The organism is Streptococcus parasanguinis (assembly GCF_019929185.1).
In the GTDB taxonomy this organism is placed as follows: domain Bacteria; phylum Bacillota; class Bacilli; order Lactobacillales; family Streptococcaceae; genus Streptococcus; species Streptococcus parasanguinis_O.
Genome location: NZ_JAHZPC010000010.1, coordinates 1 through 57,671 on the forward strand (window position 1 = coordinate 1; position 57,671 = coordinate 57,671).

The 57,671-nt window shown below is 42.4% G+C and carries 54 protein-coding genes, 2 pseudogenes and 2 riboswitches (1 of these 58 running past the window's edge); of the genes and pseudogenes, 7 read left to right on the forward strand and 49 right to left on the reverse strand.

Annotated elements, in window-relative coordinates; all coding sequences use genetic code 11:
* Window positions 1–155 precede the first annotated feature (155 nt).
* The 6 genes from clpP to K1I56_RS06910 form a co-directional block, all read right to left on the reverse strand.
* Window positions 156–746 (reverse strand): ATP-dependent Clp protease proteolytic subunit ClpP, encoded by a 591-nt coding sequence (gene clpP / locus K1I56_RS06885; protein ID WP_021153673.1) that lies wholly within the window; start codon window positions 744–746, stop codon window positions 156–158.
* A 128-nt stretch (window positions 747–874) separates the two neighbouring features.
* On the reverse strand, window positions 875–1,504 hold the full coding sequence (gene upp, locus K1I56_RS06890; RefSeq protein WP_003005574.1) for a uracil phosphoribosyltransferase: 630 nt from the start codon (window positions 1,502–1,504) through the stop codon (window positions 875–877).
* A 219-nt stretch (window positions 1,505–1,723) separates the two neighbouring features.
* A complete protein-coding gene (gene mgtA, locus K1I56_RS06895) occupies window positions 1,724–4,384 on the reverse strand; it encodes a magnesium-translocating P-type ATPase (RefSeq protein WP_223325600.1) in 2,661 nt (886 codons plus the stop codon).
* A 207-nt stretch (window positions 4,385–4,591) separates the two neighbouring features.
* A riboswitch (M-box (ykoK) riboswitch) is annotated at window positions 4,592–4,749 on the reverse strand.
* Between the two features lie 35 nt (window positions 4,750–4,784).
* Window positions 4,785–5,948, reverse strand: coding sequence for a MalY/PatB family protein (locus K1I56_RS06900; protein WP_023918813.1), 1,164 nt, complete (start codon window positions 5,946–5,948; stop codon window positions 4,785–4,787).
* A gap of 1 nt (window position 5,949) precedes the next feature.
* The gene (locus K1I56_RS06905) at window positions 5,950–7,047 is read right to left on the reverse strand and encodes a cystathionine gamma-synthase (protein WP_070506858.1); all 1,098 of its coding nucleotides are present in this window, start codon (window positions 7,045–7,047) and stop codon (window positions 5,950–5,952) included.
* Between the two features lie 407 nt (window positions 7,048–7,454).
* Window positions 7,455–9,083, reverse strand: a complete 1,629-nt coding sequence (locus K1I56_RS06910) for a putative polysaccharide biosynthesis protein (protein WP_223325601.1) — start codon at window positions 9,081–9,083, stop codon at window positions 7,455–7,457.
* An 87-nt stretch (window positions 9,084–9,170) separates the two neighbouring features.
* On the opposite strand from K1I56_RS06910, the gene K1I56_RS06915 reads away from it, so the two are divergent.
* Window positions 9,171–10,616 (forward strand): UDP-N-acetylmuramoyl-L-alanyl-D-glutamate--L-lysine ligase, encoded by a 1,446-nt coding sequence (locus K1I56_RS06915; protein WP_223325602.1) that lies wholly within the window; start codon window positions 9,171–9,173, stop codon window positions 10,614–10,616.
* 36 nt (window positions 10,617–10,652) lie between these two features.
* Here K1I56_RS06915 and K1I56_RS06920 read toward each other — a convergent pair whose 3' ends face one another.
* The 6 genes and pseudogenes from K1I56_RS06920 to K1I56_RS06945 all read right to left on the reverse strand — a co-directional run.
* Window positions 10,653–11,303: a DUF1803 domain-containing protein gene (locus K1I56_RS06920; RefSeq protein WP_223325603.1), complete on the reverse strand. Its 651-nt coding sequence runs from the start codon at window positions 11,301–11,303 to the stop codon at window positions 10,653–10,655.
* The gene (locus tag K1I56_RS06925) at window positions 11,287–11,799 is read right to left on the reverse strand and encodes a YiiX/YebB-like N1pC/P60 family cysteine hydrolase (RefSeq protein WP_223325604.1); all 513 of its coding nucleotides are present in this window, start codon (window positions 11,797–11,799) and stop codon (window positions 11,287–11,289) included. The genes K1I56_RS06920 and K1I56_RS06925 overlap by 17 nt, the downstream gene beginning before the upstream one ends.
* A gap of 63 nt (window positions 11,800–11,862) precedes the next feature.
* Window positions 11,863–12,798 carry a manganese-dependent inorganic pyrophosphatase gene (locus K1I56_RS06930; RefSeq protein ID WP_223325605.1) on the reverse strand — a complete coding sequence of 312 codons (936 nt, stop codon included), beginning with the start codon at window positions 12,796–12,798 and terminating at the stop codon, window positions 11,863–11,865.
* A 127-nt stretch (window positions 12,799–12,925) separates the two neighbouring features.
* The gene (pflA, locus tag K1I56_RS06935) at window positions 12,926–13,720 is read right to left on the reverse strand and encodes a pyruvate formate-lyase-activating protein (protein WP_003005017.1); all 795 of its coding nucleotides are present in this window, start codon (window positions 13,718–13,720) and stop codon (window positions 12,926–12,928) included.
* A gap of 213 nt (window positions 13,721–13,933) precedes the next feature.
* On the reverse strand, window positions 13,934–16,243 hold the full coding sequence (locus K1I56_RS06940) for an endonuclease/exonuclease/phosphatase family protein (protein ID WP_223325606.1): 2,310 nt from the start codon (window positions 16,241–16,243) through the stop codon (window positions 13,934–13,936).
* A gap of 129 nt (window positions 16,244–16,372) precedes the next feature.
* Window positions 16,373–17,137, reverse strand: a pseudogene (locus tag K1I56_RS06945) (alpha-amylase family glycosyl hydrolase); the annotation flags it as partial.
* On the opposite strand from K1I56_RS06945, the pseudogene treR reads away from it, so the two are divergent.
* A pseudogene (gene treR, locus K1I56_RS06950) lies at window positions 17,111–17,689 on the forward strand (trehalose operon repressor); the annotation flags it as partial. The pseudogenes K1I56_RS06945 and treR sit on opposite strands and share 27 nt — an antisense overlap.
* Before the next feature lie 186 nt (window positions 17,690–17,875).
* Here treR and K1I56_RS06955 read toward each other — a convergent pair.
* The 6 genes from K1I56_RS06955 to K1I56_RS06980 form a co-directional block, all read right to left on the reverse strand.
* Window positions 17,876–18,679 (reverse strand): ABC transporter ATP-binding protein, encoded by an 804-nt coding sequence (locus K1I56_RS06955; protein ID WP_049474005.1) that lies wholly within the window; start codon window positions 18,677–18,679, stop codon window positions 17,876–17,878.
* Window positions 18,680–18,688: 9 nt separating this feature from the next.
* The gene (locus tag K1I56_RS06960; protein WP_223325608.1) at window positions 18,689–19,582 is read right to left on the reverse strand and encodes an ABC transporter permease; all 894 of its coding nucleotides are present in this window, start codon (window positions 19,580–19,582) and stop codon (window positions 18,689–18,691) included.
* A gap of 10 nt (window positions 19,583–19,592) precedes the next feature.
* Window positions 19,593–20,570: an ABC transporter substrate-binding protein gene (locus tag K1I56_RS06965; protein ID WP_070449289.1), complete on the reverse strand. Its 978-nt coding sequence runs from the start codon at window positions 20,568–20,570 to the stop codon at window positions 19,593–19,595.
* Window positions 20,571–20,978: 408 nt separating this feature from the next.
* Window positions 20,979–22,328, reverse strand: a complete 1,350-nt coding sequence (locus tag K1I56_RS06970) for a hemolysin family protein (RefSeq protein WP_070449287.1) — start codon at window positions 22,326–22,328, stop codon at window positions 20,979–20,981.
* Between the two features lie 115 nt (window positions 22,329–22,443).
* Window positions 22,444–23,925 (reverse strand): AcpB/EbpR/MafR family transcriptional regulator, encoded by a 1,482-nt coding sequence (locus K1I56_RS06975; protein ID WP_049516125.1) that lies wholly within the window; start codon window positions 23,923–23,925, stop codon window positions 22,444–22,446.
* Between the two features lie 136 nt (window positions 23,926–24,061).
* Window positions 24,062–25,189: an AI-2E family transporter gene (locus tag K1I56_RS06980; protein WP_070449283.1), complete on the reverse strand. Its 1,128-nt coding sequence runs from the start codon at window positions 25,187–25,189 to the stop codon at window positions 24,062–24,064.
* A 74-nt stretch (window positions 25,190–25,263) separates the two neighbouring features.
* Here K1I56_RS06980 and K1I56_RS06985 point away from each other — a divergent pair, with 74 nt between their 5' ends.
* The gene (locus K1I56_RS06985; RefSeq protein ID WP_223325609.1) at window positions 25,264–26,070 is read left to right on the forward strand and encodes an ABC transporter ATP-binding protein; all 807 of its coding nucleotides are present in this window, start codon (window positions 25,264–25,266) and stop codon (window positions 26,068–26,070) included.
* A 354-nt stretch (window positions 26,071–26,424) separates the two neighbouring features.
* On the opposite strand, the gene K1I56_RS06990 is transcribed toward K1I56_RS06985, so the two are convergent.
* The 7 genes from K1I56_RS06990 to trmL all read right to left on the reverse strand — a co-directional run bounded on the left by K1I56_RS06990 (window position 26,425) and on the right by trmL (window position 32,565).
* Window positions 26,425–28,479, reverse strand: coding sequence for a cation:proton antiporter (locus K1I56_RS06990; RefSeq protein ID WP_223325610.1), 2,055 nt, complete (start codon window positions 28,477–28,479; stop codon window positions 26,425–26,427).
* 12 nt (window positions 28,480–28,491) lie between these two features.
* Window positions 28,492–28,746: a hypothetical protein gene (locus tag K1I56_RS06995; protein ID WP_003005673.1), complete on the reverse strand. Its 255-nt coding sequence runs from the start codon at window positions 28,744–28,746 to the stop codon at window positions 28,492–28,494.
* Window positions 28,739–29,296 (reverse strand): tRNA 5-(aminomethyl)-2-thiouridylate-methyltransferase MnmM, encoded by a 558-nt coding sequence (mnmM, locus tag K1I56_RS07000; RefSeq protein ID WP_013904006.1) that lies wholly within the window; start codon window positions 29,294–29,296, stop codon window positions 28,739–28,741. Before mnmM ends, K1I56_RS06995 begins: the two co-directional genes overlap by 8 nt.
* Entirely contained in the window at window positions 29,280–30,239 is a 960-nt protein-coding gene (mnmL, locus tag K1I56_RS07005) for a tRNA modification radical SAM protein MnmL/YtqA (protein ID WP_223325611.1), read from the reverse strand. The genes mnmM and mnmL overlap by 17 nt, the downstream gene beginning before the upstream one ends.
* A gap of 53 nt (window positions 30,240–30,292) precedes the next feature.
* Complete coding sequence (locus K1I56_RS07010; RefSeq protein ID WP_223325612.1) at window positions 30,293–30,943, reverse strand: phosphatase PAP2 family protein; 651 nt, start codon at window positions 30,941–30,943, stop codon at window positions 30,293–30,295.
* Window positions 30,933–31,505, reverse strand: a complete 573-nt coding sequence (locus tag K1I56_RS07015) for an ECF transporter S component (protein ID WP_480992729.1) — start codon at window positions 31,503–31,505, stop codon at window positions 30,933–30,935. The genes K1I56_RS07010 and K1I56_RS07015 overlap by 11 nt, the downstream gene beginning before the upstream one ends.
* A 201-nt stretch (window positions 31,506–31,706) precedes the next feature.
* A riboswitch (FMN riboswitch) is annotated at window positions 31,707–31,941 on the reverse strand.
* Between the two features lie 81 nt (window positions 31,942–32,022).
* On the reverse strand, window positions 32,023–32,565 hold the full coding sequence (trmL, locus tag K1I56_RS07020) for a tRNA (uridine(34)/cytosine(34)/5-carboxymethylaminomethyluridine(34)-2'-O)-methyltransferase TrmL (RefSeq protein WP_003008338.1): 543 nt from the start codon (window positions 32,563–32,565) through the stop codon (window positions 32,023–32,025).
* Between the two features lie 333 nt (window positions 32,566–32,898).
* On the opposite strand from trmL, the gene trkA reads away from it, so the two are divergent.
* Window positions 32,899–34,254: a Trk system potassium transporter TrkA gene (gene trkA / locus K1I56_RS07025; RefSeq protein ID WP_013904011.1), complete on the forward strand. Its 1,356-nt coding sequence runs from the start codon at window positions 32,899–32,901 to the stop codon at window positions 34,252–34,254.
* 5 nt (window positions 34,255–34,259) lie between these two features.
* Window positions 34,260–35,699 (forward strand): TrkH family potassium uptake protein, encoded by a 1,440-nt coding sequence (locus tag K1I56_RS07030; RefSeq protein WP_021153700.1) that lies wholly within the window; start codon window positions 34,260–34,262, stop codon window positions 35,697–35,699.
* A gap of 223 nt (window positions 35,700–35,922) precedes the next feature.
* On the opposite strand, the gene yidD is transcribed toward K1I56_RS07030, so the two are convergent.
* From yidD to K1I56_RS07100, 14 genes are all read right to left on the reverse strand, one after another.
* Window positions 35,923–36,165 (reverse strand): membrane protein insertion efficiency factor YidD, encoded by a 243-nt coding sequence (yidD, locus tag K1I56_RS07035; protein ID WP_013904013.1) that lies wholly within the window; start codon window positions 36,163–36,165, stop codon window positions 35,923–35,925.
* Window positions 36,162–36,893 carry a pseudouridine synthase gene (locus tag K1I56_RS07040; protein WP_013904014.1) on the reverse strand — a complete coding sequence of 244 codons (732 nt, stop codon included), beginning with the start codon at window positions 36,891–36,893 and terminating at the stop codon, window positions 36,162–36,164. Before K1I56_RS07040 ends, yidD begins: the two co-directional genes overlap by 4 nt.
* On the reverse strand, window positions 36,883–37,452 hold the full coding sequence (gene scpB / locus K1I56_RS07045; protein WP_013904015.1) for an SMC-Scp complex subunit ScpB: 570 nt from the start codon (window positions 37,450–37,452) through the stop codon (window positions 36,883–36,885). Before scpB ends, K1I56_RS07040 begins: the two co-directional genes overlap by 11 nt.
* The gene (locus K1I56_RS07050; protein ID WP_013904016.1) at window positions 37,436–38,155 is read right to left on the reverse strand and encodes a segregation/condensation protein A; all 720 of its coding nucleotides are present in this window, start codon (window positions 38,153–38,155) and stop codon (window positions 37,436–37,438) included. The genes scpB and K1I56_RS07050 overlap by 17 nt, the downstream gene beginning before the upstream one ends.
* Entirely contained in the window at window positions 38,155–38,886 is a 732-nt protein-coding gene (xerD, locus tag K1I56_RS07055) for a site-specific tyrosine recombinase XerD (protein WP_013904017.1), read from the reverse strand. Before xerD ends, K1I56_RS07050 begins: the two co-directional genes overlap by 1 nt.
* The gene (gene cbpB, locus K1I56_RS07060) at window positions 38,883–39,344 is read right to left on the reverse strand and encodes a cyclic-di-AMP-binding protein CbpB (protein ID WP_013904018.1); all 462 of its coding nucleotides are present in this window, start codon (window positions 39,342–39,344) and stop codon (window positions 38,883–38,885) included. Before cbpB ends, xerD begins: the two co-directional genes overlap by 4 nt.
* The gene (locus tag K1I56_RS07065) at window positions 39,341–39,862 is read right to left on the reverse strand and encodes a metallophosphoesterase (protein WP_223325613.1); all 522 of its coding nucleotides are present in this window, start codon (window positions 39,860–39,862) and stop codon (window positions 39,341–39,343) included. The genes cbpB and K1I56_RS07065 overlap by 4 nt, the downstream gene beginning before the upstream one ends.
* Window positions 39,838–40,815, reverse strand: coding sequence for a nucleoside-triphosphate diphosphatase (locus K1I56_RS07070; RefSeq protein WP_223325614.1), 978 nt, complete (start codon window positions 40,813–40,815; stop codon window positions 39,838–39,840). The genes K1I56_RS07065 and K1I56_RS07070 overlap by 25 nt, the downstream gene beginning before the upstream one ends.
* Entirely contained in the window at window positions 40,812–41,606 is a 795-nt protein-coding gene (gene racE / locus K1I56_RS07075) for a glutamate racemase (RefSeq protein WP_049472068.1), read from the reverse strand. The genes K1I56_RS07070 and racE overlap by 4 nt, the downstream gene beginning before the upstream one ends.
* A 77-nt stretch (window positions 41,607–41,683) precedes the next feature.
* Window positions 41,684–41,929, reverse strand: a complete 246-nt coding sequence (locus K1I56_RS07080; RefSeq protein WP_003008364.1) for a YneF family protein — start codon at window positions 41,927–41,929, stop codon at window positions 41,684–41,686.
* A 55-nt stretch (window positions 41,930–41,984) separates the two neighbouring features.
* Window positions 41,985–43,235 (reverse strand): diaminopimelate decarboxylase, encoded by a 1,251-nt coding sequence (locus tag K1I56_RS07085; RefSeq protein WP_070466409.1) that lies wholly within the window; start codon window positions 43,233–43,235, stop codon window positions 41,985–41,987.
* 95 nt (window positions 43,236–43,330) lie between these two features.
* Window positions 43,331–44,017, reverse strand: coding sequence for a Bax inhibitor-1/YccA family protein (locus tag K1I56_RS07090; RefSeq protein WP_003008369.1), 687 nt, complete (start codon window positions 44,015–44,017; stop codon window positions 43,331–43,333).
* A 28-nt stretch (window positions 44,018–44,045) separates the two neighbouring features.
* Window positions 44,046–44,537 carry an HDIG domain-containing metalloprotein gene (locus tag K1I56_RS07095; RefSeq protein WP_049482905.1) on the reverse strand — a complete coding sequence of 164 codons (492 nt, stop codon included), beginning with the start codon at window positions 44,535–44,537 and terminating at the stop codon, window positions 44,046–44,048.
* Between the two features lie 79 nt (window positions 44,538–44,616).
* Entirely contained in the window at window positions 44,617–45,363 is a 747-nt protein-coding gene (locus K1I56_RS07100; RefSeq protein ID WP_223325615.1) for a TrmH family RNA methyltransferase, read from the reverse strand.
* Between the two features lie 73 nt (window positions 45,364–45,436).
* On the opposite strand from K1I56_RS07100, the gene K1I56_RS07105 reads away from it, so the two are divergent.
* Window positions 45,437–45,715, forward strand: coding sequence for an acylphosphatase (locus K1I56_RS07105; protein WP_023918900.1), 279 nt, complete (start codon window positions 45,437–45,439; stop codon window positions 45,713–45,715).
* Window positions 45,716–45,792: 77 nt separating this feature from the next.
* Window positions 45,793–46,710, forward strand: coding sequence for a membrane protein insertase YidC (yidC, locus tag K1I56_RS07110; RefSeq protein ID WP_003008377.1), 918 nt, complete (start codon window positions 45,793–45,795; stop codon window positions 46,708–46,710).
* 154 nt (window positions 46,711–46,864) lie between these two features.
* On the opposite strand, the gene greA is transcribed toward yidC, so the two are convergent.
* The 10 genes from greA to K1I56_RS07160 form a co-directional block, all read right to left on the reverse strand.
* Entirely contained in the window at window positions 46,865–47,347 is a 483-nt protein-coding gene (greA, locus tag K1I56_RS07115; RefSeq protein WP_003005389.1) for a transcription elongation factor GreA, read from the reverse strand.
* Window positions 47,348–47,404: 57 nt separating this feature from the next.
* Window positions 47,405–48,931 (reverse strand): endolytic transglycosylase MltG, encoded by a 1,527-nt coding sequence (gene mltG / locus K1I56_RS07120; protein WP_486387770.1) that lies wholly within the window; start codon window positions 48,929–48,931, stop codon window positions 47,405–47,407.
* A gap of 59 nt (window positions 48,932–48,990) precedes the next feature.
* Window positions 48,991–49,500, reverse strand: coding sequence for a GNAT family N-acetyltransferase (locus K1I56_RS07125; RefSeq protein ID WP_223325617.1), 510 nt, complete (start codon window positions 49,498–49,500; stop codon window positions 48,991–48,993).
* A gap of 3 nt (window positions 49,501–49,503) precedes the next feature.
* The gene (locus K1I56_RS07130) at window positions 49,504–49,929 is read right to left on the reverse strand and encodes a GNAT family N-acetyltransferase (RefSeq protein WP_223325618.1); all 426 of its coding nucleotides are present in this window, start codon (window positions 49,927–49,929) and stop codon (window positions 49,504–49,506) included.
* Window positions 49,930–50,010: 81 nt separating this feature from the next.
* Window positions 50,011–51,345: a UDP-N-acetylmuramate--L-alanine ligase gene (gene murC / locus K1I56_RS07135; RefSeq protein WP_003005130.1), complete on the reverse strand. Its 1,335-nt coding sequence runs from the start codon at window positions 51,343–51,345 to the stop codon at window positions 50,011–50,013.
* Window positions 51,346–51,354: 9 nt separating this feature from the next.
* Window positions 51,355–52,005: a divisome accessory protein ZapJ gene (zapJ, locus tag K1I56_RS07140; RefSeq protein ID WP_003017389.1), complete on the reverse strand. Its 651-nt coding sequence runs from the start codon at window positions 52,003–52,005 to the stop codon at window positions 51,355–51,357.
* A gap of 55 nt (window positions 52,006–52,060) precedes the next feature.
* Window positions 52,061–55,159: a pilus expression-regulating Snf2 family helicase gene (locus K1I56_RS07145; protein ID WP_223325619.1), complete on the reverse strand. Its 3,099-nt coding sequence runs from the start codon at window positions 55,157–55,159 to the stop codon at window positions 52,061–52,063.
* Between the two features lie 374 nt (window positions 55,160–55,533).
* Window positions 55,534–55,980, reverse strand: coding sequence for a YehR family protein (locus K1I56_RS07150; RefSeq protein ID WP_223325620.1), 447 nt, complete (start codon window positions 55,978–55,980; stop codon window positions 55,534–55,536).
* Window positions 55,981–55,985: 5 nt separating this feature from the next.
* Window positions 55,986–57,296 carry a ribosome biogenesis GTPase Der gene (der, locus tag K1I56_RS07155; protein WP_223325621.1) on the reverse strand — a complete coding sequence of 437 codons (1,311 nt, stop codon included), beginning with the start codon at window positions 57,294–57,296 and terminating at the stop codon, window positions 55,986–55,988.
* Window positions 57,297–57,353: 57 nt separating this feature from the next.
* Window positions 57,354–57,671, reverse strand: partial view of a nitroreductase family protein gene (locus tag K1I56_RS07160; protein ID WP_223325622.1) — the final stretch only. The gene runs 396 nt beyond the window's last position; only the last 318 of its 714 coding nucleotides appear in the window; the start codon falls outside the window, past its right edge; the stop codon is at window positions 57,354–57,356.

Genomic DNA, 57,671 nt, shown 5'->3' on the forward strand with positions numbered 1-57,671 from the left:
GTCCCACCTCCGCACAGTTGAGTAGGGCTGTAAAAGCTGATGAAATCAGCGTAGTAGAGCCCACTCAACCACTGCGTTTTGCTCGACAATCCAAAAATAATTGAGAGGCTAGGACTTTTGTCCCAGCCTCTTGACGGACCTTCCCATAGGATGGTTTAACCCAATTTATTATTGGCCATGATTTCATCAATAAAGCCATATTCAAGTGTTTCTTGCGCGCTCATCCAATTGTCACGTTCAGCATCAGCATGCACTTTTTCAATGGATTGACCTGAATTTTCCGCAAGGATTTTTTCCAAGTTATTCCGTGTTTTGAGCAAGTGTTCTGCTGCAATCGCCATATCGGTTTGTTGGGTACCACCACCAGTACCACCCATTGGTTGGTGAATCATGTACTCAGCGTTTGGCAACATGAAGCGTTTGCCCTTCGCACCGCTTGAAGCGATAATAGTTCCCATAGAAGCGGCCATCCCCATAACAATGGTTTGGACATCTGACTTGATAAAGTTCATAGTATCTACAATGGCGAGACCTGCAGAGACAGAGCCACCTGGTGTATTGATATACATATAGATATCTTTTGTATTATCTTGGGCATCCAAGAAGAGCAATTGAGCGATAATGGAGTTAGCCATTTGGTCCTCAACTGGTCCTGTTACCATGATAATTCGATCTTTCAACAGACGGGAATAAATATCGTAAGAACGTTCTCCACGACTGGTTTGTTCAATAACTACTGGAATCATCTATTCTTCTCCTTTAGTATCCATTCATTCTCACGATTCGTGAGGTTCAAAGTATATGTGCTATTATAAACCAATGGTCAAAAAAGGTCAAATCTTAAGCACCTTTCGTACGAATCATGAATGGCTTCTTATTTGGTACCGAATAAACGGTCACCTGCATCTCCAAGACCAGGAACAATGTAGCCATGTTCATTCAAATGATCATCGAGGGCTGCTGTAAAGATATCAACATCTGGGTGAGCTTCTTGAAGAGCTTTCACCCCTTCTGGCGCTGATACTAGGCAGACAAATTTGATATGGCTAGCGCCACGTTTTTTCAAGGAATCAATCGCTAGAATAGCGGATCCACCCGTAGCAAGCATCGGGTCTACTACAAAGATACGACGTTGATCAATATCTTCTGGCAATTTCACCAAGTATTCAACTGGTTTCAAGGTTTCTTCATCACGGTACATCCCGATATGGCCAACCTTAGCAGCTGGTACCAAACTCAAGAGACCATCAACCATCCCAATCCCTGCACGAAGAATTGGGACAATAGCCAATTTCTTCCCTGCGATTTGTTTTTGAACGGTTTTGGTAATAGGAGTTTCAATCTCAACATCTTCAAGAGGCAATTCACGCAACACTTCGTAGCCCATCAACATAGCAATTTCATCGACCAATTCACGAAAGGCCTTCGTAGAGGTATCAGTGCGACGAAGAATAGACAATTTGTGTTGAATCAGTGGATGTGTAATAACTTCTAATTTTCCCATTTTGAGATCCTTCTTTCTAAGCTGTTATTATTCAAAAAAGAGCTATGATAAAAGTGGAGTCAATCTCTACTCTTTCTTTCAGTCCCTCTTTGATACTCACAGCACATGGAAATCTTCATTTCCAACTTTACATTCTTCTTATTATACCAAATTTTACAAAAAAAAGAGAGCCCTTACACTTAATTTTTTAAGTTCGGACTCACTCTTTCTATCAATCAATTACAACCATTCTTTGTATTTCTTAATATAGATACGTTTGACAACCGTCACACTCAGCATATAGAGGACGATAATCGCAAACAATAGAACAAAGTACAATCCATTTAGTTGGCTCAACTTCAAGATAGAAGCCAAAGGACTATATGGAAGGGAGGTTACAAAGAAGGCTGCTGCTAGAGTCGTCACCACGACTGAGAAGGCTGGACGACTTTGGATAAATGGCAGTTTTGGTGAACGCAACATATGAATAACCATGGTTTGAGACCACATAGATTCAATAAACCATCCAGTTTGGAACACCATGATAAAGGCTGCTGCATCTGCTGCTCCATGGTTGTATCCATGACCTAAAATCATTGGGACAACAAGGAAGTAAAGAAGCATGTAGGTAATAATATCAAATACAGATGAAATTGGACCAATCCAGGCCATGAAGCGCATGATAGAGTTTGCTTCCCAGATACGAGGTTTCTTGAGAAATTCCTTGTCGACATTGTCAAAAGGAAGGGCGATACAAGAAAGATCATAGATAAGATTAAGCACAATCAAATGAACAGGAGCCATTGGAAGGAAGGGCAAAAAGATGCTGGCGAAGAGCAGAGAGAAGATGTTCCCGAAGTTAGAAGAGACCGTCATCTTGATGTACTTGGTCATATTGGCATAGACCTTGCGGCCTTCAACCAAACCTTTTTCAAGGACCATCAAGTCCTTATCTAGAAGGATGACATCTGCTGTTTCCTTGGCAATATCCACAGCGGTATCCACAGAGATCCCAACGTCTGAGACCTTCATGGATGGAGCATCGTTGATACCATCTCCCATGTAACCAACCTTGTGGCCATTGTTCTTGAGGCAGAGGATGATCCGCGCTTTTTGATCGGGTGATAGTTTGGCAAAGACCGTTGTTGTTTCCACAACTTTTGCTAACTCTTGGTCAGTCATCGTATCGATTTCGCTTCCCAAAAGAATCCGCTCGACATCTAGTCCTACTTTTTCACAGACAGCTTGGGTGACCTTTTCATTGTCCCCAGTTAAGATCTTGGTGGTTACCCCATATTCTGCAAGAGCTTTGATCGCTGGAGCTGCAGAAGGTTTTGGTGGATCAAGAAAGGCCAGGTAACCGGTTAGGATCATGTCTCGTTCATCTTCAACACTAAAGATGTCATTTTCGTCCAAGTCGGTTTTGTAGCTGACGCCCAAAACACGAAGACCTTGTTCATTTAATTGAGCAACTTCAGCGAGGACCTCTTGACGGACTTCATCTGTCAGGCGTTTAATCTCACCCTTGTATTCAACATAAGTCGATACAGAAAGCATTTCTTCCAAGGCACCCTTGGTCACCATGCTGACCACACCGTCTTCGTCTTTGACAATGACACTCATGCGACGACGTTCAAAATCAAAGGGCAATTCATCAATCTTATGGAAGGTTTGATCCAGGTCGCGAACAATTTCATGTTTCTTGGCTTCTTTCTGGGTCCGATTGATAATCGCTCGGTCCATCAAATTTTTTAGCCCAGTTTGGAAATAGGAATTCAAGTAAGCCCGGCGAAGGACTGATAGATCCAACTCGCCATGGATATCAAGCGGATACTCCAAAACGATTTCATCTTGGGTCAAGGTTCCTGTCTTATCAGTACACAAAATATCGATAGCGCCGAGGTCTTGGATGGCATTGAGCTTTTTGATAACGACTTTTTCTTTTGCCATAATGATGGAGCCCTTAGCAAGACTCGCTGTAATAATCATCGGCAGCATTTCCGGAGTCAAACCAACCCCAACGCTGAGGGCAAAGACACCCGCTTCTAACCAGTCACCATCTGTGAGGCCATTGATCACAAAGACAATGGGCACCATCACTAACATGAGCCGAATCAAGAGCCAAGAGATGGTATTCATTTCTCTCTCAAATGAGGTTGGTTCGTCATAAGTGTTGATGGTTTGCTCAATAGCTCCCATCATGGTTTCATCTCCCACGACCAAGACCAAGGCTGTCGCCCGTCCGGAGATGACATTGGTCCCCATAAAGGCCAAACTTTCACTTTCCAAGAGACTATCTAGATTTTGACTGTCGGCTTTTCTGAGACAAACCTTTTCAACAGCATCACTTTCCCCCGTGAGACCAGATTGTTGGACAAAGAAGTCACGGGAATCAATCAAGACCACATCTGCTGGGATCATATCGCCGGCACTCAGTTTGATCACATCACCTACGACGATTTCATCGATCGGAATTTCTTGTTCCGATCCATCACGCAGAACGGTCGCTGTATTGACAATCATACGTGATAGGTTGCTAGCTGCTTTGTCGCTCCGCAATTCTTGAATGAAGCGGATACCACCTGAGATCAAGACCAAGGTCACAATGATGATGGAGGTCGTTGGATCCTGTTCACCTGGTTTTGCTAGCCAGACATTAGTAATGAAGGAAACCAGCGCAATGACTAACAAAATCACTGTAAAAGGATTGATGATGGATTCGTAGATCTTTTTGATCATGGAATCTTCTTGACCTTTTGTGATGACATTTTCGCCATAGGCATCGCGGTTTTCTTCTACTTGATCGTCAACTAAACCAAGGGCACTGGTTTTGTAGTTGGCAAAGGTGCTTTCAAGTGGTTCTTGAAGAGCAGCAATGAGTCTTTCTTTATTTGTTTGCATTGGTATCTCCTTTTTCAATCAGGAGCCAATCACTTTTGGAGTCCCTACGACACAAATCAGCGATTGGCTGGTTCGGTGCGGTTCGGGATGATCGTCGATTTGTATCATAGCTCTCTCCTTTCTCTTTTCTTGGTAAGGCATAAAAAAGAGTCCTACCCTCGATCGGTAGGACTCATGAAACTCGTCATTTATTTTTCAATCAAAACTCTCAAAAAACTGACCGTCCAAGCTTTAGCTCCACAAGGCAATGAAATGAGCTTAGTCTTGACCTTTGCGATCAGGACTGTTAACCAACGAGTAGTGTCTCCACTGCTTTGCGGTAGTCATCCGTATCCTTGTGGTAGCCTCACCTACCGTATTTCGAGTTTATTTTACTCCTTCACTCACAGAAAGTCAACACTTATTTGTGAAAAGTTTCCACCAAGCGTTTGGTGATTTCTTCAATGAGGGTGAAAGGGGCTGCTACATTGAGGCGAGCATGCAAGTTTCCTTCTTTTCCAAAATCTGTTCCACGGTTCAAAATCAATTTGGCTTGGTCATGAATTTTAGCATGCAGCTCATCATCGGTATAAGGATAGGCTGAAAAGTCCAACCAAAGAAGATAGGTGCCTTGGGGTTTCATGACACGGATTTTGGTCTTTTCATGCAATTCATCTACCACATAGTCGATGTGTTTTTCAAAAACTTGCTTGAGCTCTGTCAACCAAGGCTTGCCATGACGATAAGCCGCTTCTGTAGCAATATACCCTAAGCCTGAGATTTCATGTTGATTATTAGTCAATTGCCGTTGTTTAAAAGCCGTACGAAGCTTTGGATTTTCAATGACCACATAGGAATTTTTTGTTCCTGCAATATTGAAAGTCTTGGTTGCACTGGTTAAGATCAAACTGAAGTCTTTAAAGATTGGATCAACCGTGTTAAAGCTGGTATGACGGTGGCCAAACAAGGCCAAATCTTGGTGGATCTCATCTGAAACGAGAAGGACACCATGTTTTTGACAGAGGTGGCCGATTTTTTCCAAGACTTCACGATCCCATACACGGCCTCCAGGATTGTGCGGATTACACAAAACATAGAGTTTAACTTCTTGCTCCACAATGTCTTTTTCGAGCTGATCAAAATCAATTTGGAAAAGACCATCCTTTTCAACTAATGAATTTTCGATCAATTTTCGACGATTGAGTTTGACACTTCTGGCAAATGGAGGATAGACCGGCGTATTGATTAAGACAGCATCCCCTTCCTTAGTAAAGGCTTGAATAGCTGTTGAAATGGCTGGAACAACACCTTCGATAAAGACGACAGCTTCCTTGTCAAAGGAATAGCCGTGCTCTTCTTTTTCCCAATCAAGGATAGACTGGTAGAGGGTATCCGATGCGTAGGTGTAGCCATAGACCATTTGGTCCGCATAACCGATCACCGCTTCTCGTACTTCTGGAATGACATTAAAATCCATGTCCGCGATCCAAGCCGGAATGATTTCTGGATCTGTCTCTGTTTCTTTCCACTTGTAGGTATGGTGGGTCAAGCGATTCGGTAAAGTCGTGAAATCATATTTGGTCATCTTAAGCCTCCAATGCTTGTTTCAAATCGTCAATCAAGTCATCTGCATCTTCGATTCCGATAGACAAACGAAGGAGATCATCTGTCAAACCGTATGAATGACGAACTTCTGCAGGAATGTCCGCGTGAGTTTGGGTGGTAGGATAAGTGATCAAGCTTTCAACTCCGCCAAGACTTTCTGCAAAGGTAAAGACTTGAAGGGAATTCAACAAGTTAGGAATTTTTTTCTCATCTTGAATTTTAAAGGAGACCATTCCACCTTTTCCAGTGTAGAGGACTTCTTTGACCTGAGGGGAGGTTTTCAAAAACTCGACCACCTTGCGGGCATTCTCAGTGGAGCGCTCCATCCGGATAGAGAGCGTCTTGAGACCACGGATCAGCAGATAGCTGTCAAATGGGGAAAGAACAGCACCTGTCGTGTTCAAATTGTAAAAGAGTTTGTCATACAAGTCCGCATCATTTGTCACGACAACACCAGCCAAGACATCGTTGTGACCAGCTAGGTACTTGGTTGCTGAATGAAGGACAATATCCGCTCCCTCTTCAATTGGGCGTTGATAGATCGGGCTATAGAAAGTATTGTCCACCACGACTTTAGCACCTTTTGCATGGGCCAATTTGGCTAAATGAGCAATATCGAATTCAAACATCAATGGATTGGTTGGTGTTTCAATATAAAGGACATCCACCGGATCATTATCTAGATGGTGGATCAGTTCTTCTTCTGTATTGGCATAGGTGAACGAGAAGCGGCCTTCTTGCTCTTGTTGGTTAAACCAGCGGAAAGAACCTCCATAAAGGTCACGAACGGCTAAGACTTTTGAACCAACTGGGAAAATGCTAAAAGCAAGCACAATGGCTGACATTCCAGAGCTTGTCGCCAAAGCATAGTCTGCACTTTCGATAGCTGCCAAAGTCTTCTCAGCTGTTGCGCGTGTTGGATTTTTTGTACGGGTATAGTCAAAACCTGTAGACTGACCAAATTCTGGGTGCTGGTAAGTCGTAGAGAAATGCAAAGGAGTCGTTAAAGCTCCCGTTGCTTTATCCGACTTGATTCCTGCCTGTGCCAAAATAGTATTGATATTACGTTTTTTACTCATATTGTCCTCCGATAAACATTCAATCTAACTGCTTACTATTTTATCACTATTATGAAGAGAGCGGTTTTCCCATTTTCAAGACCTAGCTATAGTTTCAAACTATAAGAAAAGGCTTGGCATAAATGTCCAGCCTGAGAGTATAGACAAACAGTTCTTCTTTACAAATCGAATAAATTCTATAAAAATTTATTCGTTATAATTATTCAATCATCTATTGAAACTTTCCGCTGTGAGAAAAGTGCCTGAAACAATTCAGTTTCAGGCACTCGGAATTATTGAGACCTTAGGCTCAATAATTAGTCTTGGAACTTCAAGGAAGTTCGCTGACGTCCGTACTCACTTAAGGAAAGTTTTTAAGATAACTTTGTCCTCAATCAGAGACTGGACATAAATGTTCAGCCTTTGATTTATTTAATCCGGAATTTTTGTCTGAGACGTGCAGCTTGACCTCCGATAAAGCGGTCAAAATACCGTAGCCATAATCCTAAGGCTCCATAGATAACAACTCCTAATCCGCCAATGACGATGATATAAATCATGCTCGATACACGGCCATTTGGTGGGAAAATCCAGCCCAAAATCAAGCCTGCGATCAAGACTCCAAGTAGCATCACCACAGTCAGGATAGAACCAAGCAAGGTCCGCTTGAAGACGATGGTTCGATTAAACTGAGTGATGGTTTGGATCTCTCGATACATGAGAACGATTGGCACCATTAAGGCAATGGTCGTTGACAAAAGTGGTCCATAAGAACGAAAAACCAAAATAAATGGAATTTGTAGGACCAATTTCACCACTACACCATAAAGGAAGTAGCGAATGGCCTTACGATTTTGAAAGAGGGCTTGAATCATTGGAGACAAGACTGTGTAAAGGCCGAGAATTACGGTCTGCAACATTGCTACGATGAAGAGTCCTAAGGCCAAGCCATCTGGTTGCCCATAGAAAACCGTATAAAGTGGTTTTGCGACTGCTACTGCACCAAAGGTGGCTGGAAGTAAGAAAGCTAGCAACATGGTCAAGTTATCCTGTACGAGCTTCCCAGCCGCTTTTAGATCCCCCTTCACATAATTCTCTGTCAAAAGAGGAATCCCAACTCCCCCAATCGAAGTCGCTACCGCAATCAAGATCATGGTAATTTTGTTTGGATTAGCAGAGAAATAACTAAACATGACCAAGAGCTGCTTTTGACTATAATCTGTGAACCAAGACATGACATTGATAAAGGTCATCTGGTCAACAATTTGGAAGAGCTGAATCGCGGAACCTGTGATGATAAAAGGAATAGCCTCACGAATCGTATCGATCAAGAGAGCCCGAGTATCAATCCCTTCACTTCCCTCTTGCTTTCTAAAAATAGAAGAGAGCAAGCCTGTCTTTGCAAGGTAATAAAAGAGCACCAGAAGGCTCGCTCCCATCCCGATAAAGGCCGCAAAGGTCGACTGCGTCACAGCCTGCACGTAATCACCTGAGCCAATCTTCATAATGAAGAAGGTCGTGAGCAACATCCAGATGACCCGGATGACTTGTTCTGCAATCTGGCTTATAGCGTAAGGCTTCATGTTGTTAAAACCTTGGAAAAATCCCCGAATGACACTCATCGAAGGAAAGATCAAGACAGCCCAAGAAAGGCTCTGCATGATCGGAATCAACTCATTTCCCCCACCTGAAAGGCTAGCAAAGACAGGAGACAACAGATACATGAGAATGGCAAATCCTAGGCCTAGAATTCCCATGAATTTTAAGAAGCCTCGAATCAAAGCAAAGCTATGATCAGCTTGGTCTCGAGTATTGTACTTGGCTACTTGCTTGGCAACAGCTACGGGTACTCCGGCTGTCGAAATCAAGAGAAACCAAGCATAGATATTGTAGCCCATTGTAAAAAGACCATTGGCTTGTGGCCCATATTTCCCCATCCAAATATACCAAGGAATAATATAAGCGGCTCCTAGCAAACGGCTGATAAAGTTGCTGGCTGTCATCCAGGCAGTCCCGCGTAGCATCTGGGCTTGCTGGTCATTTTGTTCGTGACTCATTGGTGTCCTCTTTCGTTTCTTCTTCTCTTCATTATAAACTTTTCCATGACACTTGTAAAATAGGGACTTTAGGTTTACAATAGTTTTATGATTACAATTGAACAAACCCTCAACATTTTAAAACAAGACCAAAATTTCCGAGAAGTTCTAGTAAATGGTGAATACTACTACCATCTAGAAGGAACAAGTTTTGATGCCATTAGCTATGATAGCCGCAAGGTTTCTGCTAGCACCCTCTTTTTTGTCAAAGGGGCCAACTTCAAAAAAGAATACCTGGAACAGGCTATTTCTAATGGACTCGGCTTTTATGTCTCTGAAAAAGATTATGAAGTTGGTATTCCTGCCATTCTCGTCAATGATATCAAACAGGCCATGAGCTTAATTGCCATGGAGTTTTATGGACACCCTGAGAAACAATTAAAACTATTGGCCTTCACAGGGACTAAGGGAAAGACAACCGCGGCCTATTTTGCTTACCATATTTTGGAACAAAGTCACCGACCAGCTATGCTGTCGACCATGAATACAACACTGGATGGTAAAAACTTCTTTAAATCGACCCTGACAACGCCAGAGAGTTTGGATCTTTTTGCCATGATGGCTCAGGCAGTAGCGAATGATCGGACCCACCTTATTATGGAAGTCTCCAGTCAAGCTTATCTGGTGAAGCGGGTTTACGGTCTGACTTTTGACGTCGGTGTTTTTCTCAACATCAGTCCAGACCATATTGGACCGATTGAACACCCAACTTTTGAGGATTATTTCTACCACAAACGTCTCCTCATGAAGAATAGCCAAGCCGTAGTCATCAATAGCGATATGGATCATTTCCAAGTTTTAGCGGACCAAGTCGCGAACCAAGACCACGATTTTTATGGAAGCCGGTCTGAGAATCAAATTGAAAACTCCAAAGCTTTCAGCTTCGCAGCCACTGGTAAGCTAGCAGGCGACTACGATATCCAACTGATTGGACATTTCAACCAAGAAAATGCTGTTGCTGCAGGTCTTGCCTGTCTTCGTCTAGGTGCGAGCCTTGAAGACATCAAAGAGGGAATTGCCAAGACGCGCGTTCCTGGCCGAATGGAAGTCTTGACTCAGAAAAATGGCGCTAAGGTTTTCATCGACTATGCCCATAATGGAGATAGCTTGAAAAAACTGCTCTCAGTTGTCGAAACCCATCAAACGGGGACCATTTCACTGGTCCTTGGATCAACTGGGAATAAGGGAGAGAGTCGCCGCAAGGACTTTGGCTTACTCTTAGAAGACCATCCTGAGATCCAAGTCTTCCTCACAGCGGATGACCCCAACTATGAAGATCCTTTGGCTATCGCTGAAGAGATTAGTAGCTTCATCACGCGCCCTGTAGAGAAAATCACAGATCGCGAAGAAGCCATTCAACGGGCTATGGCAACTACCAGCAAGGCTGAAGATGCTGTCATTATCGCAGGAAAAGGAGCTGACTGCTACCAAATCGTCAATGGCGTAAAAGAAGAGTATCCAGGTGATGCCGCCATTGCTGAACGTTACCTATAATCAAACGAAAGAAGGCTAGGAAATTTTCCTAGCCTTTTATTGTTTGATAAACATCAGTCTTTCCTTGTCCAAGTCCACTACTAATTCATATTTGCCTTCATTATTTTTTTGAATATAGCCTAAGACTTCTAAACTATCGACAAAGATGTCTCTGCGCTTTTGCTGGACTTCTTCTTTCTTGAGGAACTTGAGCAAAAAGCTAGTCATATACTTGAGAGCATACTCGGGATTAACATCGCCCAAAATAGCATAGAGCTTTTCTTGCTCCTCTGTCAATGGATATTGCTGAGCCACCTTGTAGAAGTAATTGGAAAGAGTCTGTGCATTTCGCGCAAAGTCCGTCTCCTCTATCAAAATCGCTTCATTGGCCGTATTGCGGAGTTCTGTTTGGAAGACTTTGGCTTTCAATTCCTGAAAAAGTTCACTATCCTCTCGGACAAAGACTTCTTGATCCAGGTCAACAAGATCAGCTGACTCTAAGAAAGGCAGGTTGAGGGTGTAGCGTTTATTTTCTCGAAGGATCAAGCCCGCTTTGATATACTCCTCCATCAGTTTATCCACTGGTTGATCTGGAAATTGGGCCTTGATTTGCCGCAAAATCACATCATCCTGCTGATCCAAATAGTTGATCAAGTCCTTGAAAAATGGCTGACGCGTCAAACGTGTGGGATTAATGATGGTAATCATCCATATACCTTTCTTTAAACTGTAGTTGCGAAGACTGGGCTAACTGACTCGGATTGGTCCCAGGCTGATCTAAAGGAACGGCTAGGCCGAGTTCTCTGTAGTAGGCTTTCCAAAAGGAACTATTCTCTTCTTCTCCCTCTCCAAACTTCATGGGAATGGTATCAAAAATAGGAAGAATTTCTGCTACAAACTGGGAACAATAGAAACCATCTCCATCTGGATAAAAGGAAGCATTGTAGGGAGAACCTAAAAGGTTTTCCGACAACTTTTTGACCTCTTTGAGATCGATTTTCGGATAGCGATAAAGGTCATAGACTTTTCCAACTTCAAAGAATTCCTCAGGGGTCTGGACCAGGACGCCACCTTCCACCGTAGCATGATAGACCTGTCCGTCCAAAAAGATAGCCACGTGACTGTAGTTACCTGTAGAAGCCTGGATAGCCTGCCCCATTTCTGTATCTTCTTTCACAAAAATCAAATCGCCATTTTCTAACATACTTCTCTCCTAGCAAAAAAGGAGCCGAAACTCCTTTTTAACAATGGGCTTCCCCATCTATGATTATGCATTAAAGCTTTCAGTCAATTGTGGTACCACTTGTTTCTTACGTGAAACAGCACCTGGAAGGAAAGCGTGGTTGTTTTCAAGTTTGAAGTTGAAAGCTGCTTCTACCTTGTCCATATTAGCACCAAGAGCCAAAATTTCTGAGTTTGAGTTGACGATGTCTGTAATCATCAAGACAAAGTCAGAGTAGCCGTTTGCAGCATTTGTGGCTTGGATGGCTGCTTCGATTTCAGCTTGGCGTTCCAAGACTTCAGCGATATCAACTGTATTGACCTGAGCCACACGGACATTATTTCCGTTGAGTTCAAAGGTCTTGGCATCGATGTCGATCAATTCTTCTGCTGATTTGCTTGCCAAGTTGGTACCAGCCTTGAGCATGGCAAGACCGTATTCTTCCAAGTTCACACCAGCCAATTCAGCCAATTCAGGCGCAATCACTTTATCAGATGGGTGGGTTGTTGGTGATTTCAAAAGAAGGGTATCTGAAATCAAACCTGATAGCATCAAACCTGCGATTTCTTTTGGAACAGCTACACCATGTTCTTTGAACATGCGGTACACGATAGATGATGCGGATCCAACTGGTTCCAAACGCATGTAAAGTGGGCTTGCCGTTTCAAAGTTAGCCACACGGTGGTGGTCCACCACACCGTAAACTTCTACTTCAGCGATATCTGAAACAGATTGTTGGAATTCATTGTGGTCTGTTAAGATGACTTGCTCTGCACCTTCTGCTTTAGCTGATGTGATCACGCGTGGTGCTTCCACACCAAAATAATCCAATACGAAAGCTGTTTCTTCATTTGGAGTTCCTAGAGCAACCGCTTCTGTATCCAAACCGTAAGCTTCTTTTGCAAGATAAGCAAAGGCTACAGATGAACCAATGGCATCTGAGTCAGGGTTTTGGTGACCAAAAACAAGAATTTTTGACATGTTTCTACCTCTTCATTTTCATTTCTATAGTCACTCTATTTTAGCACGTTTTTCCGTTTAAAGAAAGGGAATAGTTGTGTATTTTGTTAGAAAAAGACAGCTGGAAGCACCAACTGTCTTAACTTCATTATCCTTTAACTCGTTTCAGGTAATCTTGGTAACTTTCAGTTTCCATTAAATCCTTCGCATTTTGGACCCGTTCTTTTGTCGGTGGTTTTACACCCTCCAATTTGTAGGGAATTCCCAACTCCCGCCATTTGAATTCCCCCATGGTATGATAAGGAAGAATTTCAAACTTATCAACATTTTTAAGGGTTTTAACAAATTTTCCAAGTTCGATCAAGTCATCATCTCGGTCTGTCAAACCTGGCACCAAAACGTGACGAATCCAGACTGGTTTTCCAATATCAGATAGGTACTTGGCACAAGCTAGAATCGTTTTATTGGTATGGCTGGTCACAATTTTGTGACGTTCATCATTGATTTCCTTGATATCAAGAAGCACCAAGTCTGTCACTGCCATCAAGCGGTCAAATTTTTCCAAATAACGAGGCGTATTCCGGAAAGGAAGAGCACAGGTATCCAAAGTACAATGAATGCCCAACTCTTGAGCCTTGGTAAAAAGTGCAATCAAAAAGTCAATCTGCAAGAGGGCTTCTCCACCACTGACAGTGATTCCCCCTTTTTCGCCCCAAAATCCACGATAACGGAGGGCTTCTTCTAAGACATCATCCACCGTCCGCTCACGGGACTTGTTGGTTTCCATTGCCCAAGTATCTGGATTGTGGCAGTATTGACACCGCATTTGACAGCCTTGAAGGAAGACAATAAAGCGGATCCCAGGCCCGTCTACTGCCCCAAAACTTTCTGTTGAGTGTACCATTCCTGTTACTTTTCCATAGTCAACTGTTTCATTTTCCATTGAGGAACCTCTTCTCTTGAAAACGTTTTATGGTTTTATTATAACACGATTCCATCTATTTTAAAGAGTTTAAGCTTCTTTTTGAAAAGAAACTGTTCTTTTCAGTAGTTTTCATTGTCCTAGTACAGTTTCCAATATGGGACTATCTGTCCTGTATTTTAGGAGAAAAAAAGGAGCCAGCGACTCCTTTTTTAGATCTTTCTTTTGAAAACGTTAGTAAGTCTTTTTCTTCTTATACCAGACAAGACTCATCGTAGCTATTGCCACTCCAAAAAGAGCTAGATAGCTTGTTTCTTGTCCAGTTGATGGAAGGATTTTCCGCTTGCCTGGTGTCTTCGTTTCTGTTGTTGCCTCTTCCTTGTCGTCTTGCTTCTCATCTTCGTTCTTGCCCTTCTCTTTGCTTTCAGATGTTGAACTCTTTTGTTCATTAGCTTGGGCCTGATGAGGGACTAGTTGAGATCCTGTATTCGATGAGGAAGGGCTGTTTTGATCCGTTGCTTGGACTGTATTTCCTTGTTGATCATCCGTCGGCGTTCCTGGAGTTTGTGCTCCACTAAAGTCGATTTGGACCAAGACAGGATCATGGTCTGATGCACGACCGTGTTCCTTCATAAAGGAAGCATTGATATGGACGGGTTCAAACCTTGCTTTAGCTGCCATGTTGTTTGAGATAAAAATGTTATCCAAAACCTGATTGCTTCCACGGTAGAAATAAGAATAGCGATCGCCTGCATCATGTTGGGCCATTAAGTTTGTTAGTTCGTTGCCAGCAAGGATCTGCGCCGTGGTTGAGAAATCGTAGTCATTAAAATCACCCGTCAAAACAAAGGTGGTCTTCGGATTTTGCTTCAAGCCTTCTTGAACGAATTGATGGATGACACTAGCTTGTGCTTCACGAGTTGGCAAGGTATGTTCCACTGCTGGTTGGCTTGCCCCATAAATAGCATCATCTCCGATTTTTGATTTCAAGTGATTGGCAATCACCACAACTGGTTGACCTTTGAATTCAAATTCAACAGCTAAGGACTTGCGAGTATGATCAAACGATGGGTCATTAGGGGCAATCCGAGCTGGATTTTTAACCAGGTGTCCCTTGTCAAATTGCGCTGCCTCGTTGCTCGTTGCTGCCTCTTTTTTGGCTAAGCTCACGCGTTCTGGATTGTAGAGGATTCCCAAACGAATATTAGAACCAGGCTTTCCTCCGTCAGCGCCATCTACTGGAGCAACCTCCGTATACTCATAGCTCTTGCCACCCAATTCCTTGATCCGATTGGCTAGTTTGCGTCCACTTTCAACACCACTGGTCGTTCCGTCATCCACACTACCATTATTGTCCTGAACTTCGATCAAAGTGATGATGTCCGGATTGTGAATTTCATGGATAAAGGAATTGGCAATCAGCGTCACCTTATCCTCTGGGGTTTCATTTTTGGCATTGTTTGCCGAGAAATTTTCAATATTATAGGAAGCAATGGTCAGCTTGTCCTCACTTGGTTGGGTTTGAGCTGCTTGACGCTGCAAGCCACCGTCTTGGACCATCAACTGTTGAGTAGGCTCTAACTTATAAAAGCTATTCCGATACGTTACCACTCCTGTTAGGTCTTCCGTAAAGTAATCCTTGGCTTTTGCGACAAACTGATTCCCAACATAAACCGGAATTGTCGCTGTATTTTGCGCATGTGGCCGTAGATTCAGACCTCCAATATTGTTTAAAGGAAGGCCTGTAAAATCTTCTCCCAATACATAGATATCTCCTTTGTACTGGGGACCAAGGACATGCGGTTTCTTCACCACAGTGAGCATTCCTTCCAAGCTTTCCCAATAATCGAGAGCATCGGTCTCTGGGGCATAAGCAGTCGGATTAGGCTTAACATCCGCTGGCATCCCCGCAGTGATATTCACAGCTTCTGGAAGAGGGGCTGTCCCATCTTTTGTGATCCAAGTATCGACCAGCATGGTCACCGTTAAACTATTCGTTGGTTCCTTAAAGGTTTTCCCAGCTCCCAAGGTGACTTCTTCCATATAGCCTTCCTTGACGGTACCAGTGATTTTCACCTTGTCACCGACCTTTACCTTGTATTTGGAAACAACATAAATCCCATCTGAAGTCCGACTATTGCCATCCGATTCAATATCTTGGGCATAAAAACCATAGCGGTCTGTTTTGATCACCACCGCATTTTTGATGGCTACCTTTTGCCCTTCCAGTGGAGAGCGTTGCGATTCCCCTTGAATCTCCCCGATCTTAACCGTTTTCTCCTCAGTATCGTCTGAGGAACTGCTAGATGGCTCTTCTTTATCACTCGAAGCTCTCGTCGTAGCTTCTGTAGTTGTTGTTGTAGCGGAAGTCGAACTATTTGTCGAGCTTTCCTCGCTGCTAGTGTTCGCCACAAGAGCTGGCTGTGAAGTCGAAGCTGTGGTCTCGTCTGCAACTACCGTAAGGGCACTGCTAAAAACCCCCAACTGACTAGCCAATAAGGTGGCTACTCCCAGTAAGCGAATCTTTTTACCGTTTTTTCTCATACGTTTCTCCATCCCTAAAAAGTTTTCCTCTTTTATTATAAGGGAAGAACTTTGTATTTTCAAGCGCTTTCAAAAATATTTTTCAAAAAGAAAAACACTTCGACCCAAAAAGATCGAAGTGTGAAATACTTAAACTAATATCGCCAGTGTCTGATACGGTTTAAGAATTACTTTTTCAGAAAGCTTTACATTCTCATAGTTGGACAAGAGCACGCGCCCTGCTTGGTAGTCTTTTGGAATCGCTACTTCGACTTCACTTCCATAGAAATGATTGAGTACCAAGAGTTTTTGACCGTCTAAGTGGCGTTCAAAGGCATAGACTTCTTGACTATCTTCAAGTGCTGGCTGATAGCTGCCTTCTGCAATGATAGGCATCTCTTTGCGCAAGCGAATCAATTCTTTATAGAAGGTAAAGATTGGTCCATCCATCTCCTTTTCAACGTTAATGTCTTTATAGGACTTCCCAACTTTCAACCATGGAGTGCCTGTTGAAAAACCTGCATTTTCAGAAGCATCCCATTGCATAGGCGTACGTGAATTATCACGGGATTTGGCTTGAATGATTTGGAAGGCCTGCTCAGGTGACTTACCTTGATCCAAAAGCATCTGGTAAGCATTGATGGACTCGACATCCACATAATCTGCCATCGAATCATAGTCTGGATCAATCATGCCGATTTCTTCGCCCATATAGATATAAGGGGTCCCACGTGACAAGTGAATGCTAGCTGCGAGCATGGTCGCTCCTTCATTACGGAAGTTCTTGATATCTACAAAGCGATTCAAAGCACGAGGTTGGTCATGGTTATTCCAGAAAAGGGCACTCCAACCACCACGTTCACTCATTTCCTTGCCCCAAGTATGATAGAGACGTTTGAGCTCTTGCAGGAGGAAGGCTTTATCGAGACTGTTCAAGGGATGGGGTCGCAAATTTGTAGGCAGGCTCACTTTGATTTCCCCGTTTCCCAATTAACCAGCTACCAAGAAATCGTCAAAGCTTCTGGTCTTCAGTCAGAAACCAATGTCATTCGTTTGGAAAAAATCACTATCGATGAAAAAGGAGCCAAAAAAACTGGCTTTCCCCTCCACCGCTTAGTTTGGAAGGTGAGCCGGCAACGAGTGGTGGATGGCGTCGCTTCTGTCTTAGATATTGATTACCTAGATAGAGAGCTGATCCCTGGCCTGAGTAAGGAAATTGCCCAGCGCTCTATCTACCAATATATAGAAGAAGACTTGAATTGGCAGATTGGCTATGCCAAGAAAGAAATTTTGATTTCACCAATCGATAATCGCGATAAGATCTTACTGGATCTTGGAAAAGACCAACACGTGGTAACGGTCCGCTCCCAAGTTTACTTAGCAGACGGTCGGCAATTCCAGTTCACCGAAAGCCGTCACAAATTAGACAAGTTTCATTTTGTCGACTATGCAGAGCGGAGGAAATAAAAAGGAGGCTGGGACAAAAGTCCTAGCCTCTCAGTTATCTTTGTATTGTAGAGCAAGACGCAGTGGTTGAGTGGGCTCTACTACGCTGATTTCATCAGCTTTTACAGCCCTACTCAACTGTGCGGAGGTGGGACGACGAAATCGAATTCTAACGAATGACCGATTTCTGTCCCACTCTCTTTTATTTTATCCTAAGACCAATTCATCACTAACCAGAGTTTCACCACTGTTTTGTTGGAAGAGGCGCATCAAATCTTCAACCGTTAGGTTTTTCTTTTCTTCTCCTTTGACGTCGACAACGATCTTGCCTTGGTAGAGCATGATCAAGCGGTTGCCGTATTCGATAGCATGGTTCATATCATGCGTAATCATCAAGGTTGTCAAATCATGGCTTTCCACAATCTTTTGTGTCAATTCCATGACCATTTCACTGGTCTTGGGATCAAGCGCTGCGGTATGTTCATCCAGAAGCAAGAGTTTGGGTCTAACCAAGGCTGCCATGACCAAAGTCAAAGCTTGACGTTGCCCACCAGATAGATATTGAGTATCGACTTTGAGTCGGTTCTCTAAACCAATATTCAGTTCCTTCAAGGCTTCACGGAATAATTCGCGATCCTTCTCCCGAACGCCCCAGCTCAAACCACGAGATTTTCCACGACGTTGGGCAATGGCCATATTTTCTTCAATGGTCAAACGAGAAGCCGTCCCCATTTTAGGATCTTGGAAGACACGCGCAATATCCTTAGCACGCTTACGAACACTCGTATTTTTGATAGAGTTACCCTCTAGCAAGATATCCCCTTCATCCACGACTAGATTTCCTGCCAAGATGTTCATCAAGGTTGATTTCCCAGCTCCATTTCCACCGATGACCGAAATGAAATCTCCTTCTTCCACTTGGAGATCCAAGCCTTTTAAGACGTGGTTTTCATTAACCGTTCCTGCTTCAAATGTCTTATGAATACCTTCAATTGATAATAATGTTGCCATACTTTTCTCCTACTTATTTCCTAACTTCAATCCGCGAACACGAAGACGTTTTTGCGCCTCAGGAGCGAACAAGACAATTGCGAGCAAGATCGCATTGAAGAGACGAACCATATTTTGATCGAGATTTGGGATCTCGTAAATATTTAAGATAATCAAACGGTAAACAATGGCTCCAACCCCGATTGAAAGCAAGCGCCAACCAATGGTCAATTCGTGGATCAAAACCTCAGCGATAATCACCGCACTCAAGCCAACCACGATCGTCCCTGTCCCAGAAGTCACATCTGAGAAACCATCATTTTGAGCAAACATAGCGCCACAAAGGGCAATCAATCCATTGGAAATCATGTAGCCCAATATCTTCATGTTATCTACATTGACCCCATTAGCCTCACTCATTGGGATGTTATCACCTGTCGAGCGCAAAACCAAGCCAAGTTGCGTCTTCATTAAGAGGGTCAACAAGATACAGACGATGATCAAGCAGGAAATACTAATCAAAAAGACAGCTTCTTCATTAGAAAGTCCAAATTTCATGACACTCTTGAAAATGGTACTGGCATCGCCAATAGAGAGATTGGGAACTCCCCCCATGATTTTGATATTGATAGAGTAGAGACCCGTCAAAGTGACAATCCCTGTCAAGAGGGCTGGAATTTTCATTTTTGTATGGAGAATCCCAGAGACCAAGCCTGCAATCATCCCTGCAAAAAAGCCCAACAAGGTTGCAATCCAAGGGTTTCTTCCCGCTTGAATTTGTGAGGCTACAACTGCTGCCCCAAGTGGAAAGGCTCCTTCTGCCGTCATATCGGCAATATCTAAAATTCGAAATGTTAAGTAAACACCGATCGCCATGATCGACCACAATAAACCTTCTGATAAACTTGATAAAACGAAATTCATCTCAAACCTCCTATTTTTCTACCTTCAACGAGCTAATATCAATTCCTAGTTCTTTAGCCATCTCTTTATTGGTATGCAATTCTAATTTTTCAGGTGTTTCAACTGCGACTTTTCCAGGTTTCTCGCCCTTCATGATGCGAATAGCCATCCGAGCAGCTTGTCTCCCCAATTCCTCATAATCGGTACCAAAGTTGTACAAACCACCAGTGGCCACCATCTCAGCAGATCCACCAAAAACGGGCACCTTATGGCTGATAGAAACCTGTTTGACAGTGTCCATTGTAGAAGAGATAATATTGTCCGTCGGAACAAAGACGATATCTGCCTCTGACATGATGCTGTCTGCTGCAGCTTTCACATTGTTACTATCGAGAATTGTTTTTTCAACCACTTGATAGCCTTTAGCTTCTAGGATCTTCTTCGCATTGTCTTTTTGGACGACGGAGTTAGGCTCACTTTGCGTATAGAGAATCCCAACTGTTTTCGCCGTTGGAAGCACTTGCTTAATCATGTCTACCTGTGTAGCGATCGCATCTTCTGACTGGTCACTTGTCCCTGTGATATTGCCACCTGGTTCTTTCAAGTTTTTCACCAATTTCGCTGCCAATGGGTCGGTCACAGCTGAGAAAACAATAGGTGTTGATTTAGTGGTATTAGCCAAACTTTGTGCTGAAGGGGTTGCAATCGCAAAGACTAGATCACTTTCTTCTGCCAATTGTTTAGAAATATTTTTCAGATTTCGTTGCTCCCCTTGAGCATTTTGGAAATCGATCTGAATATTTTTCCCATCTACATAGCCCTCTTTCTTCAACTCCTCGATAAAGCCTTTTCGTGTCGCATCAAGCGACTTATGGGTGATGTACTGGGAAATCCCAATTCGAAAGACATTCTCTTTTTTAGTATCCTTTAGGTGGTGTAAGGTCACCAATGATGTTAACAGAAGTCCTACAACCAGGACAGGTGCTAGCAATTTTTTCACTACTTTCATTTTTTGACTCCTTTTCTGCAAAATAAACAAAAAATCCGCTTAGATGATTCTCTAAACGGATGCTTGAAATTCTCCAACAAGTTACAAAACCTCGGTCCATTTAGATACTAGCTCTATGGACCATCATCAAAAATCTTAGCCACATAGATACAAACAAATTGCTTGGGTTGTTTGCATCCATGAGATCATGTCTACAAACACTATCTAAAGTAGCTAAAGTAGAATTTTTGAATAGAAATGGCTTGTTGTTTCATGTTTATTTTCTGCTTTCTTTATTTATGGGTATTATCTTACCGTAATTTATTTTTGATGTCAAGACTATTTCAGAAATTTTTGAAATTTTTTGAAAATTCAACCGGTCCTGACAAGAAAAAAACAGAGGCTGGAACACATCCAGGCCTCTATTTTCTAATCTTCTTTTGATTTAGTTTCTTCATCTTCCTCGACGATTTCAGAAATTTCAACTTTCACCTTGGTCACACGACCATTTTTTACTTTGTCATTTGTCAAAATGAGGTGTTTCTTTTGACTATCGACTTCACAGCTGAGTCGCTCTTTCAAGGTTGGAATTCGCCCAACCTCTGTCAGATAATACCCTGCAATGGTATCCACATCATCACTTTGCAACTCAACATCAAAATATTCGTTAAAGTCATTTAGTGACATGGCTCCTTGTACGACATAGGTATTGTCCGCAATTTCAAAGACATCAATTTCTGCTTTGTCAGTCTCATCGTCAATTTCACCGACGATTTCTTCCAAGAGGTCTTCAAGAGTAACCAAACCAGACATCCCACCATATTCATCAAGCAGAATGGCCATTTGATTTTGGGTATTGCGCAATTCCTTCAAAAGATCATCCACAAAAATGGTCTCTGGAACAAACAAAGGTTCTTGTAAAATCTTTCTTAAGACAATATTATCAAAGCCATTGATAAATCCTTCGTTCAAGAGACGTTTGGTATGGATGAGACCGATGACATTGTCCTTGTCATCATCATAGACAGGAATCCGTGAAAAGTTTTGCTTAAGGATACTTTCAATGATTTCTTTGGTATCATCATTGATATCAACCATGAAGGCATCTGTCCGTGGCACCATGACTTCACGCGCTACCATTTCATCTAATGAAAAGATCCCTTGGAGCATCTCAATCTCGTCCGCATCTAGTGTTGCTTCACTATTGGTCAGCATATACTCGATTTCATCCCGCGTCATCTTTTCATCCGGATCATCGAATTCCATTGGCGTGATACGGCTCAAAAGGTTGGTCGACGCTGAAAGCAACCAAACAAAGGGGCTAACAATTTTTCCTAATAAAATGACAATCGGAGCCGTTCGAACAGCTAACTCATCTTTCAGGTTCATAGCGATTCGTTTCGGATAGAGTTCCCCAAATACGATCGAAATATAAGTCAAAAACGCTAGAGATAAAAAGCTTCCAGCTGCAACAGCCGTTTTAGTATTGCCCATCCATCCAGCAATAACATGACCAAGGCTATCTGCAAGACTCGCCCCAGATAAGATGGTAATCAAGGTGATCCCCACCTGAATAGTGGATAAAAAATGGTTGGGCTGTTCCAAAACGCTAAGAAGACGAATGTATTTTTTATCTCCTTCTTCAGCCTTTTGCACTACACGAGAACGATTCAACGATACCATTGACATTTCGGTTGCCGAGAAAAAGGCGTTCAATAATGTCAAAACAATCAATAAAATAAATTCCAGTAAAATTTCCTGACTGCCAGGGTCTTCCATGGATACTTTCCTCCAGTATATAATATCGTATATTATACCACAAAATATGAGAGCCTGCATTCTTCTATGTCATTTTCTTTTTTCACCATCAAAAAATCAGGACCAGGTCCTGATTTTAGTGCTCTGCACTGGTAAAATCATAAAAGAAGGCATTGAGTTTTTCAACCAGCTCTAGCGATGAGAGACTACTTGTACAGATAAAAGGTTTTTTCTTTAATTCCGGCATCATAAAGTTGGCCACCACGACATCTGCATCTGAAGCTTCGATATCCTCTACTGTTAGATTATACTTGATCATCTGAGTAAATTCAAAGTTATCCGTACAGTAGAAATCTAGAAAATCGATCATGGATTTAGCATGGTGGTCATCAAAACGACTGATAATCAAGACCTTAATGGACTTCCGGCGGCGCAATAATTGTGGTAAGAGACGTTCCCAGTGAGTGTAGACCGTGTAGATCATGTGCTTGATAATTTCTTCATTCAGATTATGCTTCATGGTCTTCATATAAGTGATGATATGGTCTCTCAAATCATCATAGAAGGCTGGGAAGATGCTCATAAAATCTTCGTTGGTATTGGTCTTGGTATCAAATAAGAGGAACTCCGAGAACAATTCCTTCCGACCTAAGTGAGCTGTATTATGAACGTGCATCAACATCTCATCAAGATTTTCGATATCTAAATCATAGGTATAGCATAGATCTTTGAACATATCTTTAATGAGTCTAGTGGATTCTTTTGCATAAGGATCTGTTTCTGCGGCCTCAATCAAGCTTTCTGGGCTGAAATAGAAATTTTCTTGAATAAAGATGATGAAGAACTGCTCCAGCACTTTTTCATTTAACTCGACACCCAACTGCAAGCTAAAGTAGCGCAACATCTCCTCAACATTGGTCACCCCTTGATATTGATCTTTATAGGCTTCAAAGGTCGTTGGAATGTCGATGAAATAGCCTTGCTTAATACGTGATAAGTACACTGTCAAGAGAACTTTGTAAGACTTAATGACAGAGAAGGTCAATGGATAGCCATAGAGCTTGAAGAAGAAGGTGATCAAATCGGTCACGGCCTCTTCCTTAAATTCTGGGAAAGGCCACTCCATATAGTAATAACGTTCCGCAAAATACTGGGCATAGAAGAAACGAACATCTACTTCATCCCCGACAAGATTCAAGGGTTTCAAATCAATCTTTACATTGTATTTAGTTTGAAGCTTCTGATTAATCGTCCGAATCAAGCGGTAGAAAGACTGGTAACTCAGATCAAACTTTCTGCAAATATATTCATTGGAAACATCCTTGTGGAAGAAGAGGTATTCAATCAAGGCGAAGGCTTGTGATTCTTTAAAAAAGTGATGGTAAATCACCTCAAGACCAACCGAATCTTCATAACTGATCTTGATCCCATTGGTAGAGGATTCAATTAAAAAATCATCAAATGTACTACGAAGATTAGACAAATCTTCTTTTAATGAACGTTCTGTACAATCCAAACGCTTGGCCAACTCTTTCAAGTGGAACCATCTTTTTTCCTTAATCAAGATTTCCAACAATTGCAATTGGCGTCTCTGTTTTTTGGATAAGAGGAGTCTCATCTTTCCCTACCTTTTCATATTTTCTTTCAAAATCACTTATATTTTAACACATTTCATAACACTTGTTGACTTTTTTACGGTATTTTTTCAAAAAAATGTACAAAAAAGACTCCAAGGCCCATATAGGCGCTAGAGTCTAAGATTTATTAATGATTCCAAATTCTTCTTTTTTCTTCTGCTCCTTCGCAGCACGGTGGTTATCATAAAGATTTACCAAGAATTTTACAATTTCTTTCCCAATCGAATAGACTGGAATCGCGACGACCATCCCGATAATTCCGTAGATATTACTTGAGAGCAATAAGAGAACCATAATGGTAATCGGGTGAACCTTCATCACGCCTCCAACAATACGCGGATAAAGAATATTGCCATCGATCTGCTGGATGATCAACATGTAAATGACTGCTTTGATCATCATATCCATATCGGTAAAAGCATAAGTGATGATCATCGGAATCAAACCGATGGTTGGTCCTACATAGGGAATCAAGTTGGCCAGCCCAGAAAAAATGGCAAAGACCAAAGCATACTTCAATCCAATAAAACTATAGCCAATGTAGGCTAGTGTTCCAATGATCAAAGCATCGATCGAAATACCACTAATATAGCGAGAGACCGTTTCATTCAAACTAACCAAGAGGCTTGAAATGTGGAGTTTGTCATTGCGTAAAATGGTCCGTTCTAACATCGGCAACAACTTCTTGCCATCAATCAAGAAATAAACCAAGAAGACAGGGGTCATGATTAAGATAAAGACCGTATTGACAATGGTGTTAACCACACTTCCTAAACTGTTGGTCACACTATTCAAGAGATTTTGTAGGATATCCATATAAGAGAGATTCAACTGCTGAATCGTCGACTGGATATTTACATTCTGGAACAAAGGATTGGTTGAGAGTTTTCGAACCAAACTTTGGACTTCCCAGTAGAGCCCTTGAGTCGAATTGATCAAGCTGGTTAACTGATTGATCAAGATGGGGAGCAGATAAAAGATCCCTAAGCCAATGATCCCAAACAAGAGTACTAGGGTGATCAAAATGCCAAACACACGCTTGATTTTTAAGTGTTTTTCCAACAATTCAACAATCGGATTGGTAATGTAATATAAAAAACCTGCAATTAAAAATGGTAAGAGGATGGTATTCAGAACAGAGACAAATGGAGAAATTAAAGTCCCCATTGATTTCCAAATATAGAAAATCACCGTCAATAATAAAATTTCACATGTCCAGAATAACAATTTACTATTTCGAAACATTCCTTACCTCCTGTTTTCTATTCTACCATATTTTATGATAGAATAGAGGGGATTTTAATCAAAAGGATGAAGTTATGAATAATTTGATTGAACTACAAGACGTCAATTTGATCCGCAATGGAAAAGCCCTTTTAAAAGAGGTTAACTGGCAGGTGAAAGAAAATGAATGCTGGGCGATTTTAGGCCTCAATGGAGCAGGAAAATCAACCCTCCTCAAACTGTTGATGTCAGAATACTGGGCTAGCTCCGGTCAGATAACCGTCCTTGGGACTCGTTTTGGAGAAGGGGGAATTCCTGAATTACGGAAGCGTATTGGAATCGTTAGCTCCTTTATTTCAGAAAGATTACCAGAGCATCTCCTAACCGAGCAAATTGTCCTCACTGGTCAATACAAGAGTAGTATTTTATATGCTGCATACGGGGAGGAGGAACTGAACTGGGCACGGGATATGCTGACTTCGATTGGGGCTAGCTCTTTGATCGGCCGCAAATACCGGGAGCTCTCCCAGGGAGAAAAGCAGACGGTCCTCATTGCACGAAGCCTCATGGACCAGCCAGATCTGATCATCTTTGACGAAGCTTCAAGTGGATTGGATCTCTTTGCCAGAGAAAAGCTCCTCCGTCAGATCCATCATATCAAACAACTGGATCACGCGCCAACCATGATCTACGTCACCCACCATGCAGAAGAAATTACAAAAGATATGACCCATGTGCTCCTGCTCAAACATGGCCAAGTGGTCGAAGAAGGGCCAAAGGAAAACATCCTAACTCCTCATGTACTTAGCCAGTTTTACGAAGCACCAGTATCCCTTATTGATCTGGGTGACGAGCGACTCTTTGTCAAACCAGAAATCGCACACACAGAAGACCCTGAATAAATCAAAAAGTGCTAAGATTTTCATCTTAGCACTTTTAGAATGTAGACAAACTACTTTAAAGTAAAATAAGTTAAGCGATTTTGCAAAAAAATAAAAATGAGTTCCAATTTTTAAATCGATTCAAGAAAATACCGAAACTTTCCGCCGTGAGAAAAGTGCCTGAAACGTTATTGTTTCAGGCACTCGGAATTATTGAGGCCCTAGGCTCAATAATTAGTCATGGAACTTCTTGGATTGCTGAAATCATCCACTGGATAATTTCACCTAACGTCCGTACTCACCTAAGGAAAGTTTTTTATATGACTTTTTCTTCAATCTGAAAGTGCTAAGATTTTCATCTTAGCACTTTTACGCTTATCGATTTTGTGCATACTCGATCATATCGTATGGAAGAGTATTGGCACTTTCTCTTAGGGAGTAGCTTTCTAATTCATTGACATTTTGACGCATGCGACGCGCTTGCTTGGCGGTAATCAGGTGTTGCGCTTCGTATTCAAAAATAATCTTACGCTCCAAATAATAGCCTCTCAACATTTCATCGATATTATTTGGTTTTACCCGGTTAATAACCCGCTCCACAAAGGCTCCACTAGTAATAATGGCCGTCTCTCTCAGACGAGATTCTTGCAGGTAAGAGATCAAACTGCTCCGATAAACCCCTTTGAGGTCTTCCAAACTTTCAATGATGATTTCCGTATTGGCCAAATAAAGGGCCGCAATCTGGTCATAATCAATGGCTTCTAACTTTCTATCTTCTCGGTTCCACCAAGTTCGAAAGCCAGAACCTAATGTTAGGATTTCATGGACCAGCAAACGCAAGATGCGGAAAGAAACCAAGAGGTAGTAAGTTAGACGAGACGAAAGGTTGCGATTGACCCGCTGCTCCATATTACGAAGATAGCGTTGGTAGACACGGTAGCCCCGCTCGCGCATCTTTCCTTCTTCGTAGGCTTGTTCCAAGCCGTCACTTTCAATACTCAAAATCAAGAGCTTCAGCTGTTCCCAGTCCTTTTGAATGAGCTTATTTTCTTGACTTAGAATCAAATTTTCAATCCGACCATGATAGTTATCAATCGCCGCATACAAGGGTCCCTTGTGCTTACTATTCTTTAGGTCTGCTTCTAATTCCATGACGACATCATTTAAAATCGCGATCTGCATCAGGTAGTCATTGGTTTCTTCCTTATCTTCTGATAATTTTGGAAGTACCACTAAGCCAGCAATAAAGCTGACAAGGGTAACTCCTGCCACTAAAAAGAGTAGGACGGGGTATTCTTTTTCGATTTTGGTTGGAATCAAAAGAATCGTCGCAATCGAAACTGTTCCCTTCACACCCGAAAAGGTCAGCAATAAGGCATCTTTCAGATAATTTCTCAATGATTTTTTTAGTCGAACCGTTCGGAACCAATAAAAGAGGTAAACCATGACAAAACGAATTAAAAAGAGCAAGGTTGTCAAAAGAAAGACAGAAACAACTAAAAGAAGATTGTTGTAAATGGGGCTACTTAAGATGGGCTTGGCGATCATTTCTAGTTCCATTCCCAAAATCACAAAGACCGACCCATTTAAGATAAAGTTGACCGTATTCCAGACGGTATGGCTCACAGTATCCACCCGGGCTTCAAGAAGGGTAATGTGCTTAAAGCGACTGGCTTTTAAGATCCCTGACACGACCACAGCGATGATACCAGAGACATGGAGTTCTTCTGCTAAGAAAAAAGTCAATAACGGGAGACTCAATTCTAATAACAATTCACTGGCAATATCACTAGCGCGAACACTCAAGAGTAATGTTTGCAGCCAACGGTTCACAAAGGCCGTCAAGATCCCCACCGCAAATCCTCCAATAATGGAGATTCCTAAGGAAATCCCTGCCTCTCCAAGAGAGAAACTCCCGGTCGCAAGGGCTGCCAAGGCCACTCGAAAGGCAACTAGACCTGAGGCATCATTTAGTAACCCTTCTCCTTTTAAGATATTCGAAACCCGCTTTGGAAAGGTAAAGCGCTCAGACAGGGAAGCAAAGGCTACTAAGTCTGTTGGACCTAGAGCTGCCCCTACGGCCATACAGGCTGCTAAAGGAAGGCTCAGCCACAAGGAGTGAGCTGCCCACCCCAAACTAATGGTTGAGATAAAAATCACTGGAAAAATCAAATAAAGAATAATGCGCCAGTGCTTTAAGACAGAAGTAATATCTGCTTCTTCTGCCTCTCGAAATAAGAGAGGGCCAATGACCAAGGCCAGAAAGAGCTCTGTATCTAGATGAAAATTTTCTTCTGGGACAAAGATGGCCCAAACGATCCCTAGTAAGATTTGAATCAAAGGCAGAGGAAGGCTCGGCACAAGCTTGTTGGTGACATTTGAGACGATCAAGATCATCGAGAAGATCACTGCATAAAGGAGTAATTCCATCTTCCTCCCTCCCTAGCGTTCTTGGCAGCAAGTCTCAAATTGCTGTTTTAACTCCGCAATCTTTTGGTCTGTCTTGGTTACATCCTTGTGCTCAATCTTCTTTTGGCACCGCTCCATCTCAAGCGCAACCAATTTCTTTTTAATTTTGAGCATCTTTTTGGTCATATGGGCTTCATCATAAAAACCGATTGCACGCTCGTGAATGGTTGATTCGACAAAATGGTGTCTCAATCCTTCAATTTTATTTTTTAAATATTCTTTATCCATGACGATAGCTTTCTAATTTTTCAATCATGACCAAAAACGGTGGTTGGTTCACTTGATTCAGTGTCCGGTAGATGGTCGCTGTATATTCTTTTTGTGGGAGCTGGCTGACAAAGTCCAGCACTGCATCACGCTCGATGTCTCCTCCCTCATGACCATAATAGATCATCAAAGCCATTCGCCCACCTTTTTCTAGGCGAGCACAGATTTTTTCCATCGCTTCAATAGTAGTAGCCGGAAGAGTAATGACCGATTTATCCGCAGATGGCAGATAACCTAGATTAAAAATAGCTGCTTTGAGGGTCTCCACATATTGGTCCACATGCTGGTGGCCATCTAAAATCAACTGAACATGCTGAAGCCCCAACTTTTCCAATCTTTCTTGGGTATTTACAAGGGCCTGTTCTTGAATATCAAAGGCATAGACCTGGCCTGCTAGTTTGGCTAAAAAGGCCGTATCATGTCCATTTCCCATGGTGGCATCTACCACGACATCTTCTTTGGTGATGACTTCTGCTAAAAATTGATGGGCCATTTCAAGTGGTCGAAGCATTGGCACTCTCCTTTTCTTCTAGCTTACATCCTTGAGTACTTCCACGACGACGCATTTCAGTTTCAATAGCGTTTAAGACTTCCCATTTGTTGAGGCTCCACATAGGGCCAATCAACATATCCCGTGGTGCGTCTCCTGTAATCCGGTGGATGACGATATGTTTGGGGATAATTTCTAACTGGTCACAGATGACCTTGACATATTCTTCCTGGCTCATGAGTTGGAGTCGTCCTTCATGATAGTCTCGTTGCATCCGTGTATTGGTCATCAAATGCAAGAGATGCAACTTGATCCCATCAATTTCATTATCGGTCACACAACGGCGAACATTTTCTACCATCATCTCATGCGTTTCCCCCGGAAGGCCATTGATCAAATGGGACACGATCTCAGCCTTCGGCACCTGTTTGCGAATCCGCTTGACTGTTTCAACATAGAGGTCATAACTATGGGCCCGATTGATTAATTGAGACGTCGCTTCATAAGTCGTCTGAAGCCCCAACTCAATCGTCACATGCATGCGATCGGTCAGCTCTGCTAGATAGGCCAAGGTATCATCTGGTAAACAATCCGGACGCGTACCGATGTTGATTCCTACTACTCCTGGTTCATTGATGGCCTGCTCATAACGCTCTCGAATGACGTCCACCTTATCGTGGGTATTGGTGAAATTTTGAAAATAGACCAGATACTTCTTCACATCCGGCCATTTCCGATGCATAAAGTCAATCTCTTTGTAAAATTGTTCTCGAATCGGAGCTTCTGGGGCCACAATGGCATCTCCTGAACCCGAGACCGTACAAAAAGTACAGCCACCGTGGGCGACTGTTCCGTCTCTATTGGGACAATCAAAGCCTGCATCAATAGGGACTTTAAAGGTCTTTTCTCCAAATAAGGTTCGATAATAATCATTCAAGGTATTGTAGGATTTCATACTTTTCATTATAGCAAAAAAAGAGTCGAACTCAAAACACGAGTCCAACTCCTAGTTGTTAGTTATTTTTGCTTCCCTGTAAAGCGCCATTGAAACCGCAAGCGATCGTACAAGGGGTACTCAAATTGCAAGACAGCAAGGCCCAAAATCATACTGCCGAGAACGTCTGATGGATAGTGGACCCCGACATAAATACGGGAGACCACAATGGTCACAATTCCCATAACCAGCAAGCCTTGAAGACAATAGCGGGCTGTTTTATGTTTTACATGTTGGCCGATTATGATGATCAAACTTCCCAAAACAAGGGTAGACGCCAGTGAATGACCACTCGGGAAAGAAAAGCCCTTTTCCTCTACAAGATGAAGAATACTTGGTCTCGGTCTCTGATAGATATTCTTTAGAAGAAGAACCAAAAGACCAGTCAATACCAGATTGCTCCCAAGAAAAAGAGCTTCACTGTACCATTTCTTATAGGCAAAGACCGCTAGCAGAAGGCCCACCCAGATGACAATGATCTTGGTATCCATGACGTGGGTCACCTTGGTAAAGAAAGCCGTCAGTGGTGCAGGCAGATCGCCTCGAATAGTAGATTGAATCGCGCTATCAAAACCAGTTAATTGTTGCGGGTAAAAACGAATCATATACCCGAGAATGACAAAAATGAGAAGGGCGAAGCTTGCCTTCGCCCAATGTTGTTGTTTATTTTTCATATTTTTTCAAAATCGGTTGCAAAAGAGTGTAGATCAAACCAAATGCGATGGCCCAAATCACTCCTTCGATCAGGTTAAACGGTGCAACCATTGCAGCTAAATAGTGGACAAGCCCTAGTGTTTTCGAAATATCATAGTTCATAAAACGAGCATACAAAGGGATTGCATAGACATAATTCACCAATACCATCGTGATACTCAAGCTGATCGTTCCAATAATCGTAGCCAGGACAAATCGGCCATGGGTCCGTTCCTTGTTCCAAATCCATGCAAAAGCAAGGACAAAAACAAGAACTCCAATGATATTGATTGGTAGTCCGATCAAGGTCTCAAGCCCCTTATTATTAAGAGCTAATTTAAGAACAGATCGGATCAAGGTCACCCAAACAGCACTTTTAAAATCCAACAAGACCAAAGCCAACAAAATGGCGATGATACTCAAATCAATTTTGAAGAAATCTATCAAGAAAGAAAATTGATAGAACATCAAAATAAAAGATAATGCGGATAAAACAGCCACTAGGGTCAGTTTACGTGTATTTGTCATAACAGGTTCCTCCAATTTTTTAAAAATTAGAGAAGCTGGAAAGACGTCTACCCCATCATTCTACTCTAAACTATTTAAACAAAGCTTAAACTAGAGAACATTCTAGTCACTTTAGCTGGTCCCCATTGAAAATACCGCTAGTCAATCATAGCACCTAACGTCTTATTCCTATGCATCAGCTCTAAACAGATCAGAATAGCTGTCAGTCTATTCGTCTCTCGTCTTCTCCCATCCAGACTATACTGTCGGTTGTGGAGTCACACCACATCAGCTTGCGCTCGCGGACTTCTTTTAGAATATGGAGATGGAGATTTTTCTTTTAAACGATACGACAAGCTGTAGGCATAACTTCTCGTTAAGCAAAGCTTGGCAACAAAGTATAAAAGGAAAAGAACATTTCCTAGTAAAAGTCACCGCCGGTCGGGAATCTCACCCTGCCCTGAAGACCTTTTCATGATAACAAAAAAAACTTGCCTAGGCAAGTTTTTGTAACGTCATGGATGACGTCGTTCGGATGTTTGGTTTTTATCGGCTATTTGAGCTTGTCGTGCTCATAACGATGGCTCAACTCCAGCCCCTTAAAACCTTGCTGGCGGAGTGCCTCATAGACAATCATGCAGACGGTATTGGAGACATTTAAACTACGGACATGCTCATCATTCATCGGAATGCGAATGGCCTTCTCTTCGTGCTGGCGCATAAAATCTTCCGGCAATCCTTTGTCCTCGCGTCCAAACAAGAAATAATGGGATTTCCCATCCTGATAAGAAACGTCCGAATAAGTCTGATTTGCAAACTTAGACACCAAGTGCACCTGACCGTCACGCGCTGCTTCCATAAACTCTTCTAAGCTATCATAGAAACGGACATCCAGCTTGTCCCAGTAATCGAGTCCTGCTCGCTTCATCTTGCGATCATCGATCGGAAAAGCCATGGGACGAATAATATGTAAGGGAGAATTGGTTGCCGCACAGGTCCGTGCAATATTGCCCGTATTTTGTGGAATCTGAGGTTGGAACAAGACGATGTGGTTTTGAGCTGCTGACTCTTGGTAGTCCAGTTCTTCAATATTCATACTCGATCTCTTTCTGATAAAAAAATAGCCACACTGCCCGGAGTCAAGCTCAGCAAACAGCGTGGTTACAGCTTCATTAACTTAACTCACAACAGGTTTGAGGTAAATCAACGAAGGTACTTTTTAAGTATATCACTTTTGAAGCTCCTGTCAATAGTTTTTTTAGATTTTTTTAAGAAACTTTATCAAAGTTTTCGATCCCTCCTCATTCTTCTATTTTGACAATTTTTCCCACTTGTTCTTAGCTTGGTAAGATTCCTCCAGAAAGTCCTTAAAATAGATGAATTTTTCTTGAAAATAGAGTATGATAGAAGCATACTCTGGAGGTAATCTATGAAAATTATTGTTGTTGGTGGAGGAAAGGTCGGAACGGCCCTTTGTCGTTCTCTCGTTGCTGAAAACCACGATGTTATTTTGATCGAAAAAGACGAATCCGTTCTTAACCATATTACCAAACGGTTTGATATCATTGGGATTTTAGGAAATGGCGCAAACTTCAAGGTCTTGGAGCAAGCAGATGTTGAAGACTGCGATATCTTCATTTCCATGACCGAGTACGACGAAGTGAATATGGTTTCTGCTGTTTTAGCTAAAAAAATGGGAGCCAAAGAAACCATCGTTCGGGTGCGGAATCCGGAATATTCCAATTCCTACTTCAAGGAAAAAAATATCTTGGGCTTCTCCCTGGTTGTCAATCCTGAATTGCTGACAGCTCGTTATATTGCTAATATCATTGACTTCCCAAATGCCCTTTCTGTGGAGCATTTTGCAAACGGCCGTGTTGCCTTGATGGAATTTAAGATCAAGCCAGATAGCAATCTCTGCGATATGAGCCTATCCCAATTCCGAAAGAAATACGGAAATGTCATTGTTTGTGCGATCGAGCGTGGCAATGAACTCACGATTCCAAATGGAGACTTTGTTTTACAGCCCCAAGACAAGATTTTCGTGACAGGAAATAGGATCGAGATCGTTCTCTTCCACAACAATGTCCGACCTCAAGTCATTAAGAGCATGATGATGATTGGTGCTGGAAAAATTGCCTACTATCTGCTCAATATTCTCCAGGATGTGCGTCGCAAAATCGATCTCAAGGTCATCGAGGTCAATCGCGAACGAGCTGAATTCTTTAGCCAAGAATTCCCTGACCTCTATGTCGTCCATGGAGACGGAACCGCTAAAGACATTCTTTTAGAAGAGAGTGCCAATAATTTTGATGCTGTGGCTACTTTGACAGGGGTCGATGAAGAAAACATCATCACCTCCATGTTCTTGGATTCTGTCGGAGTCAAAAAGAACATTACCAAAGTCAACCGAACCAGTCTGTTGGAGATCATTGGCGATCAGGATATGACCAGTATTGTCACTCCAAAACGCATCGCTGTAGACACCATTATGCACTTTATTCGCGGGCGCTACAATGCACAGTTCTCAAACCTAGAAGCCTTGCACCATGTCGCAAACGGCCGGATTGAAACCTTGCAGTTTCAAATTAAGGAAGACAACAAACTAACCCAATATCCCCTCTCTGAATTGAAATTGAAGAAGGGCGTTTTGATCGCTGCCATTATTCGAAACGGCAAGGCTATTTTCCCGAATGGGGATGACCGTTTGATGGTAGGGGATCGGATTATCGTGACCACCTTGATTCAAAATGTCACTAAAATCTACGATCTACTTGAGAGGTAAGCCTGATGAATAGAAGCATGATTCGTTACCTCTTATCCAAACTCCTCTTAATCGAGGCAGGTCTCCTAATCGTTCCCCTAGTGGTCGCTGCAATCTATCGGGAACCTGCCAAGGTCTTTGTCTCCATTGGAGCAACCATGGCCATCCTACTTGCGTTTGGCCTCCTTGGTAGTTTTCACAAACCTAAGGATTTTCACATCTATGCTAAGGAAGGAGTCCTGATTGTAGCACTTTGTTGGATCCTATGGTCCTTCTTTGGTGCCCTTCCCTTTGTCTTTTCGGGCCAAATTCCAAACATTATCGATGCCTTCTTTGAAGTCAGCTCCGGCTTTACAACAACAGGGGCAACGATTTTAGACGATGTGGGTGTCCTCAGCCACTCTCTCCTCTTTTGGCGTAGTTTTACCCACTTGATAGGGGGGATGGGAGTATTGGTCTTTGCCCTTGCGATTATGGACAATAACAAGAACAGCCACCTTGAAGTCATGAAGGCAGAGGTTCCTGGTCCAGTTTTTGGCAAGGTCGTTTCCAAATTAAAAAACACGGCTCAAATCCTCTACTTCTTGTACTTGGGTTTGTTCTTCCTCTTTGTGATTCTTTATTTCCTTGCTGGCATGCCCCTGTATGATAGTTTCGTCATCGCCATGGGGACGGCTGGTACTGGGGGCTTTACCGTCTTTAACGATGGAATCGCTCACTACAACAGTAGTCTAATTACCTATTTGGTCAGTATCGGGGTCTTGGTCTTTGGGGTTAACTTTAACCTCTACTACTTCCTTATGATCCGAAAATTCAAGGCCTTCTTTAAAGATGAGGAATTGCGGACCTACATCACTATTGTAATCCTATCTAGCGTATTGATTGCCTACAATTGCCTTCATCTCTATGCTAATGTTGCGAAGAGCTTTGAGATTTCCTTCTTCCAAGTGTCCAATATCATCACCACCACCGGTTTTGGTTATGGAACGACGGAAAAATGGCCTCTCTTTTCTCAGTTCATCCTCTTAATGCTGATGGTCATCGGTGGGTCTGCTGGCTCGACCGCTGGGGGGTTAAAAGTCATTCGGTGCTTGACCTTGTGGCGAATCGCAAAAAATCAGGTTCTTTCGACCTTGTCTCCAAATCGCGTTTTGACCTTGCATGTCAACGATACGGTACTCGATAAGGATACCCAACATCAGATCCTCAAGTACTTTACAATATACAGTTTTATTACGATCGGCTTACTCTTTGTAGTGAGTCTAGACAACAATAACTTCATGACGGTTGTCAGTGCTGTCTTTAGTTGTTTCAACAATATTGGACCTATGATTGGTACGGGTCAAACCTTCTCCATCTTTAGTCCGATTTCAAAACTGTTACTTTCCTTAGCCATGATTGCCGGACGGCTTGAAATCTATCCAATGATTCTGCTCTTCCTGCCTAAAACATGGTCTAAACGCTGATAAAACGAGAGTGTTATAAAAAAATGAGGCTGGGACAAAAGTCCTAGCCTCTTAATTGTTTTTGGATTGTCGAGCAAGACGCAGTGGTTGAGTGGGCTCTACAACGCTGATTTCATCAGCATTTACAGCCCTACTCAACTGTGCGGAGGTGGGACAACGAAATCGAATTCTAACGAATTACCGATTTCTGTCCCACTCTCATTTCTGTTTATTTGTGATCGTCCTATTTTGATTCTTCATTTCGTCTCAGACTAAAGTGGTCTGGCAGAGGGTCTGGTCCCGCTTGGGTACCAGGATGGCATCGCAAGATTCTCGCAACCCCCATCAAGACACCTTTCACACCAAAGCGTTCAATCGCTTGGATCATATAATTGGAACAGGTCGGTTGAAAGCGACAAGAAGGCGGAAATATGGGAGAGATCCATTTTTGATAGCCTCTGACCATAGCAATCAGGATTTTTTTCATGATTTTTTAGATTTAGTCACTGCTAGATTGTGCAACTGGCTAATTTCTTTTTTGTTCAAGCGACGGTATTCACCCGGACGAAGTCCTGAGACATCTAGGTTTCCAAACTGGGTTCGGGAGAGTTTGTCCACTAAAAGTCCTACAGCTTCAAACATCTTTTTGACCTGGTGGTTGCGCCCTTCATGAATGGTCAACTGAACCACTGAACGGTTCTTTTCAACATCCACTTTTAAGATCTCGTAAGTCGCTGGCTTGGTTTTCTTGCCATCAATGGTCACCCCTCGTGTCAAGGGACGCAAATTTTCCTTATTGGCAATCCCTTTGACACGCGCCACATAGACCTTATCAATCTCATTACGTGGGTGAATCATCTCATCTGTAAAATCACCATCATTGGTCAAAATCAAGACACCAGATGTATCCCAGTCCAAACGTCCCACTGGGTAGATACGCTCTGGCACTTGAGATAAAAGGTCAACGACTGTTGTCCGCCCTTTATCATCAGATACACTAGAGATGACGCCACGTGGCTTATTTAAAAGATAGTAGACCTTTTCTTCGTTGTAGATTGGAGTGCCTTCTACTTCAACCTGATCACCGGTCTTAATAATAGTCGCTAATTCACGCACAACTTGGCCATTTACTGTAACCAAGCCTTGCTTGATCAGTTCTTCGGCCTTGCGACGACTAGCCACGCCTGCATGGGCAATATATTTGTTAATTCTCATCTAGTTCCTCTGTTCTCTCTGAAAATAATTGACCTTCCTCTGGATCAATGTCCACTTCCTCAACCTTTGGTAATTCCTCCAAATGATTGATTCCCATATAATCCAAAAAATACTCCGTCGTGACATACAAATTGGGACGCCCGAGGACTTCTTTTTTCCCATCCTCTCGGATCAGATCAAATGACAGTAGTTTGGTAATGGCACCGCTGGAATTGACACCCCGAATATCATCGACCTCCACACGGGTGATTGGTTGCTTATAAGCAATGATTGATAAGGTTTCGAGGGCAGCCCGAGACAAACTTTGATTCATGGGCGTTCTAGAATAGTCTCGTAAAACTGAAGCGTAGTCTGCCTTTGTCACCAATTTATAACGGGAAGCTGTCTCCATCAAACACAGACTGGTATCTGTGTCCTCCTGGTATTTTTTGCTTAATTTTTCTAAACTTTGCACCACACCTGTCGGAGGTAAAGAGAGAAGGTCTGCGATTTGTCTGGCAGTAATTCCTTCTTCACCTGCTACAAATAAGAGTGCTTCAATTTCAGCTAATTTGCTCATGTTCAATCCTATTTAAGTAAATTTCTCCAAAAGCCCTATCCTGGATCACCGTTACTTCTTGAATCTTGATCAATTCAAGGGTTGCAAGAAATAGAGTAATGACCTCTTGGAGATCCGTTGCTTCTAGAAACAAGTCCTGCAAGAGAACTTGTGAGCGATCGTGGAATCGGTGACGCAGCTGGTCCATCAGATCCTCAATCTTGTATTCATCCTTTACAATGGTCGTATGGTTCTGACGGAATTCTTCTTTTTTCTTGGTCAATAGTTTTGAGAAAGCCAAGAAAAGATCCACCGTTGTACGATCGTGAAGCAATTCCGTATCGTCGTAGACCAATTCCATCTTGGGTTTTGAATAATAGAGGGCGCGCTCCTCGTGCTGTGAGGCCATCAACTCTCCTAATTGCTTGTAAGTACGGTACTCTTCCAATTGAGAAAGGAGGTCCTGCTCGAGATCCTCTGCTTCATCCATCTCCTCTGCAACCTTAGGAAGAAGTCTTCGACTCTTGATCAAGGTTAGTTGACTAGCCATCAGCATGTATTCCCCTGCTACCTCTAGTTTCATCGCCTGGAGAGTCGCCAGATAAGCCAGATACTGTTCGATCACCTCAATCAAGGGGACCTCATAAATATCCATCTGGTATTTAGAGACCAAGTGGAGCAAGAGGTCCAAAGGCCCTTCAAAATCTTTAATTTTAATATCCATTATTTATATTTTTCTAATGTCACCATGGTTTTTAGGCCCAATTCACGCGCAATACTAAAGAGATCCACACCGAGTTCACGTTGTTTCAAAATATATTGCTCACGAATCGATTGCGCCGAAAGGTCTTGATTCCCTTTTTCGATCAAGAAGGCTTCTAATTGTCGGAATCCCCACTGACGGGAGTAGCATTTTCCTTTATTATCAAAGAGATAAATACCATCTAGGAAGAGTTGCAATTCATCCAGTAACGGCTCTGGAACCTTTAAAACCCGTTTTTGGCCATCTTTGCCCACTCGAATGACATGAAAGTCCAGCTGAATATCTTCGACTTTGACTTGGAGGATCTCACTTGGCAACAAGCCCATCTCCAGAATCAACAAGGCCATCAAGCGTCCCTGTGGGTTAGTTGATTCTTCCCAAAAATGGGTCAGATCCAACAATTCCCGATCATGGGTCTTGGCCGGTTGAATTTTAGGCAAGACCAAACGATGGTATTCAGAAATAAAGCGTTCTTGATACAAATAATATAAAAATTGGTTGACGGCGGATAATTTTCGTTTTTGAACCGCCGGTTTAAAATCTTTAATCGAAGCTTGGTAAATTCTCAAATTTGTCGGTGTCACTTTTCCATGGATCGACTCAATAAATTGGTCCAAATCATAAAAATAGGCAGACTGAGAATTTTCACTTAATTCTTTTTGATCAATAAAACTTGCAATAAATTCTTTCATTTTGGAATCATCTCGTATTCATTTGAAAAACCATGCATTAGCGAATTGATGGCTTTAAGAATCGATTTCCGTGTAATAATCCCTTGGAAATAGCCTTCTTCATCCACCACCGAAAGGAAGGAGTCATCCACCAACTTGTGCAGGACTTCTGTCAAATTGAAGTCTAAGCCGATGACCCCGACCTCTTTTTTTGCAACGTCTACGATATCCATCGAGGCAAAAGTCTCCTCAGGAATCTCGTGTTTCAATTGATAAGATAGAATATCCGTTAGGGAGATCGTCCCCACAAACTTGCGTTCATCCGTCACTACCGGAATACGACTATAGCTAATCTGGCTCAACAACAAGACAGCATGGTCTACATTGTGGTTATCAATCAAGACCGCTAAATTTTTGGCTGGAGTTAAGAACGTCTCTTCCTGCGCCAGCAAGAAACGTTCAAATTCCTTTGCTATCATCTGCTAAACTCCTTTGTCAATTCAGGATACAATACATGGTCTCTCGTGTAGTACTCTACCTTGTAATTAGAATCATCTATCTCAATTTTAGCATAGAGACACTCTCGAATCAGACCGCGTGGCTGACTGATCGATCCAGGATTCACAAAGAGGGTTCTTCCTTCCTTCCAAGCATCTGGGATATGAAGGTGGCCGTAAAGACAGATATCTGCTTCTTCCTCTTGGGCCCACAGATCCAATTTTTGAAAACTAAAATTGATCTGGAAGAGATGCCCATGGGTCTGGATGATTCGTGTTGGCCCTAGTTGGGTCACCAAGCGTTCTGGATAGCCATCATAAAAATCCATGTTTCCTTGGACAACGTGAATCCCTTCCCAGACAGGATCATCACTTTTTAGTTCAGAATCCCCATTGTGAAAGATTCCATCGACCTTGCCTAGGTATCTTTCTTTAATAGCTTCAACAATGGAGCGGTCTCCATGCGAGTCACTCATCACGATGATTGTTTGCTTTGCCATGATGGAAATACCTCCAATAACTTTTTAACAGCTAAAGCACGATGCGATTGTGTATTTTTTTCTTCAAGTGTTAATTCAGCGGCAGCACGGCCCGTTTCCCCAACTAAGAAGAGTGGATCATAGCCAAACCCGTTTTCACCCTTAGGTTCAAAATTAATATACCCTGGCCAATCAGCTTCAACCACCAAGCTTTCCTTGCCTGGCCTTGCAACCACCAAGGTCGTATGGAACTGGGCTGAACGATCTTTCAAGTCAAAAACCATGGCCAATTCGTGCAACAATTTCGCATTGTTTCCCGCATCTGTCGCACCAACTCCCGCAAAGCGAGCTGACCAAACTCCTGGTAAGCCTCCCAAGATATCTACCTTCAAACCTGAATCATCCGCTAAGACTGTTTTCCCAGTTAGCTCTGCGATGGTTTCAGCTTTTAGGCGGGCATTCTCCTCAAAGGTCATCCCTGTTTCTTCGACTTCTGGAAGCTCTGGATACTGATTGAGGTTTTCCACTTCAAAGCCTAGCTTTTCAAACATGTTACGGAATTCTTTGGTTTTTCCCTCATTTCGAGTCGCAATAAGAATCGTATCTTTGACCTTGTCTTGACCCAAAAAGGCTTCCAAATCCACCCCATCACTTGGCAAATGTAAATAGAGCAATTTCCCTTTTTCAACCAAGAGCAAGGCTCCTTGACGCTGGATAATTTCAAAAGATCTTCCCTTGACTTCATTCAAGATTTCCGTCAAAAAGGTTAGGAAACGAAAGGCTGATCCATAGCGCATCACCGATAGATTGAGAGGAAATCCTTCAGGATCCTTGGCAAAGAGAAGTTCCAGCTGGTCTAACAGAGTGGAAGCTTCCGCAGGAACTTGACTAAATTGGTTGTAGTCTGCATCTTCTCCCCATTGGGCAATATACCAATCTTGGGAATCTTTGTATTCAAATAGTTTGTCACTCATAAATTTACATGCTCCACATTCACTGAACGTTCTAGCCATTTTTCGGCAATCGCTGCAAAGCTATTAGCATTTGCAGTGGTATAAAAGCGGTGGGTCTTCTCTAAGAGTTCGCGGCTCTTATTGAGCTCAAAATAGTTTAATAAGACGGAAATATCCCGAACACACTCCGCTCCACTATCAATCAATTTGACATCCGGTCCCATCACATTTTGAATGATCGGTTTTAAAAGGGGATAATGGGTGCATCCCAAGACTAAGGTATCAACCTTTCCAACTAGTGGTTTTAGGGTTTCGTAAACCACCTTTTTGGTCACACTGGATGCCAATTCGTTTGATTCCACTAAAGGAACAAACTTGGGACAAGCTAAACTGGTGACTTTCATATCTGGTGCCAGACTTTGAATCTTCTCTTTATAAATTCCAGAAGAAACCGTCATCGGTGTCCCAATGACCCCAATTTTTTGATGGGTCGTTGATTTAATGGCTGCAGAAGCTCCGGGCAAGATCACTCCCAAAACAGGAATATCAAGTTTTTCCTTGACTTCTTCCCAAACCACTGCCGTCGCTGTATTACAAGCTAAAACAATCATCTTGACATTTTTGGTCAGAAGGAAGTTCACCATCTGCCAAGTATACTCGCGAATTTGGTCTGCTGGTCTAGGACCATAAGGTGCACGCGCTGAATCTCCAATATAGACGACATCTTCGTGAGGAAGCTGACGGAGCAATTCGCGGACAACAGTCAGGCCCCCTACTCCAGAATCTAAAAAACCAATCGGTCGGTTATCCATATCTCTTCCTTCCAAAAGGAGGGACTAAGAAATTCCTCCAAGCCCCTCTCATTTATTATCGTGAGATTGCCCCACTCTTATTTTTTCTTGTTTTTCGCCATTGCTGATTTTTGTTGGCTCACAATTTGGCGATAGACTTGTTGAACTTTTGCTTCGCTTGGGCGTTGGCCACTCGCTCCTAAAAGCGTACGAACTGCTTCAACATTCAAACGTGGGTTTGATGCAAATTCTTTTTCAAATTGACGACGAAGCAAGAACATTCCTGCAATCATCCCACCAAAGAAAGCTAAAATAATCAACAAAATTCCTAAAAAGAGATTCATACAATTTTCTCCGATCCATTATTTTTACATAACTATCATTATATCAGACAATCGCTTATTTTTCAATGTCAAAGCCGTAGAGTGTCGCAAGATAATCTTCTGGTTTTTCTGCTCGACGAATCAAACGGGCCTGCCCATCTTCTTGAAGCAAAACTTCTGCCGAACGCAATTTGGCATTGTACTGATAGCCCATTGAAAATCCATGGGCTCCAGTGTCATGGATCACGAGTAAATCTCCAATCTCCGTCACGGGTAGTTCTCGTTGTTTGGCAAATTTATCGTTGTTTTCACAGAGACTTCCCACGACATCGACCACTTCAGTTGGTTCATCTGAACGATCCATATTGGTAATATGGTGATAAGCACCGTACATAGCCGGTCTAAGAAGATTCACAGCTGAAGCATCGACACCCACATAGGTCCGGTAGGTTTTCTTTTTATGCGTCACTCTGGTTACCAAGAGGCCGTGTGAAGCCAGCATAAAGCGACCAAGCTCGGTATAGATTTTCACATGACCAAGTCCTGCTGGTTTAAGAATCGCATCAAAAACGCGATGCACGCCCTCCCCAATAATGGCAATATCATTTGGTTCTTGTTCTGGCTTGTAATTGACCCCAACTCCACCAGAGAGGTTGATGAAGCCCAAGTGGACACCTGTTTTCTCGACGACTTCTACTGCTAATTCAAAAAGTTGACGCGCTAGCTCTGGATAGTAGTCGTTGGATACAGTATTAGAAGCTAATAAAGCGTGAATGCCAAACTCTTCCACACCTAGTTCTTTCAACTCGATAAAGGCTTGGATCAATTGCTCCTTGGTCATTCCAAACTTGGCTTCTTCAGGATTGTCCATAATATCGGTTCCCAGTTCAAAAACTCCACCAGGATTATAGCGGCAAGAAATGACCTTGGGAATGCTAGTCACAGACTTCAAGAAAGCAATGTCTTCATAGGCGTCCAGATTGATCGTTGCCCCTAATTCTCTAGCATAGACAAATTCATCTGCTGGCGTATTGTTAGAAGAAAACATGATCTCTTTTCCACTAAAGCCCAGTTTATCCGCCATTAACAATTCGACATAGCTGGCAGTGTCGACACCACAGCCCTCTTCTTGCAAAATTTTTAGGATCGATGGGTTAGGAGTTGCCTTGATGGCAAAGTATTCCTTAAATCCTTCATTCCAAGCAAAAGCTTGATGGAGAGCACGAGCCGTTTCACGAATTCCTGCTTCATCATAGAGATGGAAAGGGGTAGGGAATTCTTGGGTCAGGCTTTCTAATTGTTCACAGGTTACAAAAGGTGTTTTCATAAGCGCTCATTTCTATTCTTTAGTCACTATTAGTATAGCACAAGTCGAAAGACAAAAAAAGCCGAGGCAACTGCCCCAGCTCAATCTCTCTTTGATTAGTCGTTTCTTCCGAAGATACGAAGAAGGCTGATAAAGAGGTTGATAAAGTCAAGATAAAGTTCCAAAGCCATTGCTACTGCCCAACCTGTAGCAGGTTGACCATTTGTTTGATCATAGACATAGCGAATCTTTTGGTTATCCCAAGCTGTCAAACCTGCAAAGAGGAAGACAGAGATAATACTCAAGATATAGTCCATTCCAGAACTTCTCAAGAACATGTTCACAACAGAAGCAATGATCACACCGATCAAAACTCCCATCAAGGCACGTCCCATTCCAGACAGGTCCTTTTTCACGACGCGTCCGATAGCTCCCATGACAATAAACATCAAGGCACTGACCAAGAAAGCCTTATAGACAGTTGCTTGCATGTAGCGAGCAATGATAAAGCTCAAGGTAAAGCCATTCAAAGCTGAGTAGATCAAGAAGATCGGAAGAGCAGACGGGCTATTTTTAACAGCCTTCCCACTTGCAACAAAGACCAAGATCAATTCTACAACAACTGCTGCGTAGTAAACCATTGGTGCGGTTGTCAAGATTTGTACGAAGAAGTCTTGAAAGACTGTCATCATCAGGCCAGACACAAGGGCTGAAATCCCCACACCGATCCCAACTAATGAGTAGATTTTGTTATAAAAAGCATTCAATCCACTTTGTTCTTGGATTACTGAATCATTATACATATTAACAAGTTCCTTTCAAATTTGTTTACTACGATTTTAACATTTTTCGATGAAAAAATCTCTTTTTAGCCATCTTTTTACGCCAAGGTTCTGAAGCTTCTTTAACAGCCCAGTATTTATCTACCATGGTCACTACGAAGGATTCTTTGTAGCGAGGCGGGGCAAGGGTAGCTCCCCACATGTGTTTAATGATGATGTCTTCTTCCTTGGCATTGAGATCTGTAATCTTTCGCGCATTTCTCACGGCAATGCGGGGATGGATCCAGGCGTGACTCTTGGTAAACTTGGTCTCGCGCCAATCATAGTAAAAGAGGTCATGCAAGAGCCCACCCCGAGCCGTACTTTTGGCATCCCAGCCAAATTTTTTTGCCAATTTATAACTGGTATAGCTAACATGAATGGAATGCTCCAAACGATTGGAATGAATATGGTGGGGAATGTCGGCTAATTTTTGAACCTTCGGATGCTGGATCAAATGTCCCACATAGGTCATGTATTCTTTGTCACGATGATATTGCATAAGATAACCACCTTTCCTTGATAGGCTCTCCCAATAAAACATCCATCAACTTCTTACAGTTTAAGTATACTATTTTTTCTCAAAATTCCCTTAAAGAAAACATCAAAATTCCTGCTGCCACTGCAACATTCAAACTCTCTGCCCGACCTGGCATGGGAATATGAACCAGCTGGTCTGCTTGTGCCGCCATTTCCTGGCTGATGCCATTTCCTTCATTGCCCATAACCAGGATAAACTGATCGGTCTGAGAAAGCTGACGGTAGTCAATGGAAGCTTCTGAAAGCGTCGTTGCGAGAACTGCTAGATGAGAGTGCGCAGCTCGCTCCAATAGTTCTTCTCGATCCAGTTTCCAGATAGGAATATGGAAATGACTGCCCTGCATGGATCGAAGGGTCTTGAGACTGTATAGATCAGCGGAGGCTTTCGATAGCATGACACCATCAAAGCCTGCTGCATCTGCTGTTCGAATCATAGTCCCAACATTGCCAGGATCCTGTACATCCTCCAAATAGAGGAATCGCCCTTGTAGCTGATCCGGAAGCTCTGGCTGCTCTAGAAGAATCTCTGCGACAATCCCTTGAGGAGTCTTCGAATCTGCCAAGAGGCTTAAGATCTCCGGAGTCACGATAGTGACTTTTTGGATGTCCTCTACCCGGTCTAAATAGGCTTCTAAAACAAAGACCTGCCGAATCTTCGCATGATTTTCTACTGCCTCTTCAAACAGATGCCAGCCTTCAATGAGATAAGAATCTGTCCGGTATTTTTTTTGATGTAATTTTTTAGCATTTTTGATTACATTATTGGATTTAGACGTTATAATATTCATAGAACTATTATAGCACAAAGAAAAAGAAGAAATCATACCTCAGATAGATTTCTTCGAGTCAAGGAGGTCGCACATGCAAAAGGTAAAAATGATTGCCCAAGGACGGGTTCAAGGGGTTGGCTTTCGCTGGGGAGTCTACAGTCTTGCTTTAGAGATCGGTGGGATTACTGGCCGTGTCTGGAATAATGACGACGGAACGGTTGGCATTCTGGCCCAGGCAGAGTCTAGTAGCCAAATGGCCAAATTCATTCAAGAAATTCGCAAAGGTCCTACACCTTTTGCACATGTAACTTATTTAGATGTTACGCTCGCAAACTTTGAAAACTATACAGACTTTAAAATTGCAAATTAAGACTAGAGAACTATTGTGTATTTTAAAAAAAAACAGTAGAATAGAAAGGTAACATTTTAAAAAAGAAGGAACTATTTGTGAAAAAAAATAAACTTGCATTACTTGCATCGATGGGACTAGCTTCGCTTGTCTTCTTATCAGGATGCGTGAGTGTCGATCGGAAAACTGGAAATCCGACTGGATTGATCTGGAATCTTCTTGGCCGTCCAATGGGCGAAGCCATCAAATTCTTTGCCAACAACCTTGGCTTGGGCTTTGGGATCGGGATTATTATCGTCACCTTGATCGTGCGGTTGATCATCTTGCCACTTGGTTTGTACCAATCATGGAAGGCAACCTACCAATCTGAAAAGATGAACTACTTAAAACCTATCCTTGGGCCAATCCAAGAGCGCATGAAGAACGCTAGCACACAAGAAGAAAAGCTATTGGCGCAACAGGAATTAATGGCTGCTCAACGTGAAAATGGAGTTAGCATGTTTGGTGGAGTTGGGTGTTTGCCACTCTTGATCCAAATGCCATTCTTCTCAGCTCTCTTCTTTGCAGCTCAACACACCAAAGGGGTAGCAGATAGTAGCTTCCTTGGCATTGCTCTCGGCAAACCAAGCTTGCTCTTGACAGCGATCGTAGCAGTTCTTTACTATATCCAAAGTATGCTTTCTCTTCATGGAATTGAAGATGAAACCCAAAAGGAAAGCATGCGCAAAGCATCACTGATGAGTCCGATTATGATCGGTGTCTTCTCATTGATCTCCTCAGCCGGAGTGACTCTTTACTGGGTAGTCGGTGGGGTGATCCAAATTATCCAACAATTTGTCATCAACTACTTGATTCGTCCAAATCTTCGCAAACGAGTCGCTGAGGAATACAAAAACAATCCTCCTAAAGCGACTAGTCACCGCGTGAAAAAAGATGTCACACCTACTGCAACGACACAAATCCAACACAAACCAAAAAACAACCGCAATGCAGGAAAACAACGCAATAGAAAGTAGTACAAACTACTAATTCTAGCGGTATACAGTAGCACTTGAACCCAAGGTTCAAGTGCTTTTTTTGATATCGTTCAGTCAGCAAAGAATTTTCACTCTCACAAAAAGATTAAGAGCACAAAAAAACAAGCCCTCTTGGAGGGCTTGCGTTTTATAGTTACGCTGTTTTTTCTACGTTCAAAATTTTCACTTGGTAGCTTCCAGCTGGTGTCTCAACAGTGACAACGTCACCTGTCTTCTTACCAATCAAAGCGTGACCGATTGGGCTTTCGTTAGAAATCTTTCCTGCAAAGGCATCTGCCCCTGCTGAACCAACGATGCTGTATACTTCTTCATCTGTTTCGCCAACTTCTTGAACTGTAACGGTTTTTCCGATCGCTACTTCGTCTACTGCAACAGCGTCACTATCGACGATTTCTGCATAACGGATTTTTGTTTCCAAGCTAGAGATTTGACCTTCCACAAAAGCTTGTTCATCTTTTGCCGCTTCATACTCAGAGTTTTCTGAGAGGTCACCATATGAACGAGCGATCTTAATCCGTTCCACCACTTCAGGTCGACGGACCAATTTCAATTCTTCTAATTCTTGTTCCAATTTTTCTTTTTCTGCTAGGGTCATTGGGTATGTTTTTTCTGCCATTATTCTTCTCTTTCTATTATTTGAATGAAAAAGCTGTGGACGCGCCACATGCTTTTTCTAGTTTGAACTTGCTTGTGTCAATTTACTATTGACGTGTTCTTCAACATTTTTATTGTGTTCTTCGTATGTCTTAGCGAAGAAAACTTCACCATTTTCGACATTTGCGACAAAATACAAGTAATCGGTCTTACTTGGGTTCACCGCCGCTTCGATCGCTGATACTCCAGGGTTATCCACTGGGCCAGGCATCAAGCCGGTATTCTTATAAATATTATAAGGTGAATCCAGCTCTGTATTGATCGTTGCATCTTCTTTTAAGGTCGTCTTTTGACCAAGTTTCCCTTCTGCATAAAGAATTGCAATATTACTTTGCAAAGGCATGTCTTGGTTCAAGCGGTTATAGAAGACACTCGCGATATCTTTGCGGTCCTGATCCGTCGCCCCTTCTTTTTCAACCAAGGAAGCAAGAGTCAATACTTCGTTTACATTGATGTTCTTGCTCTCAAGTGTTTCATAGTATGGGCTTAAGTTTTGATCCATTGCCGCAAGCATCTGATCGATCATCTCTTTCACTGTGGTATCTTTCCCATAGTTATAAGTTGCTGGGAAAAGATAACCTTCCAAACGATAGCGAACACCAGAATCCTTACTTGGCAGGTTAGCCAAGAGCTTAGGATATTTGGCCACCATCTTCTCAATAAAGGCATCATCTTGGACAGCCTTCAAGAAATCTTCTTTCTTAAATGGAGTCTTTCCTGCCTTCTTACTAGAGACATCTGCTGTGATAGCCGTCGCAATCTGATCGATCGTATAACCTTCTGGAATCGTGACCTTTCCAAGAACTGGAGCCTGAGGAGTTTTGGTTCCCTCTTCTTGCAGTTTTTGGATGATGGTTTCTAGATCCATGCTCTTTTGCAAATTGAAATAACCAGATTTGAAATTGCTATAGTTCTTGAACTTGGTATAGTAGTTAAAGAACTGACCATTTTTCACGAGTCCTTTTTTCTCAAGGATCGCACCAATCTCACGATTACTTGAACCTGCTGGAATCTCAACCGTTACGAATTCTGTTGCATTTTTATCCATTGGCTTGACAGCTGAATGGATATAGGTCGCTGCAAAGATCCCTGTAGCCACGATCACAATCAGCAAAAGGCTGACCACTGTCCGCACAATTCGCTTAGCGATTTTATTTTGTTTCTTTTGTTTTTGTTGGCGCTGGTTACGAGAAGAGCGCGATAAGCTTTCCTCTACCGGTTCCTGACTTGGTTCTTTTGGAGCAGGCTTTGTGAGCTCACTCTTTTCTTCTACAATAGGAGTCGCCTTTTCTGGCTCCACTGGTATTTCTGTGGAAGCCACAACAGCTTCTTCTTTTGGAGGTGGTGTTGCTTCTTCCTCCTCTTTCAGTGAAGAAGGGGTTTCAATGCTTCGATCAGGTAGATCATACTCTTTTTCGATTTTTAGAAGTTGCTCATTGGCCTCTTCTAAGTCTCTGAGGATCTGCTCTTTGAAGCTTAATAACTTCTCACTGTCTTGTGATTTATCAGTCAAATAATTGACCTCCCTCATCATAATCCTTAATATTATATCTTAAAAGATTTAGAAAAGCAATACAAATCGCCTTTCTTCTTTAAAATACCTATTTAATCAAGTTTTTCATTTTCCCAGACCAGATTGTACCAAACTTCACCCGCATATTGGGATTCTGACCGGCCTTCATTGGTAAATCCTTGCTTTTCATAATAAGGAATCAAATAATCATGACAGGTCAAATTGATCCCTTGGCGATTATCTTTCAACGCAATCTCTTTCATCGCTTCAAGCAAAAGGGTTCCCACTCCAAGTCCTTGAGCTTCTTTAGCAATGGATAGACTCGTAATGGAAATAAAGCCCTGTTCTAACTGACTTAGATCTTCAACCTTTGAAAAAGAGGAATCGATCAAATAGCGCTCCGGTCTAACAGGTCCTTCTAAATAGCCTAAAATCTGACCCTGGCACTCTGCTACAAGAAATGTCGTTTGAATCTTTTTGATGTGATCTTTTAAAATCTCACGCGCAATCGCTTCTTCTTCTGAGAAATTCTCAAGCTCAATGCGCTCGATGGCATCCAAATCCTGCAGCTCTGCCTGTCTAATGTGAATCTTTTCTTTCATCATTTACTCCTTCAATCGTTCCCAAACCATATGGACACCTCGATCAGACTCAGCTTCATCACGAAATCCTTGCTGGGAAAAATAAGATAGTAAGTCTTCTGGGCAATCGATCCAAATGGCTTCCTTTTCCTTTTGAACAGCTAGATCCTTTAAAGCAGCGATCAAAATAGAACCATAGCCTTGACCTTGAAAGGCTGGCCTCACTGCTAGTCGCAATACAATTAGGTCTCCTTTTAAAGGCTGGTCTTCTGTCGCCAACAAGTAAGCCACAGCATCCCCCGCCTGCTCTGCAAGCAAAGAAAGGGTTTCCTTCGAACCTAGCGCTTCCTCAAGAGTGGCCCTGTGCTCCTTTCCTTCATTGTCATGAAGTTCTTCTTCTAGCAACAGCAGCTGTTCTTGATCAGCTGGGGTGATTGATCGAATCATCATCCTGCTTTCCTCATCTCATACTCCTTCAGTGGACAGATAAATTTGAGTCTGGAATCAATCGATTCCAGACTCAATCATCTCTTATTGTACACTATGTGTCAAACTAGATAATAAACGCTCAAATGAGTATTCATAGGTTTGAATATCTCCTGCTCCCATAAAGACATAGACTGCATTATCATGGTCAAGAAGAGGAGAAACATTCTCAGCTGTAATAATCGCTGAGCGTTTGACAATTTTTGCTTCCAAATCTTCAACTTTCACATCGCCGTGATCGACTTCACGCGCAGAGCCATAGATCTGTGCCAAGTAAACAGCATCTGCTTGATTCAAGGCTTCTGCAAATTCATCTAACAAGGCAATGGTCCGTGTAAAGGTATGTGGTTGGAAAATGGCCACAATCTCTTTACTTGGGTATTTTTGACGGGCCGCATCCAAGGTTGCAATAATTTCCGTTGGATGGTGCGCAAAGTCATCGATGATCACTGTTCCATTGACTACTTTTTCAGTAAAGCGACGTTTCACTCCAGCAAAGGTCTTCAAATGCTCGCGGACTAAATCTAAATCAAATCCTGCAATGTAAAGCAAACCAATGACTGCTGTAGCATTCATGATGTTGTGACGACCAAATGTTGGGATATGGAATTGCCCCAAATCTTCTCCACGGAAATGAACGTTGAAGGTTGAACCTGTCGTTGAGCGAAGCAAGTTGCTTGCCACAAAATCGTTCGTCTCCTTATCAAAACCATAGTAATAAATTGGTGCTGATGAGGTAATCCGACGCAATTCTTTGTCTTCTCCGTAGATGAAGAGGCCCTTACTGATTTGTTTGGCATAATCGTTAAAAGCATTAAAGACATCTTCCAAGCTCGTGAAATAGTCTGGATGGTCGAAGTCAATATTGGTGATGATGCTGTATTCAGGATGGTAAGGCATAAAGTGGCGTTCATACTCATCTGATTCAAATACAAAGTATTTGGCTGCTGCAGAGCCACGACCTGTCCCGTCACCAATCAAATAACTGGTGTCAGTGATATTTGATAAGACGTGAGAAAGCATCCCTGTTGTCGAGGTTTTTCCGTGTGCTCCGGCAACCCCCATGCTGACGAAGTCACGCATAAATTCACCAAGGAATTCATGGTAGCGTTTATAAGTTAGGCCATGCTCATCTGCATAAGCAATTTCCACATTGTTATCTGGACGGAAAGCATTCCCGGCAATGAGGATCTTGTCGCCTTCCAAATTTTTCACATCAAATGGATAAATTTGAATTCCTGCTTGTTCCAAGCCACGTTGCGTAAAGTAATACTTCTCAACATCTGACCCTTGAACCGTATGTCCCATTTGGTGAAGCATGAGGGCTAAAGCACTCATCCCTGCTCCTTTAATTCCAATAAAATGGTATGTATTAGACATGTTTTCTCCTTATTCTTGATCTAGATGGGTTAAATCCAATTCTTGTTTGATTGGCTGTGGTTTCAACTTGTGCTGATCTTTATTGTATATTTGGCTAGTCTTTAAGAAATCATAATTGTTTTTCTTTTCAGTCGGTTCTGCCACTTCTGGTTCTCCTGCAGATTCGAACTCTGCAAGGATCAACTGATCTTGTCGTAATCGTTTGCTATATTTCAATAATTCACCCGGATTTTCCTTTTGGAAGGGAGCCGTTGGCTGACCAGGTTTTCGTTCAGAAATAAATGGTTTTTTCCGTTTACTTGTAGTAGCTGCTGGATCCGTTGTCAGATAGGGGGCTGTGCGTTTCTTTTTCAGATCTTCACGAGCGCGCTCTCTCGCTTCCTCTGCATAACGATTGGCTGGGCTTTTTTTATCAATCGGCTCTTTAAAATCAGGTTTTCTTACTGGCCGTCTTTTCGGTAGGGGCTCTTCTAGTGGTTGGTGGTAAGGATGCTTAGGTTTGGTATTTTCAGCAATCGGTTGCCATTCCAAATAATTTTTATCCACATAGTCGCCTGTAATGTTACTAATCAAGTCTGTTTCATCATACAGGTTCATGTGGGGCATCTCTGTTAACATCAACTCATTATCCCCTACTTGAGGAAAATATTTTTCTGTCATGCTTTCTTCCTTTCGACACTCCATTAATTATAAACTATTCACAGAATTTTTCAAGCTATTCTGACTGAATTCCAAGAATCTCACGAATTTCCTCAACCGATAAACTAGATCGTGTTTCCGTTCCGTCTAAAATCGTTGAGACCAAGTGTCTTTTGGAAGCTTGTAGTTCTTGGATTTTTTCTTCGATCGTACCACGAGTAATCATGCGGTAAACTTCAACATTTTGTTCCTGTCCCATTCGATGGGCACGTCCAATAGCCTGGTCTTCCACTGCAGGATTCCACCACAAATCGACTAAGATGACCGTATCGGCACCAGTGAGGTTCAATCCAACCCCTCCAGCCTTCAGAGAAATGAGAAAAGCATGGCGCTCACCTGCATTAAAAGCATTGGTCATTTCTTGTCGATCTTTAGCGGGAGTAGAACCTGTGATTTTAAAGGAGGTCATGCCAAGCTGGGCAATCTCCTGCTCTAGGATATCCAGCATGCCTCTAAATTGAGAGAAGATCAAAACCCGGTGTTCGCCATCTTTGATTTGACCCAAAAGATCTCGAAGACTCTCCAATTTCCCACTATCTCCCTGATAGTCTTCCATAAAGAGGGCGGGGGTATCACAGATTTGGCGAAGACGCATGAGACCCGAGAGAATTTCCACCTTGCTCCGATTTAGTTCTTCCTCACTAGAGGTTCGAACCCGATCTTGAATTTGTTTTAATTGAGCCAAATAGATCGTTTTTTGACTTTCATCCAACTCATTGTGGTAGGTTGTTTCAATTAAGTCCGGTAATTCTTGGAGCACTTCATCTTTTTTCCGTCTCATGACGAAAGGTTTGACAAAACGCGCAATGGTCTCAGGACTCAATTTTTGAAATTCTCTTTTAGCTGGGAAGAGCCCTGGAAGGACAATTTGGAAAATAGACCAGAGTTCACCCACATGATTTTCAATCGGTGTCCCAGATAAGGCAAACACATGCGGAACCTCAAAGCCACGTAAGTGTTGGGCAATCTTGGTTTGGGCATTTTTCATGACCTGGGCTTCATCTAGAATCAAGTACTCATACTGATTCTTCTGGTATTCCTCCACATCTTGACGGAAAGACGCGTAACTAGTGATAACTACCTGTGGATTGGTTGCGATGAGTTCATCTCGGTGCTGCTTGAGACCATAGACAACTGCCACTTCCATCTGAGGAGCGAATTTTGAAAATTCTTGTTTCCAATTGTAGATGAGACTAGATGGAGCTAGAATCAAGATTTTAGTTTCTTTTTTTGCGACACTGGTCAAGAAGGAAATAGTCTGCAGGGTTTTCCCAAGCCCCATATCATCCGCTAAAATACCACCAAAACCATAATGATTTAACATGGAGAACCATTTAACCCCTGTTTCTTGGTAATCCCTCAGGGTCGCTTGGATTGTCATCTGAGGGAGTTGGAAGTCTTCTGGATGAGTCAAATCATGAGCTAAATTTCGAAAGTCTTCTGAAAAATGAACATTGTCTTGATCTGCCAACAAATCAGATAGCTGATAAGCGGCAATCCGGCGGGCTTGTAGTTTCCCACCCTTGCTCATTTTCGCCCGCAGATCTGCTAAGGCTCGACTGATCTTCTTGGTTTCTTCATCAAAGACAAGAACTTTCCCTGTATGGCTGACAAAATAGTCTTTTTGCCCTACTAGAGCTTTGAGGACCTGGTCCACTTCGGCTGGATCCACACTTTCAAAGTCAAAACCGATCTCCAGTAGACTGCCATTAGTTTTAACATCAATTTTTGGACGCTCCACTTGATAAAGATCTAAAAGGCTATCAGAGAGGGTAACCTCTCCTAAGGCTTCAAAAGTCGGGATCTGTTGGTGAAAGAATGGATAGATTTGCTCACTTGATAAAGGACTTCTTTGGGAAGAAAAATCATCCGTAAAACCTGCTGCTAGCATGGTTGAAAAGACTTCTTGCTCCTTATCGAAATCACTAGAATAAGGAAGATTGAGGAGTTCCTCACGCGTGGTCACCACACGATCCTGGTATTGAAAGACAACATCCAGTAATACAGTCTGATCCTGTGCTAGATCAAAATGAAATTCCGGAGTGAAATCGTGGATTAAAAAGCTGGTCGGTGCGGTAATTTGTCCCAGTTTTTTGAACTCTTTTAAACTATAGGAAAGTTTGGTCTGATCCGTTGGATCAAAATGCAGGCGTTTTTTGCGATCCTGATCCATTGGAAGATCTTGAATGGCCTTCCATAGGGTCCGCTGTTGGGGCGTCAGGTGATAGAAGACACCATTTCGAAACAGGTAAACAGCAGACTCGACAACCTTCACTTGTGGCTCAGTAATGATCAATTCGTAAAAATCACCATGGTCTTCCACCTGAAAATGAAAGAGATCTTCCTCCCCATGGACATCCTGAAAATAGACTTCAGAAAAATCATACAAGCTATATTGCAAGAGGAAGGAATCCAAATTCATCAGTAATTCTACAGCTTCTTCAAAGAGAGTCGGTGGAAAATAAAGATGGCGCCCAGCATTGGGAAAGAAATCTTGCTCTTTTGATCCACTATCTGTGACCAAGCCTTGTAGGAAATTGATCACATCCTGACTAGGTCCATCAAATTCTAAGTAAGAAATAGGTTCATAGTAACTTTTGCCAATTGCAAAATGGCCTTCTTTCTGAAGGGTCTGCAAAAAAGCTAGCACATCTCTGATCACATAAGAACGCTCGTCTGGCAAGCGACGAATGCGAAGGGTCCACAAGAATTGACCAGAGTATTCATCCTCCTGCCCAACTGCCGATAAGACATAGCGTGTTTCTTTTTTTTCGATTTTTGGAAGGACCTGGTCTAAAAACAAACTTCCAAAAGAGACCTTCTCCTGCGTTTCTTCAGTCGCCGTGGCATCTTCTTCAAGGCTTGTAAGAGCTGCTTTCCCACTGTCATCATTCTTCAAAAAAGCTTCCACAGCTGCTAGATGTGTACAGAATTTTTTCTTTTGAAAGAAAGCACAGCTACAAAAAACAGCATCGTCGTCCAAACTGTACCGCAAGCTTTCTTCTTCCACCCGAAAATATAGGTATTTTTCTTTTACTTCCTGAAGGGAAACCTTCCCAGCTTCATAGAGAAGGCTCCCTTGTGAACGAACCTTCCCAGGAATTAATTTTGCCATGTTTACCACCTTAGATTAATCCCTTTATTATACCATATTTAAGCAAAAATTAGAAAAAATACTTATCATCTTGAAAGGATTTTAGCCCGTTTTTGATAGAAAAACTGAGACAGCATTGTCCCAGTTTTTTACCTGATTTCGTAACAGTCTCAGCTTAAACAGCTATCCCTAATATCTATCTGTTAACTGTTTGATCAAATAGCTAAACAAAGGGAATAGCAAAATCCCGATTGCTCATAGAGAAAAGAAAAAAACACGACCTATTTTTTTCTAAACTAATAGTAGCCTCAGTTGCAAATGAGAAAAGGACTCCTTGTAATCTATTACAGGTGACAAAGAGTCCTTTTTACTTATGGTTCAATCATGTTCGAACTTTACTGAACCTTAACCATCCCGTTTTCTTCTAACGTTTTTTTGGTTTTAATATAGTCAGTTAAGTCCTTCAATTTATTATTCGACTTAAAAGCTTTGTTCCAAGTTTTTAGGTCCAATTTTGAAAAATCTGTCACTATATGGATCTGCAAATGGCCTGACTTGGACTTTTCAACAGTATAGTCCACTCCTTTGATATGACCATAATTTTCAAGCAAACTATCTTTTGCTGAGTTAAATGCTAATGAGTCGGAAGCATCAATATCCGGTATTTCTTTCCAGAACTCCGTCTTAAGTATTTCCTTATTTTTAATGGTCAGTATGATTGACTCATCCCCATTTCCATAGGATCCCTGATACTTTTCTTGACGCGTTGACTGACAAGCTGTTAAGAAAACAATGATGAGGCTCGTAAGCAAAAATTTCATCAAAACAGTAATTTTTCGCATATTCCCTACTTCCGTTTTCGCGCAATCAAATGGATTGGAGTTCCTTCAAAAACAAAGGCCTTGCGAATTTGGTTCTCCAAGAAACGGAGGTATGAGAAGTGCATCAGTTCTTCTTCGTTAACAAAGACCACAAAAGTTGGCGGCTTGGTTGCCACTTGTGTCGCATAGAAGATCTTGAGGCGTTTTCCTTTGTCGGTCGGCGTTGGATTAATGGCAATGGCATCCATAATCACATCGTTCAAGACAGCTGAAGGAATCCGTGTATTTTGACTCTCACTGATCTGTTTGATCATCTCTGGCAACTTGTGCAAGCGTTGTTTGGTTAAGGCAGAGACAAAAACAATCGGCGCATAAGAAAGATATTGGAATTGATCGCGAATCTCATCTTCCCACTGCTTCATGGTATGGTTGTCTTTTTCAATGGTATCCCATTTGTTGACAACAATGATCATACCTTTACCAGCTTCGTGAGCAAAGCCAGCGATCCGCTTGTCATACTCCCGAATCCCTTCTTCGGCATTAATGACCATCAAAACCACATCTGAACGGTCGATGGCACGCATGGCACGCATGACAGAATATTTCTCAGTGTTTTCATAGATTTTACCAGATTTGCGCATACCAGCTGTATCGATCATGGTAAATTCTTGGCCATCTGCATCGGTAAAATGGGTATCGATGGCATCCCGTGTGGTTCCAGCAACAGGGCTTGCGATAACGCGGTCTTCTCCCAGGATCGCATTGATCAAGCTTGATTTCCCAACATTTGGGCGACCAATCAAGCTAAATTTGATGATATCTGGATTTTCTTCTTCTGTTTCATTCGGAAGATTTTCAATAATGGCATCCAGCACATCCCCAGTTCCGATCCCGTGGACAGAGGATACCGGTAGTGGCTCACCCAGTCCTAAGGCATAAAAGTCATAGATATCATTGCGCATCTCTGGGTTATCCACCTTGTTGACTGCAAGAATCACCGGTTTATGGGTCTTATACAAGATACGAGTGACATATTCATCCGCATCCGTGATCCCTTCTTTTCCAGAAACAACAAAGACGATCACATCTGCTTCGTCCATGGCAATTTCTGCCTGATGTTTGATTTGCTCCATAAATGGGGCATCTACGTCATCAATTCCCCCCGTATCAATGATACTAAATTTTCGATTCAACCACTCAGCTGTTGCATAAATGCGGTCACGAGTGACTCCTTCTACATCCTCAACGATGGAAATCCGCTCACCGGCAATCCGGTTAAAGAGTGTAGATTTTCCGACATTGGGACGGCCTACAATCGCAATAGTTGGTAGGGCCATGATTTCCTCTTTTCTAATGAAAGGCGAGACTTCGGTTCAAGAACGCCTCTCTTCATTTCATAATAGTTTGTGTTTTTCTAGTAGTTTTTTGGTCTCTTCTTGTTCAGGTTGACCAAATTGAGCTGCAAGGCGCTCGCTCCAGCTATCGGTTGCACGCGCTCCAGCGTAATCTGCCTGAACCTTGTCATAGGCAGTCACAACTGATAGGTCTTGTTCTTGGTATTCTTCTTCAAAAGCAACCTGCTCCAATGGCAAACGTGGTTTCACCGCATGTTGCTGGTTGGGTACTCCGAGAGCAATCCCAAAAACCGGATAGGTATAGTCTGGCAGACGGAAGAGTTCTGCGACTTCTTCTGAACAGTAGCGCAACATGCC

Coding starts and splice junctions, on each gene's coding strand:
- K1I56_RS06970 (WP_070449287.1), bottom strand. CDS start 22,328: ATGGAAGACCCTGGCAGTCAGGAAATTTTACTGGAATTTATTTTATTG.
- K1I56_RS07080 (WP_003008364.1), bottom strand. CDS start 41,929: ATGAATCTCTTTTTAGGAATTTTGTTGATTATTTTAGCTTTCTTTGGT.
- K1I56_RS07125 (WP_223325617.1), bottom strand. CDS start 49,500: ATGAAAGAAAAGATTCACATTAGACAGGCAGAGCTGCAGGATTTGGAT.
- K1I56_RS07040 (WP_013904014.1), bottom strand. CDS start 36,893: ATGAGAATTAACAAATATATTGCCCATGCAGGCGTGGCTAGTCGTCGC.
- greA (WP_003005389.1), bottom strand. CDS start 47,347: ATGGCAGAAAAAACATACCCAATGACCCTAGCAGAAAAAGAAAAATTG.
- zapJ (WP_003017389.1), bottom strand. CDS start 52,005: ATGACAGAAAAATATTTTCCTCAAGTAGGGGATAATGAGTTGATGTTA.
- K1I56_RS07030 (WP_021153700.1), top strand. CDS start 34,260: ATGAATAGAAGCATGATTCGTTACCTCTTATCCAAACTCCTCTTAATC.
- cbpB (WP_013904018.1), bottom strand. CDS start 39,344: ATGATAGCAAAGGAATTTGAACGTTTCTTGCTGGCGCAGGAAGAGACG.
- mnmL (WP_223325611.1), bottom strand. CDS start 30,239: ATGAAAAGTATGAAATCCTACAATACCTTGAATGATTATTATCGAACC.
- K1I56_RS06990 (WP_223325610.1), bottom strand. CDS start 28,479: ATGGAATTACTCCTTTATGCAGTGATCTTCTCGATGATCTTGATCGTC.
- K1I56_RS06965 (WP_070449289.1), bottom strand. CDS start 20,570: ATGAAAGTAGTGAAAAAATTGCTAGCACCTGTCCTGGTTGTAGGACTT.
- K1I56_RS06955 (WP_049474005.1), bottom strand. CDS start 18,679: ATGGCAACATTATTATCAATTGAAGGTATTCATAAGACATTTGAAGCA.
- K1I56_RS07090 (WP_003008369.1), bottom strand. CDS start 44,017: ATGTATAATGATTCAGTAATCCAAGAACAAAGTGGATTGAATGCTTTT.
- K1I56_RS07050 (WP_013904016.1), bottom strand. CDS start 38,155: ATGGATATTAAAATTAAAGATTTTGAAGGGCCTTTGGACCTCTTGCTC.
- K1I56_RS06960 (WP_223325608.1), bottom strand. CDS start 19,582: ATGAATTTCGTTTTATCAAGTTTATCAGAAGGTTTATTGTGGTCGATC.
- racE (WP_049472068.1), bottom strand. CDS start 41,606: ATGGATAACCGACCGATTGGTTTTTTAGATTCTGGAGTAGGGGGCCTG.
- der (WP_223325621.1), bottom strand. CDS start 57,296: ATGGCCCTACCAACTATTGCGATTGTAGGCCGTCCCAATGTCGGAAAA.
- xerD (WP_013904017.1), bottom strand. CDS start 38,886: ATGAAAGAATTTATTGCAAGTTTTATTGATCAAAAAGAATTAAGTGAA.
- K1I56_RS07105 (WP_023918900.1), top strand. CDS start 45,437: ATGCAAAAGGTAAAAATGATTGCCCAAGGACGGGTTCAAGGGGTTGGC.
- K1I56_RS07145 (WP_223325619.1), bottom strand. CDS start 55,159: ATGGCAAAATTAATTCCTGGGAAGGTTCGTTCACAAGGGAGCCTTCTC.
- K1I56_RS06980 (WP_070449283.1), bottom strand. CDS start 25,189: ATGTTTCGAAATAGTAAATTGTTATTCTGGACATGTGAAATTTTATTA.
- K1I56_RS06910 (WP_223325601.1), bottom strand. CDS start 9,083: ATGAGTCACGAACAAAATGACCAGCAAGCCCAGATGCTACGCGGGACT.
- yidD (WP_013904013.1), bottom strand. CDS start 36,165: ATGAAAAAAATCCTGATTGCTATGGTCAGAGGCTATCAAAAATGGATC.
- K1I56_RS07010 (WP_223325612.1), bottom strand. CDS start 30,943: ATGAAAAATAAACAACAACATTGGGCGAAGGCAAGCTTCGCCCTTCTC.
- K1I56_RS06985 (WP_223325609.1), top strand. CDS start 25,264: ATGAATAATTTGATTGAACTACAAGACGTCAATTTGATCCGCAATGGA.
- K1I56_RS06995 (WP_003005673.1), bottom strand. CDS start 28,746: ATGGATAAAGAATATTTAAAAAATAAAATTGAAGGATTGAGACACCAT.
- K1I56_RS07095 (WP_049482905.1), bottom strand. CDS start 44,537: ATGCAATATCATCGTGACAAAGAATACATGACCTATGTGGGACATTTG.
- K1I56_RS06915 (WP_223325602.1), top strand. CDS start 9,171: ATGATTACAATTGAACAAACCCTCAACATTTTAAAACAAGACCAAAAT.
- K1I56_RS07130 (WP_223325618.1), bottom strand. CDS start 49,929: ATGATGATTCGATCAATCACCCCAGCTGATCAAGAACAGCTGCTGTTG.
- mgtA (WP_223325600.1), bottom strand. CDS start 4,384: ATGCAAACAAATAAAGAAAGACTCATTGCTGCTCTTCAAGAACCACTT.
- scpB (WP_013904015.1), bottom strand. CDS start 37,452: ATGAGCAAATTAGCTGAAATTGAAGCACTCTTATTTGTAGCAGGTGAA.
- K1I56_RS07070 (WP_223325614.1), bottom strand. CDS start 40,815: ATGAGTGACAAACTATTTGAATACAAAGATTCCCAAGATTGGTATATT.
- murC (WP_003005130.1), bottom strand. CDS start 51,345: ATGTCTAATACATACCATTTTATTGGAATTAAAGGAGCAGGGATGAGT.
- K1I56_RS06900 (WP_023918813.1), bottom strand. CDS start 5,948: ATGACCAAATATGATTTCACGACTTTACCGAATCGCTTGACCCACCAT.
- K1I56_RS06920 (WP_223325603.1), bottom strand. CDS start 11,303: ATGATTACCATCATTAATCCCACACGTTTGACGCGTCAGCCATTTTTC.
- K1I56_RS06930 (WP_223325605.1), bottom strand. CDS start 12,798: ATGTCAAAAATTCTTGTTTTTGGTCACCAAAACCCTGACTCAGATGCC.
- K1I56_RS06975 (WP_049516125.1), bottom strand. CDS start 23,925: ATGAGACTCCTCTTATCCAAAAAACAGAGACGCCAATTGCAATTGTTG.
- K1I56_RS06905 (WP_070506858.1), bottom strand. CDS start 7,047: ATGAGTAAAAAACGTAATATCAATACTATTTTGGCACAGGCAGGAATC.
- upp (WP_003005574.1), bottom strand. CDS start 1,504: ATGGGAAAATTAGAAGTTATTACACATCCACTGATTCAACACAAATTG.
- mnmM (WP_013904006.1), bottom strand. CDS start 29,296: ATGCTTCGACCACTTGAAATGGCCCATCAATTTTTAGCAGAAGTCATC.
- K1I56_RS06940 (WP_223325606.1), bottom strand. CDS start 16,243: ATGAGAAAAAACGGTAAAAAGATTCGCTTACTGGGAGTAGCCACCTTA.
- pflA (WP_003005017.1), bottom strand. CDS start 13,720: ATGGAAAATGAAACAGTTGACTATGGAAAAGTAACAGGAATGGTACAC.
- trkA (WP_013904011.1), top strand. CDS start 32,899: ATGAAAATTATTGTTGTTGGTGGAGGAAAGGTCGGAACGGCCCTTTGT.
- K1I56_RS07150 (WP_223325620.1), bottom strand. CDS start 55,980: ATGCGAAAAATTACTGTTTTGATGAAATTTTTGCTTACGAGCCTCATC.
- trmL (WP_003008338.1), bottom strand. CDS start 32,565: ATGAATATTGAAGAACTGGACTACCAAGAGTCAGCAGCTCAAAACCAC.
- clpP (WP_021153673.1), bottom strand. CDS start 746: ATGATTCCAGTAGTTATTGAACAAACCAGTCGTGGAGAACGTTCTTAC.
- K1I56_RS06925 (WP_223325604.1), bottom strand. CDS start 11,799: ATGTTAGAAAATGGCGATTTGATTTTTGTGAAAGAAGATACAGAAATG.
- K1I56_RS07100 (WP_223325615.1), bottom strand. CDS start 45,363: ATGAATATTATAACGTCTAAATCCAATAATGTAATCAAAAATGCTAAA.
- K1I56_RS07065 (WP_223325613.1), bottom strand. CDS start 39,862: ATGGCAAAGCAAACAATCATCGTGATGAGTGACTCGCATGGAGACCGC.
- K1I56_RS07085 (WP_070466409.1), bottom strand. CDS start 43,235: ATGAAAACACCTTTTGTAACCTGTGAACAATTAGAAAGCCTGACCCAA.